Source organism: Methylomicrobium sp. Wu6 (assembly GCF_035916875.1).
Classification (GTDB): Bacteria; Pseudomonadota; Gammaproteobacteria; order Methylococcales; family Methylomonadaceae; genus Methylomicrobium.
Genome location: NZ_JAXUHN010000096.1, coordinates 115344 through 161114, shown reverse-complemented (window position 1 = coordinate 161114; position 45771 = coordinate 115344). Strand labels below are relative to the sequence as shown.

Below are 45771 nucleotides of genomic sequence, written 5' to 3'. Positions count from 1 at the left end.
TGGAACTGAAAGCCGCCTTTAGGCGGCTATTGAACTGGGGCCGCGTTAGCGACCCCACGTACCGCTTTGAGCGGTTCACAACATAAAGCCCCCGGCTTTGCCGGGGGATATTTACTTGGGATAAAGTCGTTTAAGAACTGAGCAGGGAAAATAGCCTTTTCCCTATCCACTGCGCGATCAATAGTCCTGCAAGAATGCCCAAACCGTCGAAAAGCAGATCGGCGAAATCGGCTGAGCGCCCCGGAAGGGTTAGCTGCCGCCATTCGTCCCACATGGCTACGCCTAAACAAAACAGCGCTACGGGGGCGCGGGCGAGCAGGCTTAGTCCGAAATCCAATAGGCCGGCGAGTACCGCAAACCAGGACAGATGCGCCAGTTTATCCCAAGGTGCCTGCAAGAGACCTGCCGCTTCCGGCTGGTTCCCGCCCCAAATGAAGAGTACGAGCAGGACCGATGCCAGCAGCAACGACAGCCGCTGTAAAAGTAGGTAGATGTTTATTTTCATCAATCAGGGTTCATCGTCGAAAGTGTTTTGTGAATTGCAAAAATCCTTAATAATGCGGCTTGGCTGACAGTATTATATGCATTATCCAACAGAGTTTCAGAAACCGGAACAAAACCCGAAAATCAAGTGACAGAATTAGAATTATTTTTTAGCGGGGAAGGCGATCTGGCGAAGACGATCAAGGGCTACAGGCCGCGCGAACCGCAAATCGAAATGGCCAAGGCGATAGCAACCGCGATTACAAGCCATCGCCATTTGATTGCGGAGGCTGGCACCGGCACCGGCAAGACCTTTGCGTATCTGGCGCCGGCGATTTTGTCCGGCAGCAAGGTGATCATTTCGACCGGCACGAAGAATTTACAGGATCAATTGTTCAACAAGGACTTGCCGGTGATCCGCAAGGCCATCAGGACGCCCTTTATGGCCGCGCTGTTGAAAGGCCGCGGCAATTATCTGTGCACCTACCGGCTGGAAAATTCGCTGAATTCCGCGTTCGGTTTCAGCAAGGAAGATGCGGATGCGCTGAGCAAGATCAAATCCTGGGCGAAGCGCACCAAGACCGGCGATATTGCCGAAATGGCCGGCATCGCCGAGGCGAATCCGGTCTGGTACCAGGCCACCTCGACCGTCGAAAACTGTCTGGGGCAGGATTGCCCGGTTTATACCGATTGTTTTCTGGTCAAGGCCCGGAAGGAGGCGCAGGAGGCCGAAATTTTGGTCGTCAATCATCATTTGCTGTGCGCGGACTGGTCGATTCGCGATGGCGGCTTCGGCGAACTGTTGCCGAAGGCCGACGTGATTATCGTCGACGAGGCGCATCAACTGGCCGATACCGCGTCCAATTTTCTCGGCATCAGCGTGGGCAGCAAGCAATTGAACGATCTGGCCAGCGACGCTCTGGTCGAATATTTCAAGGACGCGACCGACATGCCGGCCTTGCGCGCCGTCTGTGAAGAGCTCGAACACGGCGGCAAAGACTTGCGCCTGGCCTTCGGCATCGAACTGAAGCGCGGCGAGTGGCGGGACATCGAGGACAATCCGAAGATTACCGGCGCGCTGGCTGATGTCCAGGCGCAATTGCAGCGCCTGGCCGAGCAGCTCGAGCTGGCGTCGGTCAAAAGCAAGGGGTTGGAGTCGTGCTTCAAGCGCGCCGAGGAACTGGCGCAGCAGTTGAAGATCATCTCCGAAGACCCTGGAGGTAAATGGATACGCTGGTATGAAACGCATCGCAAAACGGTGACCTTGAGTCGGACGCCGCTCGATATTGCGGCCGAATTCCGCAATTTCATGCAGTTCAGCAAGGCCGTATGGATTTTTACCTCGGCGACCTTGAGCGTAGCGCAGCGCTTCGATCACTTCGCAAACGGTCTCGGCGTTGTCAATGCCGACAACGCGCGCTGGGACAGCCCGTTCGACTATGCGAGCCAGTCGCTGTTTTATCACCCGAAAGGTCTGCCGAAGCCCGATAATCCGGATTTTACCGCGCTGATCATCGAATTTGTGGTGCCGGTTTTGCAGGCGAGCCGGGGACGGGCGTTTTTTCTGTTTACCAGCCATCGGGCATTGAAGGAAGCCGCCGAGCTGTTGGCGGACCGAGTCCCCTATCCGCTGCTGATCCAGGGCAGCCGGCCGAAAGGGGCGCTACTGGATCAGTTCAAGAACGCCGACAACGCGGTGCTGCTCGGCACCTCGAGCTTCTGGGAAGGCGTCGATGTGCGTGGCGAAGCGCTGTCGTGCGTGATCATCGACAAACTGCCGTTTGCGTCACCGGGCGATCCGGTGTTGAAGGCGCGGATGGAGGCAATGCGCAAGCTGGGCCGCAACCCGTTTTTCGAATATCAATTGCCGGCCGCGGTGATCGCGCTCCGGCAAGGCATCGGCCGGCTGATTCGTGACGTGACCGACCGCGGCGTGTTGATGGTTTGCGACCCGCGCCTGCTGAAGCGCTCCTATGGACAGATGTTTCTGGACAGCGTGCCGGCGATGCAGCGCACCCGCGATATTGCGGAGGTGCAGGCATTTTTTGAGCAGCAAAAGTCAACGTCTCAAGAGATGACTTAAAGTTCATGCATTTTTCATGGCCACGTCCGCAAGTTGGGCGCTGAATTCCGCGGCCGACAGCGGATGGCTGACCAGAAAACCTTGGTATAAATCGCAGCCTTTTCCTTTCAGGAAGGCCAATTGCTCCAGTGTTTCGACGCCTTCGGCCAGCACTTTGAAACCCAAAATATGCCCCATCGCGATAATTGTGGCCGCGATTTCCATATCGTCCTGCTGAACTGGGATATCATCAATGAAGTTTTTGTCGATTTTCAGCACATTCAACGGAAAACGTTTCAGATAGGCCAGGGACGAATAGCCGGTGCCGAAATCGTCGATCGCAAGGCGTACGCCTTGCGCGCGCAGGTTCTTCAAAATTTCCATCACATCGCTCTGACGCTCCATCAGGCCGCTCTCGGTCAATTCCATCTCCAGATATTCGGCTGGAAAACCAGTTTCTCGCAACACGTCTGCAACCAGGGCGCTGACGTCGCTTTGCCGCATTTGGTGCTGAGAAACATTGACCGCCAGAGAGATGGGTTTGAAACCTTTATCGAGCCATTCCTTGCCCTGACGGCAGGTTTCCTTTAGCACCCAGGCGCCGATGGGCTGAATCAGGCCGGTCTGTTCCGCTATAGGAATGAAACGGTCTGGCGGAATCATGCCTTCGACGGGATCTTGCCAGCGGGCTAGCGCTTCGGCGCCGACTATTTTGCCGGTAGCGATGTCGATTTGCGGTTGATAATAGACGAGCAACTCGTTTTGCAGCAACGCCCGGCGTAGGCGTCCTTCCATATCGATGCGTTGGCGCGCGGCTTCGGTGAATTCGTTCGAGTAAAACGCGAAGCGGTTTCGTCCGCCTTCCTTGGCCTTGTATAGTGCGGCGTCGGCATTCTGCAAGAGCAATTCAGGCGTGTGACCGTGTTGAGGATAAAGACTGATGCCGATGCTGGCGCCGATCAATACTTCGCCGGTATGCGGAATAGACCATGGCTCGCTCAGATCGGCGATGATCGCCTGGGCGATGCGGGCGGCATCTTCAGGTTGCGAGATGTTTTCCAGTACGACGGTAAATTCGTCGCCTCCCAGACGGGAGACCGTATCGATATCCCGCACCCGGTTGACCAGTTTATTTGCAACCAGTTGCAGCAGTTGGTCGCCAACCAGATGGCCGAAACTGTCATTCACATCCTTGAAGCGGTCGAGGTCCAGCATCAGCAAAGCGATTTGCATGCCTTCCCGCTTTGCGGTGTCGATGCTGTGTTCGAGACGGAAAAAAAGGCGCAGACGATTCGGCAGAGAGGTCAGCATGTCATGGTGCGCGAGAAACTCGAGTTGCGCTTCGGAGGCTTTGAGCTGGGTGATATCCGCAAACACCCCGACATATTCGCTGACGTTGCCGAAGCTGTCGCGAACGACGCTGATGTTCAATAATTCGGGGTAAACTTCGCCATTTTTGCGTCGGTTCCAGATTTCGCCCTGCCAGAAATTGTGTGCATCGATCGTTTCCCAGAGGTTGCGATAGAACTCTCCGTCATGGCGTCCCGACGACAGCATGCTGGCGCTTTTGCCGATTGCGTCCTCTTCGCTGTAGCCGGTAATCGCGGTAAAAGCAGGATTGACTCTCAATATATTGCGCTTGGCGTCCGTGATCATGAAGCCTTCCTGGCTCTGCTCAAACACTTTGGCGGCAAGTTTAAGTTGTGTTTCGGCGCGTTTGCGGTCAATGGTCAGTGCGGCGTAATGCGTTACCGTTTCGATCAGTTTGCGGTCATAGTCGTCCGGCATCGCCGGCGTACGCTGGTAGACCGCAAAGGTGCCGAGCACCCTGTTGCCGGAACCGCGGATTGGCTCTGACCACCAGGATGCCAGACCGGCTTGTTCGAGCGGCATGCGCATGCCGGCGCAGCACGGATCACCGGCGATATCGTCGGCAATGGCACTTTGACCCTTGCTGGCGGCATAGCCGCAACAACCCATGTTGTCGCCGACAGGCATGCCATCGATACAACTCTTGTAGAAATTGGGCAGGCTGGGAGCGGCGGCCAAACGCAGATGAAGACCGCTATCGTCGAGTAGAAGCATCGCGCAGTGTGCGCCAGGCTTCAGGCTTTCGGCCTTGTGCGTGATTGCGTCCAGAACCTCGGCCAATGGCATGCTGCTGGTAATGCATTCGAGCATGAAGCCGCGCAATTCTTCCAGGTTTTGCTCATGGCGCCGTTCGGTCAGATCCATATTGGTGCCGGAGATACGCACCACCTTGCCGTCCTTGTTGCGCGAAATGAAACTGCGTTCCAGAATCGGAACATAATGGCCGTCTTTGTGACGGAGGCGGAGTTCGACCGCATGCATGCTCTGCCCGCTGTTCAACGCCTCGCGTAAATCCAGTTGGATAAAATCGATGTCGTCGGGATGCACCAGGCTTTGCCAGAGCTTGGCGTCGCTTTGTAATTCATCTATATCATAGCCGAGCATGCGCCACCATTGCGGCGAATAATACAGGCGGTTATTTTCCAGATCCCAATCCCAGGGCGCATCGCTGGAGCCCTTGAACGCGAGCATCAGCCTGTTTTCCGATTCCTGCAGGGCTTGTTCCGCGCGTTTGCGTGCTGAGATGTCGCGGGTCACGGCCAGCATCATCGTGACCGCGCCGGATGGGCCCGGTAGCGGTGCCGCATAGGTTTCAAGCCAGCGCCGCGTGCCTTTACGGCCGACGACTTCAAATTCTAGCGAGTCATTTTGTCCATTCATCACGCGTTTGTGCAAAGCGATAAAGGCGTCGCGATACTTTGGCAGCAAGAAGTTGATCAGTTTATGTTGTTGAGCGATTTCAAGCGAATCCACTTCGAGCATGTTCAGCCCTGCCGCGTTCATGTTGATCAGGTCGCCTTTTTGATCAAGGACTTTGACGCATTCCGGTTCGGTTTCGATCACGGTCCGTAAAAACTGTTCGCTTTTTTGCAGTGATTGCTCGGCTTGTCTACGTTTATCTTCGCGGTCGAAATTGTCCATAGCAAAACCGATATCCCAGGCCATTTTGAGCAGTAAGTCGCGTACTTCCTCGTCAAATGCGTCAACTTTATTCGCATACAAGCAAAATACGCCCACGGCCGCGCCGTTTTGTTGAATCGGCAAGGCTGCAGATGCGCGCCATTCGTGACTGATGCCACGTTCATGCAAAGCTATGGCCATAGGATCGCATGCAAAGTTCTGACACCAGATCGGCCGGTTTTCTCGGATCGCGGCGCCGACCGGCCCCTGGCTCAAGGAATTGGCGGGATCGGCCGAAATATAAACATCCTTCAGGAACTCGGCTCCGTCGCCGGCGCCGGCGACCGGGTTTATCCGTTGCGTTTTTGGATCGGTCAGTCCTATCCATACCATTTGCATGCCACCGAATTGCACCGAGTCATTGCAGATTTGCCGGAAAAGATCGGCTTCGGTGGCGCACCGGACGATGGATTGATTGCAATGGCTCAACACGGCATAGAGTTGGGTGATCCGCTGAATTTTGATTTCGGCCGTTTTTCGTTCGGCGATTTCATTTTCTAGTTCCCGGGTGCGGATTTTGACCACATCTTCGGTTTGCATCGTCCTACCGGTCAGCATCAGAAGTCCCAATCCGGTCATTCCGGTAAACATGAAACAGCCCAGAATCAGCCACCAGATGTTCCAGTTGAGCTGTTCGTTATAAAATTCGGGCGCGGCGGCATACATGATGCTCCATGTCCGGTCGGCGATATGCAGAGGGAGGGTTTTTTCGAGTTTGGGAAAATCCAGCGATGAGGCTGGATAGTGTCGCATTTCATCGAATAATGTGTCGCCAAAATCAGTGATTTTGAGCAACAGTTGTAACCGTGTGTATTGATTTTTGACGGTATCGATTTTCTGATGAACCTGAAACACATTCGCGACGAATCCGCGCAATGCCGCACGGCGCTGAGCCAGTGTATCGATTGGCCGACCCGCTTGATAAACCGGCGTGTAAATGGCCGCGCTGGCCTGGTTGGACGGGTCTTGCACCAAACGGATCACGCCGGACAGCGTTGTTTTGGCCGTATCGCCGGCTTTTCGGATCGCTGCGAACGAGTTCGGTTTCGAAGAAATATCCAGGCCGCGTGCCCGTGCATTGGCGTCGAAAGGTTCGGCGTAAGTGATCGGAAAATACTCGGATTGCATGCCAGACGGGTTTCCCGGCGCTTGGGTGTATATAGCCGCGCCGAGACTTTGCTCATGTGTGGAGCGCTGAGTCGCGGTAATCCGCGGGATCCATTCCAGCGCCTGAATGTCCGAATGTTCCGCTAAAAGGGGTTTAGTATAATTCTTGAATTCATCCGCACTGACATCGATGGAACTGTCGAAAAAGACTTTGATGTATTGATTGATTTCGGTATAGCGGGTAAATTCATTTTGCAAGGCGTTGTGCAGCAGGCTGCAATGTTCTTCGAAAAGCGAACGGATGCGTTGCTTTTCCTGCTGTTTGCCGAAATGCAGGATCACGATGACGAGCAGAGAGAGGATGATCAACGGCAGGGCGACCGAATTGATCCGCATGCTCCGTCGATTTCGCAGCACACCGATAAAACATAACAATAACGGAGCGAAAATCAGGACGCCGACGGTATCGCCTATCCACCAGGTTATCCAACTGACCGGCATGTCCTGCCAGGCCAGAGCGCCTTCGGCATGGAGTGTGATGACTCCGGCCGAAGCGGAAAAAATGCAACTGACCGGTCCGCCCAGCGCGATGAAACGCAGAATGCTGCGATCATCGGTCAACGGATTATCAGCGCCGACATAACGCCGGGTTAACCATGCGCCCAGGCCGGCCTGAAGGGTTGCGGCGATACTGGCGATGCTGCCGACGAACAGTGAGAAAAATAGGCCGTCCGGGCTCGCCTTGTCCAAAAACGAAAAAATCTGCGCCATGAACGCGCCGGCTAAAATGCCGGGGATCACTTTGTGTCCGTAAGTCACCATGCCCGCAAAGGCGATGCCGGCTGCCGGCCAAATCGGGCTGGCATGGCTGGGCGGGATCGACAGCAGGGTGCCGAAATAACCGCCCAGAAAATAGCCGATGGCAAGCAGGATATTTATTTCTAACATATAAAACATTTGTACGTATACAAGAAGCCAGCTGACAACGGCATCGGATCAAATGTATATCTTTATTATGACAAAGAGCATGAATGAATATAATGACATTGTGTTTTTCTGATGCTCATGTTTATAGCGGTTTTATGGGCTTATAAATGGGCGGATTAACAGCTCAATTACGCTAGAATGGCGGATATGGCTTGTTCAGCCCTGGTTGCCGAATGTGTTTGACTGGATTTGTTTAAATCGGCGGGATCCTGTCCGTCCGCATACGCTCGTCGATAGCGGAACCTCAAGCCCGGCTACCTTGCTCATTCAGAGTGACTTGAAGCGATTGACTTGATCATCGTTCTTCGAATATATCTTTATGAAGATTATTCAATTAAACCCGGTAGAAGTCCAGTCTTCTATTCTATGGCAAAGCCGGAAAATTCGTGCATTCTCTTGAATGACAGCCAAGGATCGCCGAAACGGCGTTTTGGTGCGAATTGTTGCTGCTTTGGGCGGGATAGGCTGTGTGTTTGTCGAGCGGGTCATTGGCTCATTTATTCGCGCGAGTGATCCTGATCAGCCATTTTGTCCCGGATGCTGGTAAAATAGGCGGTTATTGATTCAACTAGCATTTTATAAATGAGTACAAAACCCAGTAAAGACCTCGAAACCTTCGTTAACCCCGAACCCGGCCGGGACTATACGATCCGTATCGACATCCCCGAATTCACCTGTTTGTGTCCGAAAACCGGTCAGCCCGATTTCGCGACGATCCGCCTCGAATATGTGCCGGCCGCGGCGTGCGTCGAACTCAAGGCGCTGAAGCTATATATCTGGTCGTTCCGCGATCAGGGAGCATTTCACGAGGCGGTGACCAATCAAATCCTAAACGACATCGTCGCCGCGATTCATCCGAATTTCCTGCGCGTACGTGCCGAGTTCAATGTGCGCGGCGGCATCTACACGACGGTCGTCGCCGAACATCGCAATCCGAATTGGCAGGCACCAGAGCCTGTCCATCTGCCTTAACGTATGACGATGATCAAAGACACGCTGACCACGCTGCCGCAATATCTGCTGCCGCAGCATACTTTATCGCGGCTGATGAGCCGTCTGACGCATTCGGAAAATGTCGCCTGGAAAAATTTCTTTATCCGCCAGATCGTTCGTCATTACGGCGTCAATATGGACGAAGCGCTCGATCCGAATATCGAAGCGTATAAAAGCTTCAATCGTTTTTTCACACGCGAACTGAAACCCGGTATTCGGCCGTTGACGAGCGAGCAAAATGCGATTGCCTGTCCTGCCGACGGCGCGGTCAGTCAGGCCGGCTCAATCAGCGGCGGCACGATATTTCAGGCAAAAGGAAAAAACTTCACGGCCATTGATTTGCTCGGCGGCAACGCGGAACGCGCCATGCCGTTTCAGGAGGGTGTGTTTGCGACGATCTATCTGTCGCCGAAGGATTATCACCGTTTGCACATGCCTCTGACCGGGACGCTTCGCGAGATGGTGCATATTCCCGGCTGCCTGTTCAGCGTGAATACCGCGACCGCGAATGTCGTACCGGGCCTGTTTGCGCGCAATGAACGCGTCGCGGCGATTTTCGATACCGAGGCCGGTCCGATGGCATTGGTGCTGGTCGGCGCAATTTTCGTCTCGAGTATCGAAACGGTCTGGCATGGCGTCGTAACGCCGCCGACGGTCAACTCGGTGCAAACCTGGCGCTACGACAACGATGCGCCGGTGCTACAAATCGGCGAAGAAATGGGCCGTTTCAACATGGGTTCTACGATCATCGTCTTGTTCGGTAAGGACCGGGCCGTGTGGCGTGACGGTCTGACCGCCGGCGAGCCGGTAAAACTTGGAGAAATGATCGGCAAAAGATTGTAACTGACAACGTGCGCGCATAAAAAAAGCGCCTTTGCGGCGCTTTTTTTATGCGCGTCAATTTGGAATGATGTGAATAATTGCCTTGTTAAATACACTTTTGATAGGCGTCATTGTCAAAGAGGGGGTGACGCGATTTTTGCGTCATATTGCATCTTTGATGCATCTGATGTTAAAAAAAAGTCAGGTTGGAGTTTGTTCGAAGGATTGAATATATTTTCGTCGAAATTTTTTTGCCGAAACCATTTTTCAACGATTTTCGTTCAAGATTTTCGTCATCGGGAGCCGGTGATAAAGACACAGGCGGTGTTTTTACGAACGGACGCAACCGGCGCCTGGGTTCACACAATGGCTTGCCATATCGGCTGGGATACCCAGGTTGCTCGGTTGGCGACAAGATCATGGTAGGCCAATGCATCTTCGATAATAACAAGAGGAGAAACATCATGAAACCGATCATCAATCCGCTAATCCATGGTTATCTCGATTATTTTACTGTCGTCGTATTCTTGCTCGCGCCCTCGCTGTTCGGTTTGGACGGCGCCGCCGGCATTTTGGCTTATGCGCTGGCAATTATCCATTTGATAATGACGCTGGTCACCGATTTTCCTTTGAGTATCGCCAAGCTCGTGCCTTTTCGCATTCACGGCTGGGTCGAAAGAATCGTGGGGCCTGTTTTATTATTGACGCCTTTTCTATTCAGATTTGAAGGCGCCGCTCGGTTTTTTTATTTTTTGATCGGCGCAACGATTATCGTCGTCGGATTATTGACCGATTATGAGGCGACATCGTAAAAATCTGTTCTCCGGCTACATTCCTACTTAACGAGGCGCACGAAAGCCGTCTCCTCGTTTATTTTGCGCGCGATCGAAACGAAAATCTGTAATGCGTTTGGTCGTGTCTGGCAGTTGCAGGTTTTTATCAGGCCATGAGATTGGCTTTATAAACATTGGTATCGCCGCGAAAGGAGCCTTCGACATACTCGATCAATTGATCTCTGGCCGAATACGTATGACGTTTCAGCAGACGGCAGGGACGCGGCTGGTCGAAACCAAATACTTCCGATCTTACGGCGTGCTCATCACCGCTTCGATCGATTGATTCGCGCGTACGAGCAAAATGCCGCACGTATCCTGCAAAAAGGCGTAACCCGAACCGCGGGCATCCCAGTCTTCCAGTACCGGCACGGCAGTTAAATCGTACCAGGCGACTTCGCGGGTCATCGGCATGCCATCGGCCATTCTAACGCGCACCAAACGCAGAAGCGGCGACACCGACGGCCTTTTGAAAATGCAGGCTATCGTTCTTTCGGCGACCACCCCGCATTGCAGCTCGCGGGTCGAGGAAGTTTTACCCTGCTCACGCATTTCCTCGGTAAAACCCGTCAACCGTCCCAGCGTAGGATTCATGCTCGGCGGCGTCTGTACGACCGTGCCGCCGCGTTTATGCGTGCTCAACAACCGATTGGAGCGCAATTCGTCATAACAGCGCTTGACCGTGGTCCGGCTGATTTGCATCGCTTTCGCGAGCGTCCGTTCGGAAGGCAGGTTGACGCCCGATTTGAGATCGCCGCCTTCGATCATCGCGTTCAACTGCCGTTTGAGTTGCAAATAATAAGGCTCGGAGCTTTGAGCGTTGAGTTGTAGCCGGTTGATTAAGTCGGTGACGGGATCGTTTCCTTGAGTTGTGCCGCCTGAGGTCATGGTTTATTCACCTATATCAATTTGGCAATGTTTATGCAATTATCAGCAAGGTTTTAGAAAAAATGCTGGCGTTTATTTTTTAAGGGTTTATGTGGCCTGAAAGCTTTAATAAAATGTAAGCTGTTGACAAGTATAATAATAAAATTTAGTTAATGCTTAACCGAGAACTGACTTTAACCGTGAGGAACTGATATGGAGTACTCGAACACCGTATGGGAGCGTTTGCCGGAACCCAGGCTGCCGGTATCGCTGCCGTATCTGGCATTGATTTTCTTCGTGTTGATCGGGCTATGGTCGTCTTTTTTCACGATTCCGGCCGAGTCCGAAGGCATCGTGCTGCGCTTCGGCGAATATATCCACAAGGTGCCGCCGGGGCTGCATTTCAAATTTCCGTTCGGCATCGATAAAATTATCGAAGTGCCGACGCAACGGCAACAAAAGCTCGAATTCGGTTTTGCCACGCCCGGTTATTCAAATCCCAATCAGGTCGGAGATGAGCCGGAATTGGAAAAATCGATGGTGACAGGCGATCTGAATTCGGCGCTGGTCGAATGGATCGTGCAATACCGTATCACCGAACCGGAGAAATATTTATTCGATGTGCGCGATCCCGGTTTGACCTTGCGCGATATTTCCGAGGCGATGATGCGGGAAGTCGTCGGCGATAGGACCGTCGATGAAATCATCACGATCGGGCGTCAGGAAATCGAGGACAATGTGCTGATCCGGCTGCGCGAGTTGGCCAAGCGTTATCAGTTGGGCGTTACGATCAACCAGGTGCAATTGAAAAACGTGAATCCGCCGGTGCCGGTGCAGCCTTCGTTTAATGAAGTGAACCGCGCGCAGCAGGACAGGGAGAACATGATCAACATCGCGAACGGCGAATACAACAAGGCGGTGCCTCGGGCGCGCGGCGAGGCCGATCAAAAGATTCAGGCCGCCGAAGGTTACCGGTTCAAACGCGTTAACGAGGCCGAAGGCGACGCCAAGGCTTTCACCTCGGTGTTGGAGCAATATATCAAGGCGCCGTCGGTCACACGCACCAGGATTTATCTCGAAACCCTGGGCCACGTTCTGCCGCAGGCCCGGCAGCAAATCATCGTTGACGATAGCGTGCAGCAAATCTTGCCGATGCTGCCTTTTCCGGCCACATCCTCGGAGGCAGGAAAATGAACCATTCCAAATCATTGATTTATATCGGAGCGGCGTTTGCGCTGTTCGTGCTTTTTTTGTCGGCCTATACGATAAATCAGGCCGAGCAGGTGATCATCACGCAATTCGGCAGGCCGGTCGGCGATCCGATCACCGCGCCGGGGTTGCACTTCAAACTGCCCTTCGTCCAGGATGCAAACCGTTTCGACAAGCGCTATCTGGCCTGGGATGGACCGCTGGTCGAAATGTCCACGAAGGATAAGACATATATTCAGGTCGATACCTTCGCCCGTTGGCGGATTACCGATCCGATGCGTTATTACCTGCGTCTTCGCGACGAGCGCAGCGCGCAGTCTCGACTCGAGGATATTCTCGGCAGCGAGACACGTACCGCAATCGCTCGGCATGAATTGATCGAAGTCGTACGCACCGATAAAAACCGCAAGCCGCTGCTGGACGAAACCCTGGCCGTTGCGGCGGGAGAAGGCAATCTGGGCGTGCTGCGGCCGATAAGATTCGGGCGGGCGCAGATCGAACAGGGCATCTTTCAGGCCGCCCAGCCGAAACTGGCCGAATTCGGCATCGAACTGCTCGACGTGCGCTTCAAACGGATCAATTACAACCAGCAAGTGCTGGAGCGGATTTATCAGAGGATGATCAGCGAGCGCCTGCAAATCGCCCAGCGCTTCCGCTCCGAAGGCGAGGGCGAGGCCGCGCGCATCAACGGTAAAAAAGAGCGCGACATCAACGAAATCGAATCGACTGCTTATAAAAGAGTGCAGGAGATTCAAGGCGAAGCCGACGCCAAGGCGACGGAAATCTATGCCCAGGCCTACACGCAAAAACCCGAAGCCGCCGAATTTTTCAAATTTTCGAAGAGCATGGAAACCTACCGCAAGATTCTGAATCAAGACGCGACGATCGTGCTGTCGACCAAAAGCGATTTGTTCGAATTGCTCAAACGGGTCGAGCAGAAAAGGCCAGAAAATTAGGCTTGCAGGGTGCGCATCGCGCACCTTTGCCGGTTTAGGGCTGGATTACGCCCCAAGTTTCCGGATTAAACAAATCGGAACGATTTCTGATTATGCAGCGAATCGGACCTAAGATTCTGCCCAAGCTTTTTGGCGAATTATTGAATTGAAGAGTCGGATGAATCGGCGCTCGTGAGATCTATCTTTGATTTGTTACTCAATTGATCGACTTTAATCGAGACTTTCTCAAAGGATTCGACCATTCTGTCAAGTGCCGGGTTACGCGCTGTAGTGCTATTAGCAGACTGGATAGATGGCTGTACCCCGTCATTACTCTTGCTTATAGTATCCGCAACCGGCTTGGCGGCCTTGGAAATGTCTGTCTCGAGATTAGCAGAATCGTCGGCGGAGGCATCAATTTCCAAATCATGGCTGCTGTCGATTTTGCCGTCATTGATTAAGTGCCGACGATATTGCAGAAAGGACTCACGGGTAAACACATAGGGATCCAATGCCGCCTCGTCGATAAAGTTGAGCGCTCCTTGGGCATTTGCGCGATCGCTGATGCCCTCGATAATACCCGTGAACGGAACATAGGTGCCTGGATTGGCGGCTTTGTCCACTAAAAGAGCGCTGCCGTCACGGACCGTTGTAGGTCCCATGACAGGCAACACTATATAAGCTCCTTCTCCGACTCCCCAAACGGCCAAAGTTTGCCCAAAGTCCTCAACATTATGTTGGAGACCCAATTCACTGGCAACATCAAACAACCCCGCGACACCGATAGTCGTATTGGTCAGGAAACGACCGGTATCTGAAGCGCCTTGCAGGAATTTTCCCTGCAGGACGTCATTTAAAACAACATTTATGCCTTTCAAGTTATTAAAAAAATTACTCACTCCGGTTTCCACGAAGTCAGGCGTGATAAATTTGTAACTATCCGAAACCGGTTTGAAAAAATATCTATCCAGTACATTATTAAAATTGTACATGGATCGATTAAAGCCCTCATAAGGATCAATCTGGCTTGCGGCCGAGGCCGCAGGATTTACCGAGATGTCCGCGTGTTTTTCAGTGCTCGCACACCCAGCGGCGGTGATCAATGTGTTGGCGATTAAAAACACTTGCAGTAAAGATGCTCGGCTTTTGACTGAATACACTCGGGTAGACATAATGCACATTTCCTGCTGATTTATTGTTTGAGTAGCTTTCAATTGGGGGAAGGGCTTTTCGCCATGACGATCAAATAATAGCGAATCGATACTAAAAAGTAAAACACTTTGTGCTTTGTTATCATACAAATCCGTTTTATTGGGTTCGGACAAGTCGATAGCAATGGGGCTCGATATCAAGTAGCGTTAGGGTTTTAACAGGCGGGCAGGAAGCGCACACGTGTGCTTTCCGGATCCGGGCTACACGCCGACTCTCATCACGTTCCGGCAATAAACCGGTGCGCCGCGCACAACCTTCATACAAAACTCTCCGGCGTAAGCCGCATTTCGATTTACTGATTTTGGTTAAATGCACCAAGTCGAGGCAATAGGCGTTGCTTTGGTGCTTGGAATTTTACGTTTCTTTCGTGTTGATGCAAAGGTCAAATGAACGCCCCACGAAAAATCAATTAATGTAGAGTCGAAATCGATTTGATTTAATTGGCATGCAACATGCTTGTACATTGCTCAGTCGATTAACTTCCGAGTAATTCATCATGTCGAATGCAAATTTTAATCTGCTGTCCTTTTCCGGGAGAATGAAGATTCTTCACATGACTTGGCTGGCGTTTTTTATCAGTTTCGTGGTTTGGTTCAATCATGCGCCGTTGATGTTGGTGATCGGCAAAACGTTAAATTTGGACGATTCCCAGATCAAGACGATTTTAATCCTGAACGTTGCGTTGACCATTCCGGCGCGTATCGCGATCGGCATATTGGTTGACAAATTCGGACCCAAACGGACTTATTCGATATTGCTCGGTATGGGCAGCCTTCCCTGTTTCATGTTCGCTTTTGCCGAAACCTTCGAGCAATTGGCGCTGGCCCGCTTTTTACTGGGCTTTATCGGCGCCGGTTTCGTGATCGGCATCCGAATGGTTGGCGAGTGGTTTCCGGCCCGGCAGATCGGCATTGCCGAGGGCATATATGGCGGCTGGGGCAATTTCGGTTCGGCGGCGGCTTCGGGGGCCCTGCCGATGATCGCGCTGCTGTTTGGCGGTGATGAAGGCTGGCGCTATGCGGTCGCGAGCACCGGCGTGATCGCGCTGGTCTATGCGTTCGTTTATTATTTCAGCGTCACCGATACGCCGAAAGGATCGACTTATTTCAAGCCGAAAAAGTCCGGCGCGATGGAGGTAACCAGCATCGGCGATTTGATTTTTTATATCGTAATGACCATTCCGCTGTATGCGACCTTGTCGGTGCTCACTTGGAAATTGTCCTCAGCCGGCGTCCATCTGTTGTCGGGCATCGCTGCCTACTATATCCATGCAGCCATCTGGGTCTTGTTCCTGTACAACGTCTACAAGATTTATCATGTGAACAAGGATCATGTGTTCCGGCCGGTCGAAGCCATTCACCAATACAAATTCAAGCAGGTCGCGATTCTGAATCTGTCATATCTGATTACCTTCGGCTCCGAACTTGCGGTCGTGTCGATGCTGCCCTTGTTTTTCTTCAATACCTTCCATGAAACCCAAGGCGTCACAATGGTGCAGGCGGGCCTTCTGGGTGGCAGTTTCGCGTTTATGAACATGGTTGCACGCCCCGGCGGCGGCTGGTTTAGCGATCGTTACGGACGTAAATTATCGTTGACGATCGTGGCTGCGGGCGTGTTGATCGGCTTTTTGTGCATGTCGCAAATCACTTCAAGCTGGCCGGTATCGGGCGCGGTGGGGATAACCTTGGCCTGCTCTTTCTTCGTTCAGGCGGGTTGCGGCACGGTCTTCGCGATGGTGCCGCTGATCAAGCGGCGAATGACCGGCCAGATTGCGGGCATGGTCGGCGCCTACGGAAACGTCGGCGGCGTGATGTTTTTGACCGTGCTGTCTTTCGTGACGCCGGCCGAGTTTTTTCTGGTGATCGGCGCGGTCGCTTTTTTCGTGCTGATCGCGGTGCAGTTCATCGATGAACCGAAGGGGCACATGGTCGAAATACAGGAAGATGGCTCGATCGAGATGATCGAGGTTAATTAAAAAAGCAGGTGCAAGGCGGATGATCCCTTTCGTTCATTATGCGGCGCCATTCAAGACATCACCATGACCACAGCCAAATTATCCGCCAGCATTGTCTACGCTAGCGAGCAGGGCGTCAAGGAAGAGAATCAGGATTTTGCAGGTTGCCTCATTCCTGACGACCATCAGTTGACTTATAAAGGCATCGCCGCGGCGATTGCGGACGGAATGAGCGGCTGCGACGCGGGCCGGGAAGCGAGCCATTGCTGCGTCGCGGCGTTTCTCGACGACTATTACAGCACGCCCGAATCCTGGTCGGTCAAATACGCGGGGCAAAAGATTTTGTCGGCGACCAATTCCTGGCTGTACAGCCAGGGACAGCGCCGCTATCAAGCGACTCACGGCATGGTCAGCACGCTCAGCGCGCTGATATTGAAGTCGAACACCGCGCACTTGTTTCATGTCGGCGATTCTCGGATTTACCGGATGCGCGACGGCAATCTGGAGCAGTTGACCCGCGATCACAGAGTCCGGGCCGGCAATGAGCGCGACTATCTGAACCGGGCGATGGGCATCGAGCCGCGTCTGGAGGTCGACTATCAGGCGTTGCCGCTCAGGCGCGGCGATCTGTTTTTGATGACGACCGACGGCGTGCATGATTTTATCGACGAGAAGTCGTTAAAAAAATTACTGCTGGACGGCGGCGAATTGACGGCATCCGCCGCACGCATCATCAAAATGGCCGCGGATAATTGCAGCGACGACAATCTGACCTGCCAGTTGCTCAGGATCGAAGACTTGCCGCTGGCCAACGAAGACGAAATTCTGCGCGACCGCAGCCAGTTGCCGTTTCCGCCGCCGCTGAATCCTGGCATGATTCTGGACGGATACCGGATCGAAGCGGAGATGCATGCGAGCAAGCGCACCCAAATCTACCGCGCCTTCGACACCGAAACCGGCGATCGGGTGATCCTGAAAACGCCGTCCGTGCTGTATGAAGACGATACGCATTATATCGAGCATTTTCTACATGAGGAATGGGCCGGCAAACGCATCCGCAGTGAGCATGTGGTCAAAACGCTCGGGGCCGACCGCGATAAAAGCTGCATCTATTATGTAACCGAATATCTCGAAGGCCCGACCTTGGCCGCATGGATGCGGGCAAATCCGAAGCCGGAGATCAGGGAAACCCGAAAAATCATCGAGCAGATCGCGATGGGGCTTCGGGCGTTTCACCGGATGGAAATGCTGCATCAGGATCTTAAGCCGGAAAACATCATGTTCGACAAGAACGGCAAGGTCAAGATCATCGATTTCGGTTCGGTCAAGATCGCCGGCATCGCCGAGATGACCCCACTCGATCACGGCACCGCCGAAAACATCCTCGGTACATTGAACTATACCGCGCCCGAATACCACCTGGGCCTGCGCGGCACGGTTAAGTCCGATCTGTTTTCGCTCGGCGTGATCGCTTATGAAATGATCAACGGTGCGTTGCCGTTCGGCCGGGGTATGCCCGAAAAACCGAACAAGTCGAATCTGGACAAACTCCGCTATGTGCCAAGCATTCATTGCAACCCGATGGTGCCGGTCTGGATCGACGGCGCGCTGAAAAAAGCGACTTCAATTCAGCATGAGTTCCGCTATGACGATCTTTCCGAATTTCTTTTCGACCTATCCACTCCGAATCCGAAGTTCCTGGCCGGCGAGGAAGCGCTGCCGTTGATACAGCGAAATCCCTTGCTGATCTGGAAAACGCTGGCTTTTATCTTGTTCGTTTCCAATCTGGCGACGCTGTATTTCCTGCTCAAAGCGAACTGACAAAGCGCAGTTCATCAGTGCGCTACGCTTTCCCAACTCTATGTTCAAATTGATTGTTCCCGGTAATCACAAGTTTCCTAGCATCACTTTTGGCCAGGATGAGTCGCCTGCGTATTGGACGTTTCCTACATCGAGTTCTTGCGCACTAAAGACGGCTGCCGCGCACTATTATTGGGTGCAAGATGGTGGATTGGCGCATCAATGCACCATTGCCGTGCGATTTGTTGCGGGTATTCTTTAGCGATTTTGTCTGCATTTACTAATCATCATATAAAACAATTATTTGTTTGATATGGCGCGCATCTTGCTGAACCTACGCACGATAAGCGTTAATCTGTTGATTGAGGGTGTCATGAGTACAAAACAAACAATCGTCGTTATCGGTAACGGCATGGTTGGCCAGAATTTTTTGGCCAGCCTGGTCGGCAGCGGCAAGCACGCCGATTACAACATAGTGACTTTTTGCGAAGAACCGCGGGCGGCTTACGACCGCGTGCACCTCTCTTCGTTTTTCAGCGGCAAGACCGCCGAAGACTTGTCCTTAGTCGAGGAAGGTTTCTTCGCGCGGAACGGCATTACCGTGCATCTCGGCGACAAGGCTGCGAGCATCGACCGCGCCGCCAAAATGGTCAATTCCGCGAAAGGCGTCACGACCCGTTATGACAAACTGGTGCTCGCGACAGGCTCCTATCCGTTCGTGCCGCCGGTACCGGGCCATGAGCGTCCGCATTGTTTCGTTTATCGCACGATCGAAGACCTTGAAGCGATCACCGCGTCCGCGCAAGACGGCAGGGTCGGTGTGGTGATCGGCGGCGGTTTGCTAGGGCTTGAAGCGGCCAAGGCGTTGACCGATCTGGGCTTGCAAACCCATGTGGTCGAATTCGCGCCGCGCCTGATGGCGGTGCAACTGGACGAGTCCGGAGGCGCGATGCTCAGGCAAAAAATCGAAGCCCTCGGCGTGACCGTGCATACCGGCAAGAATACCAGCGTGATCAAGGACGGCGACAATTGCCGGCATAAGATGTGTTTCGCGGACGGCACCGAACTCGAAACCGATCTGATTCTGTTTTCGGCCGGCATCAGGCCACGCGACGAATTGGCGCGCACTTCAGGTTTGGACATGGGGCCGCGCGGCGGCATCGTGATCGACAACCAATGTAAAACGTCCGATCCCGACATCTATGCGATCGGTGAATGCGCCCTCTGGAACGGCATGATCTTCGGACTGGTCGCGCCCGGTTATGCGATGGCGCGCACGGTTGCCGCCGACCTGACCGGCGGCGAGGGCAGCTTTACCGGCGCGGACATGAGCACCAAGCTGAAGCTGATGGGCGTCGATGTCGCCAGCATCGGTGACGCGCATGCCAGAACGCCGGGAGCGATGGTCTACACCTATCAGAACGGCGCGACCGAAGTCTATAAACGCCTTGTGGTCAGCCAGGACAAGAAACGCCTATTGGGCGCGGTGCTGGTCGGTGATGCTTCCGGCTACGGCACCTTGCTGCAATACTGCCTGAACGGCATCGAACTTCCGGAAAATCCCGATGCGCTGATCCTGCCGAGCCGCTCCGACGAATCGGTCGGCCTGGGGCCGGATGCATTGCCTATGTCCGCGACGATCTGCTCCTGCTATAACGTGACCAAAGGCGACATTTGCCGGTCGATCGACGGCGGTTGCACCACGATCGGTGGCCTGAAAGCCGAGACCAAGGCCTCGACCGGCTGCGGAGGCTGCGCGGCGCTGTTGAAATCTGTATTGAACTCGGAGCTTTCGAAACACGGCTATGAGGTCAATACCGATATTTGCGAGCATTTTCCCTATACCCGCCAGGATCTGTACAACCTGGTCATGGTCAAGCAAATCACCACTTTCGACGAAATGCTCGAAAAATACGGCAAGGGCAGGGGCTGCGACATCTGCAAGCCGGCGGTCGGCTCGATCCTGGCGTCTTACTGGAACGATTACATTCTGAAAAACGAGCACTTAGGACTTCAGGACACCAACGACACCTTTCTGGCGAATATGCAAAAGGACGGCACCTATTCGGTCGTGCCGCGCATCACCGGTGGCGAGATCAAGCCGGACATGCTGATCGCGCTCGGTCAGGTAGCCAAGAATTACAAGCTGTACACCAAGATCACAGGCGGCCAGCGCGTCGATCTGTTCGGCGCGCGCGTCGATCAGTTGCCGTCGATCTGGAAGGATTTGATCGATGCAGGCTTCGAATCCGGCCATGCCTACGGCAAATCGCTGCGCACGGTCAAATCCTGCGTCGGCAGCACCTGGTGTCGCTACGGCGTCGACGACAGTGTCGGCCTCGCGGTCGAACTCGAAAACCGCTACAAAGGCCTGCGTTCGCCGCACAAGCTGAAATTCGCGGTGTCCGGCTGCACGCGCGAGTGCGCGGAGGCGCAAGGCAAGGATGTCGGCGTAATCGCGACCGAGACCGGCTGGAACCTGTACGTCTGCGGAAACGGCGGCATGAAGCCGCGCCATGCCGATCTGTTCGCGACCGGTCTGGACAAGACAACCTTGATCAAATTGATCGACCGCTTCCTGATCTTTTATGTCCGCACCGCCGACCGCCTGCAGCGGACTTCGGTGTGGATGGAAAACATGGAAGGCGGCCTCGATTATCTGAAGTCGGTGGTCATCGACGACAAGCTCGGCATCTGCGAGCAACTGGAACAGCAGATGCAATATGTGATCGACACCTATCAATGCGAGTGGAAGACCACGATCAATGACGAAACGCGGCTGAAACGCTTCCGTCATTTCATCAACAGCGATGCGAAGGATGACAACGTGCTGTTTGTCGAGGAACGCGGCCAGTTCCGTCCGGCGCTCGAAGACGAACGCAAGCATTTCAAACTGATCGCTGAAACCGAACAAGAAACCGTGATGGGAGACGTGGAATGACCGAATGGATCGATGTGTGCGGCGCGGACGATTTACAACCCGATTCGGGCGTCTGTGCGCTGGTGCAAGGACAACAGGTGGCGATATTTTATATGCCGAAAGAATCGGCGCTGTTCGCGGTCGGAAATTACGATCCGATAGGTCAGGCGAATGTGTTGTCGCGCGGCATGATCGGGGACATCAACGGCCGGATCGTGGTCGCTTCGCCCTTGTATAAACAGCATTTCGACCTGCAGACAGGCGTCTGTGTGGAGGATGCGGCGGTATCGGTGCCCGTTTATCCGATCCGGATCGAAAACGGCCGCGTCGCAGTCGGCATCGGAGGCTAAGGATGAAATATCAATATTACATTGCCGACGTATTCACCCGGCAAGTCTTCAACGGCGCGCAAATAGCGGTGTTCCCGAATGCGGACGGCCTCGGCGACGAGCAAATGCAAAAAATCGCGAACGAGTTGAATCTATGGGAGACCGTTTTCGTCTTCCACCCCGGCGGCGATATGCGCAAATTGCGGATGTATTCGCCGAAAGTCGAGGTCGATTTCGCTGGCCATCCGATCATCGCAACCGCCTATGTGCTTGGTCTGTGCGGAGACATCGCGCTGGATGACCCGGTGACACCGGTCGTTTTCGAACAGAATGCGGGGCCGGTCGAGGTGAACATCACCTCCGAACAAGGCAAGCCGGTATTCGTGCAGTTCACCAACAAGGTCTCCTCGATCATCGACCGTTTCGCGCCGACCGATGAGGAACTGGCGGCCGTGCTGTCGATCCCGCAAGCCGATCTCGATCACATCAAATATTCGGCGCGCCTGGTCGCCTGCGGCATGCCGTATCTGGTCGTGCCGGTCTGGAAATATGAAACGGTACGCAAGGCGCGTTTCAACTACGCGGCATGGAGCCGGTCCGCCGCGCCGCAGACCGCCGCGCAGGAAATCCTGCTGTTTGCGCCGAAAACGCCTTATTCCGACTCCGATTTCAATCTGCGCTTGCTCGGTCCGCACATCGGTCATGACGACGATCCGCCGGTCGGCGCGGCGGTGCCGGCTTTTGCCTCCTATCTGTGTTCGTTCGAACAGACCCGCAAGGGCACGCATACCTTCGCGGTCGACCGTGGCGACGCGAACTCGCGCCGCAGCGTGATCAACGTCGAAATGGACCACAAAGGCAAGGCGCAATTGACCCTTAGGGTCGGCGGAAGCGCGGTGATTTTTGCAGAGGGTACGGTGTTTTTGCCGGATTAATCTCTGGCCATACGGATCAAATTCAACCCGAGTTGACGATAACTATGCTATTTGGACGAAATAAAAAAAATCCGATCAAGATGGCCGATAAGGGCGTCGTAAAATGGACGTATTCAACTTGCGGCTATTGTTCCACCGGTTGTTCGATTGAAATCGGCAGCAATGCCGAGGGTAAACCGGTGGCAACTCGGGGCGTCGGCGGTGCCGATGTCAATCGCGGCAAGCTGTGTCTCAAAGGGATTTTCGAATATCAGGTGTTCGAAGCCCCAGGACGCGGCCAGAAGCCTTTGCTGCGAAACTCGATATACCAGCCCTACCAGGATGCGGAGTGGGACACGGCGCTGGATAAAATGGCGTCGGAAATCAAGCGGATTCAGCGCACCTACGGGCGCGACGCCTTCGCGATCGTTTCGACGGGGCAACTCCTGACCGAGGAGTTCTATACACTCGGCAAACTGGCGCGCGGCGTCATCGGCAGCAACAATTACGACGGCAATACCACGTTGTGCATGGCGTCGGCGGTGTCGGGCTATAAACGCTCGTTCGGTTCGGACGGCCCTCCGGGATGCTATGAGGATTTCGAGCATACCGACTGCCTGATTGCCTGGGGTTCGAACCTGCCGGAACAGCATCCGATCATTTACTGGCGTTTGAAGGAAGCATTGGAAAAACGCAAATTTCCGTTGATCGTCGTCGATCCGCGCGTGACTATGCTGGCGCAGTTCGCCGATATCCATCTGCCGATCACGCCGGGCACCGATGTCGTGCTGCAAAATGCGCTGATTCATGTGATTCTGGCCGAAGGTCTGGAAGATCGCGAGTATATCGATACCAACACCACCGGCTTCGAGGAGCTGGCCAAAGAAGTGCAAAACTACGATCCTGAGACTGCATCAATGATTTGCGGCATCGACGCCGAAACCATCCGCACAGTCGCAAGATATTACGCCAAGGCGGACCGCGCGATGAGTATCTGGACGATGGGCATCAACCAGAGCACCCACGGCTCGGACGGCGTCGTCGGTATCAACAATCTGAATCTGGTCACCGGCAACATCGGCAAGCCCGGCGGCACCAGTTTGTCGATCACCGGCCAGTGCAATGCGATGGGGACGCGCGAATGGTCCTCCTGTTCCGGCTTGCCCGGTTATCGGGCATTGGAAAAGCCGGAGGAGCGTGAGGAAATTGCAAAATTCTGGGGCATCGATCCCGAGTTTTTCCCCAAGCAGCGCGGCCTGACCGAAACCGACATATTTCCCGCCATTGAAGCCGGCGAGATCAAGGGCTTGTGGCTGGTTGCGACCAATCCGATGACGTCGATGCCCGACACCGCGCGCATACGCAAAACCCTGAAAAAACTGGAATGCCTGATCGTGCAGGATTGTTACGCCGACGCGGAATCGAATCAATACGCTCATATCTTTTTACCTGCGGCGACCTGGGCGGAAAAGGAAGGTGTGTTTACCAACACCGAACGTCGGGTCAACATTACCCGCCAGGTCAAAGCTCCTTACGCCGATTCGAAATCGGACCTGGAAATTTTCAATCTGCTGGCCAAGCGTTTTGAGCAAGGACAGAAGATTAAATTTCCGGATCGTCCCGCCGACGTGTTCGAGGAAATGAAGCAGCTGTCCAAGGGCCGCCTTTGTGATATTTCGGGCATGAGCCATGATCTGATCGAACAAAAGCGCGGCATCCAATGGCCCTATACCGAAGACCAGGCGAAGCAGGGCGTCAATGGCGAACAGCGGCTGTACACGCAGTCTCAATCCTTTCGCTACAAAGGCGGAAGGGCCAAATTGATTCCGCTGCCGTTTATCAATAACAATGAAGTACCGGATGGCGACTATCCGTTCTGGCTGAATTCCGGCCGTCTGGTCGAGCACTGGCATACCCGAACCAAGACCGGAAAAATCGGCAACAACAACAAATTTAGCCCGATTCCATTCATGGAGATGAATCCCGAAGCCGCGGAGGCCCTGGGTATAGAGCATCAATCTTATGTACGCGCTGTCTCGCGCCGGGGCGATGCGGTGGTGATGGTAATGTTGACTCAGCGCGTTCCCAAAAACATGGTGTTTATTCCGTTTCATTTTTTCGATTGCGTCAACCGGCTCACCTTGGGCCTGCTCGATCCCCACTCAAGGCAGCCCGCATTCAAGCAGCAGGCGGTCAGGATTGAAAAGGTCGATCAGCAAATTGCCGCCCAGCTAAACAAAGAATCGCGCACCTATTAATATCGGAGATTATGATGGCTGAAGTACGAGCAGACGAGCCCAAGTATGCTTTTTTAAATGACAAGGCGGCGCAAAAACAAAATCGTTATGGACAGAATATCGAGCTGACCCATAAAGCCAGCGAACTGAGAAACAGCAGCCTGAACATCAATAACATTCCCGTCATAGGAGAAAATCCCAACCGCTATAAACAGCACGGCTTTTATTTTAACGCCGACAACTGCATCGGCTGCCATGCCTGTGAATCGGCTTGCAGCGAAAAAAACGATCTGCCTGTTCATCTGGCTTACCGTTCCGTGGGCTTCGTCGAAGGCGGTTCTTATCCCGCTTACAAGCGCCTGAATATCTCGATGGCGTGCAATCATTGCGACGATCCGGTGTGCCTGAAAGGCTGTCCGACCCGCGCTTACACCAAGTTCGCCGAATACGGCGCGGTGCTGCAGGACCCCGACATCTGTTTCGGCTGCGGCTACTGCACCTGGGTTTGCCCCTATAACGCGCCGCAACTCGATCCGGTTAAGGGCGAGGTGTCCAAATGCAATATGTGCGTCGACCGTCTAGAAGTCAATCTGAAGCCGGCCTGCGTCGCCGCCTGCCTGGGCAATGCGCTGGATTTCGGGGTGATTGAAAACATTCCGCAAAACCGGGTGCAGGCTAAAACCTCGATTCCGGGCTTCCCGTCCACCGATATTACCCATCCCAACATCCGTTTTCAGCAAAACCGCCCGATGCCGAAGGAAGTCACCCGCACCGATGCGATGCCGCTGAAATATCTGCGCGACGACGAGGAAAAAGACAAATTCAAGGCGACCGTCCATGACAAGCACCGATGGGAAAAGCACTGGAATTTGAAAAAACTGCTGACCAGCCATGAGAGCGCGCATGTCATCTTCACGTTATGCACCCAGGCGACGGTCGGGGCTTTTATCATGACGATAGCGGCTTCCTGGCTGGGCTTGCCCGAGCTGGCGGCATTGCAGGAACCGTATCTCAAATGGCCCTTGCTGACCGGCTTGGTGATGATTGCAACGACGGGGCTGTTCAAATTGAACATGCACCTCGGCAAACCGCATCGTTTTTACCGGGGTTTCAATAATCTGAGATGGTCGCCGGTGAGTCGGGAGATCGCTGGGGTTTCGCTGTTTTATACCGGTCTGCTGGGCTATGTCTTTTTTGCCTTATTCGATAATGCTTTTGCCCGGTTTCTGGCGAATGGTTTTGCGTTGATCGGCGCGACCGGCGGCGCAGTCGGTTTATTCTATATGTACAAACTCTATAGAATTCCGGCCCGGCCTTTTTGGAATCACTGGCAAACCGGAACGGCATTCTTCGGTTCCATGCTCAGTTTGGGGGCGTTGATCATTGCCTCGGTTTGTGTGCTGACACAGCCGCTTGCTGCCGAAAGCTCCCAAATATTGCTGCACATACTCGTCCTTATCATAATGACAGGACTGGCGTTGGAGGGTGTCGGCCATCTGGCGCATGCCCATGAAATGCAACACAGCAACCACGAAGGCGCGGCATCTTACTACCGCCAGGTGACTCAATACGGTAAGTCATATATGTTCCGTAATGCCTTGCTGGTAACGAATCTGCTGCTGACGCTCCTGTTGACTGTCCATGGCTTTTCAGATTATTTCGGTCTGATTGCAGGCCTGGCGTTATTCCTGTTGATGCTGACCAACAGTGTTTTCAGTCGTTCGCTGTTTTTCGTGTTGGTGATTCCGACCACGATGCCCGGCGCATTCTTCTGGAAAAACAGCGGCTTCATCGAGCATGCCCGCGAGACAGGGCTGGCCGACATGCCTCAGCACGGCGTCGCTTATGAACGGCATCATGAATTCAACGTGAAGGAATTGATGCAGACGATCCGGGAGAATTCGCTCCAGGATATGATCGCGCATGTGAAACGGATCGTCGGGAAATAATGGCGGGCCGCTTGTCGGATTCCGGCAAGCGGCCTGGCGAAGGGATTAGTCGGAGTCCAGCATTTCGAGCACGGTTTTCGCCGCCTCGCTGACATCTTCGTTTTTATCGTCGCTCAAGTCCTTGATTTTCTGCAGCAACGCCGGGTCGTCGAGTTCCGAAATCGATTCCAGAGCGAGCACCACGATTTCGGGCTTGTCGTTGCCCAAGGCCGTCAACGTCATTTGCTGGCGCTCTTTTTCGTCTTCCCAGGTGCTGATTTGGCTGACTGCCTGTTCCCTGACGCTGTCTTCAGGGTCGTTCAGCGCATAAAGGATCGCTTCCTTGGCTCTCGGATCGGGGTATTCGCCCAAGGTCATCAGCGCCGCTTCGCGATCTTGTTCGTCTTCGGATGAGTAAAAGTCGTTCAAGGCTTCCTGAATTGTTTCCATATCTTCCTGGTCCTCGCTGTCCCGTATTATTGGAGGCGGGCTCATCGCTTCATTGGCTTTCTGGTGCAACAGTTGGTTTATCTTATCCGAACCTGTTTTATGTTCATTGGAAGGCTTTTGGGATTCCATTGGGGTTTCAGAAGGCGTTTCATCGCCTGTTATCGATTTGAACACTCCATTTGCTAGGACGGAAAGACGCTCATAATTTAGGGCAAGGAGGATAATGATCGCTAAGAAAAAAATGGTAAGAAAGAGGCTGGTTTTATTGATTTTCACTTTATAACGGTATGAAGTTAAATAAAAAAAACTTGGTCATAGATTTTTAAGTGATTGATAATCTATAACCGCATATTTTATAATGAATAGGTTTGCATAGCTCAATTTTATATGCAAGCCGGTAGTTTAATTCAATATGACTGTGTCGAGAACTTAAATGATGAATTAAACGTACTGCCCAAAAAATTAATAACAATCGAGAGAGGGTAAGTATGATGATGAAAAAATTGGTAACGGGGTCTTTATTAGCTTTGGCTTCGGCAGGAGTATTCGCAGGCCCCCCAAGTGATTGCCCGGTAACTTATGACCAATTGAAGTCTGCCTTGACTACTGCTATAGGAGCAAATAATGGGGGCTTAAGCTTTGATATGTGGGGCACCGTGGTTAACAAGGATGGCCGCATTTGCGCGGTTGCAAGCACTGGGGAAAAGTTAAATGATCAATGGTTAGCCAGTCGGGTGATTTCAGCGCAGAAAGCATATACCGCTGCTTCATTAGCAAACAACAAGGGTTCATTTGGCACCGCGGCAAATACATCATTTGCTTTTACAACCGCGGGATTATACCTGGCGACTCAACCAGGAGGCTCGCTTTGGGGGTTGCAGTTCAGCAATCCTGTTGATCCGAGTTCTGCCTATGCGGGAAATCAATCGAAATTCGGCTCAAAGAACGATCCAATGGTCGGCAAGAGGGTCGGAGGAAACAATGTTTTCGGCGGCGGATTGGCCCTTTTTGATGCAAATGATCAGTTGGTGGGTGGTCTCGGCGTGAGTGGAAACACTTCTTGTGCTGATCATAATATTGCATGGCGAACAAGAAATACTTTTGTGTCACTTAAACTAGCTCAAGGGCCAGGCTCTGAAGTCAATATCGATTATGTGGCAGGATACCCTGATTGCGGACAAGGCGAAGCAGGTATATGGGCGTTAATAAAAAATTCATTACCCCAACGCTTTCAATAACGGCGAAGCAAATATGATGAGTATGGATTTTTTACTCATCGACAGCGGATTTGGGGGCTAGTGAACGGGTTAACGGCGAAGCCGTTAGCCCGTTTTTTCGAGTTTTTAGCCGTTAACCTGCGCAATCCAATCATTCAGATTGTAATAGTTCGTGATCCGAGAGACTTTGCCGTCGCGGATGTCAAAAAAAGCGCCGGCCGGTAGACGGTATTTCTGGCCGTTCGCGGCGGGCAGCCCTTCGTCGGTTTGCAGATATTCGCCGAGCACGACAAATTCGGCCGCGGCGCGCTTGCCGTCCTCGCTCGCCATGATCACCATATCGACCAGTTGTTCCTTGTAGTTATGGTTCATGCAGGCCATGAATTGCTTGAATGCATCCTTACCGATCTCGCGCTTGCCCTGGTTGATGTCGTGAATCACGTCATCGGTCAACAGGTTCAAAAAAGTATCCATGTCGCCGGCGTTGAAAGCGGCGTAATAGTTTTGAATCAGCTTGATGCTCTCTTGGTTCATAAAGATTCTCTAGTGAAAACAATGAAAACTTGTTATTTTACCGCGAATGCGCCGTTTTACCTTGTTAAATTTGACGACCTTGGCCGCGGGGATGCCATTGTAATGGAGACAGATAATGTGCGGACGCTTTAACATGCTCGCAACGCCCGAGCAATTGATGCAGGCCTTCGATCTGGATCAATTGTCGGGCTACAAAATCAGTTACAACATTGCGCCCGGTCAAAAAATTCTCGGCATCGTGCAGCCGGATAGTAACGGCCTCAGCGCGGTCAGTCTGGATTGGGGGTTAGTGCCTTCCTGGGCCAAGGACAGTAAAATCGGCCATGCGCTGATCAATGCTAGGGCAGAAACGCTCGGCGAAAAGCCGTCGTTCAAGGCGGCATATCACAAGAGGCGCTGCCTGATACCGGCGACCGGTTTCTATGAATGGCACAAGACCGTTCAGGGCAAACAGGCCTATCATATCTGTCGCGAAGACCGCCGGTTGTTCGCATTTGCCGGCTTGTGGGAGCATTGGGAGCATGGAGGAAGCATGTTGTATTCCTGCACGATCATCACAACCGCCGCGAATCAATTGATTCAGCCAATTCATGACCGCATGCCGGTGATTATCGATGCCGAACATTACCGTCCATGGTTGGATCAGCGGCAGTCACGACAAAGCCTGGATCAGTTGTTGGAGAAACCCGCTTATGATGGGATCACGCTGTATCCGATAAGCGACAGGGTCAATAATCCACGCCATGATGATCGCCATTGTCTGGAGTAAAGGCGTTTTCTATTCCCACTGCTGCATTATTGGCTCGGCATAAGAACTTTTTCGGGAAAGAAAGCAAATAACCGCCGTTAGCACATTGTTCATTGAGAGGTCGCCATGCATCACGATCATCAAGGTGGAGTTCTATGGATCATCACCCTGGTCGCGATTATCGCAGTCTTCAATTTTGCACCGATTCCCCAGGACCGGGCCTATCATCGGTTCGGGGATCAGCGTTTGATCGCCGGCCTGCCGAATTTCTACAATGTGATTTCGAATATTCCGTTTCTGCTGATCGGGTTTATCGGCATGCGTCTGGTTGTCACACAGTCGCCGGCAGGCGGCTTGGCTGATTTACGTTGGATGCATTTCGCATTTTTTGCCGGCGTTTTTTTAACCGGGATCGGCTCTTCTTCTTATCATCTCTACTCGAATAATCGAATACTGGTCTGGGACAGATTGCCGATGACGATCGGCTTCATGGCGCTGTTCAGTGCGATCGTCGACGAGTACATTTCAACGCGCGCGGCGCGCGCAATCTTCGTACCGCTGTTGATAGTCGGGCTGGTGTCGGTGTTTTACTGGCATGTCACCGAACAGAACGGTCACGGCGATCTACGCCTGTATGCGCTGGTGCAGTTCCTGCCGATGATACTGATACCGGTGATCCTGTGCCTATTCAAGTCCGATCCGGAGAGAAGCAAATACTACTGGGGCATGATCGCAGCGTATGCGTTATCGAAAGGCGCGGAATATTTGGATGCGGAATTGTATGATTTGGTCGGGGCGGTCAGCGGCCATACGCTGAAGCATGTGCTCGCGGCCGTAGCGCCTTATATTTTCTATCGGTCGCTACGGCAAAGAGAACGGATTATTCGAGCAGCTTGAAAAAGCTTTTCGGCGCGCCGCAGATCGGGCATTCCCAATCGTCCGGAATGTCTTCCCAGCGGGTTCCTGGGGCGATGCCGCTGTCCGGATCGCCTTTTTCTTCATCGTAAATGTGCTCGCATTCTCTGCAGTGGTATTTCTTATAATCCGCCATGTGTTGCCTCTTGTGTTATTAAAATCTGTTTGTATTAAACCAGTTTGATCAATCTGCTTTCGGCGGCCGACTGCATTGCGGCTTCGAGAATCCGGCAGTTATCCTTCGCGTCGTCCAATGACAGAGCCGGTTCGCGACCACTTAACACGCAATCGCTGAAATGTTCGATTTCCAGGCGGAAATGATTCGCCGATGGCAGTCTTTCCTCGCATTGACGGCCGTCTTCGGTCCACCAGGAAATGATCGGTATGTCACCCGGCAATTGCCACACTGTGTGGCATTTGATGCCGCCGCGGGTGCCGATCATTTCGTATTCGGACCTACGCGCGCGTTCAAAGCTGTAATCGAACTGTGCGAAGCGTCCTCGGCCAAAGTCGATCACGCCGCTGCTCGAAATATCGGCCCCGCTGCCGACATAGCTGGACACGGCCGACACCGAAACCGGTGCGTCCTCGAAAAACATTCGCGCCGAATGCACCGCGTAACAACCAATGTCCCACAATGCACCGCCGCCGCGTTCGACCGATTGTTCGAGCCGGTACATGCGCGCCGGACGCATCATGAACGAATAGGTCGCGCGTACCGAGCGGATTTCGCCAAACAGGCCCGAGTTGACCAACTCCAGCACGCGGGCATGTTGGGGGTGAAAGCGGTACATGAAGCCTTCCATAACGGTGACCCGATAGCGCCGCGCGGCGGTTTCGATCGCGATGATATCGGCGACAGACAACGCCATCGGCTTCTCGCAGAGCACATGTTTGCCATGTTCGATCGCGTGCAGCGCCCACAAGGCGTGCTCGTGATTGGCCATCGGTAAATACACCGCATCGATAGCGTCGTCATTCAGCAGGGCTTCAAGATCGTCATAAGCGCATGCCTGGGTTTGACCGGGGCCGTATTTTGCCAGTGTTTCAGCCGCCGCGCCGGGTCTCCGGCTCGCTATCGCAACGAGTTCCGCGTTTTCCGCTTCGACGATTGCCGGCAGCAGACGTTCGTTGATGCGTGCCGCGCCGAGAATGCCCCAGCGTAGTTTTGTTCTGATGGTCATTGTTGTTCTCTTATTGCTATTAACGGCTTGAAGTAATCGTGGGGGGGGCAGACAGTGTATTGGCCGCGAATGGCGCTGCCAATGCATCTGTTAATGCCGAATATCAATAAAGGCAGGCAGGGTGATCAGCCCGTCTGCTTACGTCCGGCAATAACAAGCCGCTGCTTCCTGTCTTCGGCGCTTATTCGAGATTCGCGTGCCGGTATCTCATCACTTCTTCGGCAATGCCTTTTTCGTGAATCAAATGCGATACCAAGGCTTCCAGGAACGACAGGGTCGACAGTTCGAATACCGTACCCATGGGCATGCCGACGACTTTGCCGTACTGGTCGGAGGTGCCGATTTGAAATACCGCGTCAGACATTTCGCCAATCGTCGAACCGCTCTTCGCGGTGATCAGGCAGATTTGCGCGCCGACTTCGCGGGCTTTCTTCGTGAACGCGATCAATTGCTCGGTTTCGCCGGAGCCGGAAATCACGATCAACAGGTCGCCTTTTTTGATGCTGGGGGTCACGATTTCACCGACCACGCTGACATCGTAGCCGCTATGCATCAGCCGCATCGCAAAGAAGCGGCAGACTAACCCAGAGCGCCCGGCGCCGGACACATAGACGCGTTTGGCGTTATCAAGCATATGGGTCAGTTTGGCCGGCAAATTGTCGTCCGTTGCTTCCAGAATCGATCTGATTTTATTGATGATCAGCGTTTGGTGCGGCGTGCCGATGATGCCCGTACCGTGCACGATATCACGGATCTGCTTGGCGGCTGTCGCAGGGCAGGGGGCGCCGTAAATGGCCGCACCGACCACGATGATGTCCGCGCCGGCCTTGACCACCTGATCGACAGTCGAAGGCTTGATGCCGCCCGCAACCGAAATTCTGATGTTCAGCCCCAGATCCGCGATGTCCTGCAAGTCGGCGAATGGTGTTTGGCCGGCAGCTTGTGCATCGAGACCGGTATGCACACCGATAATTTGCGCGCCGAGCTCGGCAGCGGCGCGTGCACAGGCCTGTTTGTCGGGAACATTGATCAGGTCGATCTGTGCCTCGCCGCCATAAGCGTTTGCCGCCTTGATTACGCCGGCGATCGTCGCCATGCCGGATACGCCAAGCACGGTGCAAATATCCGCGCCGGCCGCATAGAAGGGCGTAGCTTCATATTCGCCAGCGTCCATCGTTTTCAGATCGACCAGAATCAGTTTGTCAGGAAACTTTTCCCGTAACGTTTTGACCAGTTCGACGCCGTTGTGTTTGATGCAGGGTGTCCCGATCTCGAAAATATCGACATAAGGCGCCGTTTTTTCGGCAAGATTGATGGTTTGGTCGAAATCCAGTGAATCCAGTGCCAATTGTATTAATGGTTTTGCCATCGTGCGCTCCAAAATAGTTATTGTTATTGTAGTGTGTCAGCGGCAAACTCTAAATCAGGACGAAGGGGATGTCAATCGCGCGCTGGCAGCCGCGTAAGCGTTCTGGCGCTTTATTGTCGATTGTAAAGCCTTGGGCGGTGGGGCGAGCACGGAGGCGGCGGCAAACGTTTGAAATCATAGAGAAAGAAACGGCCTGTTATCGGGCAACTCAACACGATGGGCTGCAATGTGACGGGCAAGATAAAGCCGCCAGTCCAAATCAAATCTCGGAAACTGCGCGCACTACTTGGCTGGCCACTCTGATTTCATCATCCAATCGACCAGTGGCTTCAATTCGGCCGGCAGCGCCTGTTCCGAGGCGGTGACGCTATGCTTTCTGTCGTTCTGTTCGATGAGGATCTGGTATTCAAAACGGTCGGGTTGAGGCTTTGACGGAATCGAAGCCGGCAATTCAAAAAAACGCGACGACTCGATCATTTGTTGCAGATGGTGAAATTCGGATGCCGAAAGGCTGGCGGCATCGATCGATTTGATCAACGGGATACCGGCGAATCCTCCGGTTCTTTGAATGGTCACATGCACGATTTTATCTTCCGTTGTTACGGGGCCGGCTTGAATTTTACACGCAACGACACCCGCGCACAGCAGGCAAAGGGCCAAGGTGCGAAGGCGGGATGCAGAAGCAATCGGACGCGGAGAACAAAGCGCCATTATCGATCGAATGCAGCGGACGGGGCACAGCCCCGTCCGTATCGGTTGAGCCTTAAGTAACTCCAACCGCCCGCCAAGCATCGCGCACCGCCGACTGTTCGGCGCTGTTTTGTCCGTAGAGGTCGCCCGCCACCCTGATCGTGGCGCCGGCGGCGGCGCTGAAGGTCGAGCGTGAACGCAGCACGTCCCTTAGCGCGATATACCAGATTCTGCCGGCTTTTTCCCAGGCAAAGCCGCCGATGGCGATAGCCGCCAGATAAAACGCATGGTTTGGAATGCCCGAATTGATATGTACGCCGCCATTGTCCTGACGTCCCCGATAACGGTTGGCATAGAGGGCCGGTTGCGGATCTTTGCCTAGCATGGGATCATCATAAGCGGTTCCCGGCGCTTTGAGCGAGCGTAGCGCCTGACCATTTATGCCCGGCGCGAGCAGGCCGGCGCCGATCAGCCAGTCGGCCTGCTCGGCGGTTTGATTCAACGTCCGTTGTTTGACCAGGCTGCCGAAGACATCCGCGAACGACTCGTTCAAAGCACCCGATTCGCTCTGATACAACAATCCGGCTTCAAACTGCACGACGCCGTGGGTCAATTCATGTCCGATGACGTCGATCGCTATCGTAAAACGGTTGAACAGCCGTCCGTCTCCGTCGCCGTAAACCATTTGGTTGCCATTCCAGAAGGCGTTGTCATACCGCACATCGTAGTGTACGGTCGAATCGATCCGAAGGCCCCGGTCATCGACCGAATTGCGTTGGTAAACCTGACTGTATAAATCATAAGTCGCGCCCGCGCCGTCATAAGCCTCATTGACCGCAATATCCTGACTTGCCTGCCCGCCCTCGCCGCGAACCAGACGGCCGGGCAGCGTAACGTCTTGCCGCGCATCGTAAACGGTACGCCGCTTCTGTCCGGTCGAAACCGCAAGCGACGGCATGTTGCCCATGATGCCACGTATGCCGCGGAATTGTTCGGTCAGCCGCATTGTTTCCATGGTCCAGCTGCGCATCTCGTCATCGCCGTGCTTGATGATGTGGTCGGTCATGTGCGGCGGGATGATCGTGCAAAATGCGCAATCATGCGCCTTCGAGTGGCGAGAGTGTTTTGAGCCGTGTGATTGATTGCGTTTAATTGTCATCGCATCACCCTTTGAAGTTTATTCAAAAAAATCAACTGAGACTTTTTGTTCTTTTAGCACTATTGTTTAAAACTGTCAATGATGGAGGTGATTTTTTATGGGTGTTTATTGATTCAAAAATCCGTGGGCGATTATTCTCATTCGGTGCTGAAGCGTGAATTATTTAGCGTGACCATGCCTATGACTGCAGTTCTCGGAACCAGGAACCATCTCGAAGCGAGCGACTGAGTGGAGATCAAAATCGTGCTGGCATAATGCATGCCGCAATGGATTCGGGAAAGGGGGCGCATTGTTCGGCTAGCGCTTAAACGCTAAGCAATTGTGTAGCGCAATTTGAAAGGCCCGCTCTGGCTTATGGTGTGGGTAAGCATGGCGCGAAGGATTGGGGGGCAGGAACGAAATTCCAACCCTGCTCACGCGTTGAACTGCGTTAATTGAAAATCGTTTCGAACGAATAACCGTTTATATGCAGAATTTCTTTTAGCCGTTTCAAACCGTCCATCTGAATCTGCCGCACGCGCTCACGGGTCACGTTCAATTCCAGTGCGACCTGTTCCAGCGTTTCGGCTTCATAGCCGCAAAGCCCATAACGCCGGCAGACGACTTCGCGCTGTTTTTCCGGCAATTGAAAGACCCAGCCGGAAACGCTTTGGCGGATGCCGTCCTCCTGGATCCGGTCGGCGGCCGACGGACTGTCGTCATCGGAAATCGTTTCGACCATCGGCTTATCGACATCCTTGCTGCACGGCACATCGATCGACGTGACCCGCTCGTTCAATTTCAGCATCTTTTCGACCTTATAAACCGGCTTGTCCATGAACTGCGCAATCTCCTCGGCGCTCGGATCGTGATCGAGCGACTGCTGTAAATGGCGCTGCGCCTTCAAATAGGTGTTCATTTCCTTCACGATATGAATCGGCAGGCGGATCGTGCGGGTCTGATTCATGATTGCGCGTTCGATCGTTTGCCGAATCCACCAGGTTGCATAGGTCGAAAAACGGAAGCCACGGTCCGGATCGAATTTTTCGACCGCGCGGATCAATCCGAGATTGCCTTCCTCGATCAAATCGAGCAACGGCAGGCCCCGGTTCAGATAACGGCGGGATATCTTCACGACCAGACGCAAATTACTCTCGATCATGATCTTGCGGGCTTCGTGGTCCCCGCGCAATGCTTTGCTGCCGTAAAGTTTTTCCTGATCGGCCGTTAACAATTTCGAGCGGCCGAGATCGTTCAAATAGACGCGTGTCGCATCGAAATTCTCATCGCGGACTTTAATAGTCTGGACTTCGCTTTCGATGTCTAAGTCGTCGAGAGAATCTTCCTCGTCCTCGAAATCTTCCTCGAATAGAAGCTCCTCATCTTCTTCAAACGGCAGGCTGATTTCATCATCAGCGGGTTCAATTATCTCTTTTTTCATCCCATTCCCCTGACGCTTCGCATGAACGTTCATCGGTATCTTCATAACTTAGGTAATAATGTAAGCGGGTTGACCGACTTACCTTGTTTGCGAATTTCAAAATGCAGCATGCCTTTGTGAGAAGTGCCGGCGCCAACCGTGGCGATCTCTTGGCCTTTCTCGACAACGTCGCCCTCCTTGGCTAATAAGGCGCTATTATTTGCATAAGCAGTCAAATACTGGCCATTATGCTTAATGATAAGCAGATTACCATATCCTATCAATCCTTGACCGCTATAGACCACCTTACCTGCCTCGGCAGCTCGTACCGTTTGTCCTTTTTTTCCGGAGATTTTGATGCCTTTTTTGCCTGTCTGGGTATAGTTCTTCAAAATACTTCCGGCCAATGGCCAACCGAAGCTCAGCTTGGCGTTAGCTTTTTTCGCACTGGGTGTTATTTCGGTTGCCGGAATTTTGCGGACAGATTTTGCAGGCTCAAACTCCGGCATTATACTTTTTTTGGCTGTTAGATTTGAAGCAATTGTTTTTGGCTTGGTTTTAGCTTCGTACTTCTCGACCGGCCTGACCGTAGAGGGGAGGGTTGCCGACAGGTGCGGTCTCCGATTCATTGAGTTCAATGCCCGCGGATAAGGATCGCGCGGCACAGGTGGCATTTCCTGACTGCTCGTCATTTGTGGGGGGCTGGGCATATCCGAAAATGCATCGTTGATATGTTGGTGGCCGGTCCGTACCGGAGCCAAATCCGCCCGTTCCGTGCAGCCGAACATGACCGTGGCCAAGGCCGGAATCAGCATCAACACCGCGTTACGAAAATCATTGCCCATGGCGCTTATCATCCCAGCAGCGTTTTTTTTGCCAGATTGATTTTCGCGGCCAGATAATCAGAACCGCCCCTGTCCGGATGAATTTTTTGCATCAGGCGGCGATGCGCCTCAGTGATTTCCTTATCGGATGCGCCCATTTTCAATCCCAAGACCTCATAAGCTTCCGCCGCGGTCATCTTGCCGGACGTATGCCGGTATTCCTGTTGCGATTGCCCCTTCTTCGTGCGCTGCCAGGCCATCCAGATTTGCTGTAGATAAGGTGCATTATGCAGTAAGGACGGCAACAATCTGAGCAGAAACGCCACCGCCAGGCCAAGCAAGGCAAACAGCCCGCCGAGCCAGCCGGCCATCCCCATATAAACGAGTACTACGAGGCCGCCGGCCATCAGCAGATAGCGAAGAAAACCGGCCTTTACGGCGGCGGGTGCTTTTTGCAGTTTACGTAACGCAAAAAAGACAAGAAAAATCAGCAATATAACAAACACAATGCGAATCAATGTTGACTCCGGGGATCACTCAGGTTGGGCTCACAAAATCAAAACACGCCGCCGGCCGGCGTTATGGCAGGCGATGATAACAGCCACGCCGCCGTTATCGTAGTGCGGAGTTAAATAATACCTTAAAATATCGCGATTATTGACTCCGATCCAATGACGTAAACGACATGCAACATGCACAAAAGCCGATCCTCGGTTTTGCCGCCGCCAGCGGTACCGGCAAGACCACGTTACTGACGCAATTGATTCCGTTGTTGAAACAGCAGGGTTTGCGGGTCGGCCTGATCAAGCACAGTCATCACAGTTTCGATATCGATCAACCCGGCAAGGACAGCTACCGTTTGCGCATGGCCGGCGCTTCGCCGGTGATGCTGGTCTCCAAATACCGCTATGCGATAATCAGCGAGTTCGAAACGCCGCAGGAGCCTAGCCTGGATCAGCAGCTTAAAGTGTTGGACCAGTCCGAACTGGATCTGATCCTAGTCGAAGGCTTCAAGGCCGAAAAGTTTTCGAAAATCGAATTGCACCGGCCGTCGCTGCAAAGACCGCTGCTGTTTCCGCATGATTCGAATATCATTGCGATTGCGAGCGACAGCCCGATCGAAGTACCGTACCCTCTGGTCAAACTTGATCTGAATCGCGCAGATTTGATTGCCCGTTACATTCTGGATCATTACCGGGAGTTCAAATGATTGACCTGTGCAGTTTGGAGAACGAGCCGATGCTTTCGGTCGAGGCGGCGCGGGAAAGGATCGCGGCCGCATTAGAGCCGGTTATCGGCGTCGAAAAAACGGCATTGAAATACGCGCTGGGTCGAGTGCTGGCCGAGCCGGTTTGTTCGCCGCTCGATATTCCGCATGACAGAAACGCAGCGGTCGACGGCTATGCCTTCAGCAGCCGGGACATAGACACAGCGCAAGCCTTTCGCCTCCATTTGGCCGGTGCTTCCTGGGCCGGCAAGCCGTTCCAGGGCCAACTAAATGCGGGCGAATGCATCCGCATTTTTACCGGCGCAGTCTTGCCACGCGAAGCCGATTCGGTCGTAATGCAGGAGTTCGTGACGGTTGACGGAGACTACACCGTGTTTCCGGCCGCTGTGCCGGCGCGCCGCTTTGTGCGCGAAACCGGCGAAGATGTCAAAAGCGGCGGGATTTTGTGCGGCGCAGGCAAGAAACTGACCGCGATCGAACTCGGCCTTTTCGCCTCGGCAGGCATTTATGATGTCGTGGTAAAAAGGCCGGTCAATATCGCTTTTTTTTCGACCGGTGACGAACTGACCGGCATCGGCAAGCCTTTGGCGCCCGGCAAGATTCACGACAGCAACCGATACATTCTCGGCGGCCTATTGACGGATCCTTGCTACTGCGCCGCCGATCTGGGCGTGATCGGCGATGACATGCGGCAACTCGAAGACGCGTTGAGCCAGGCGGCTTTGAATCATGACGTGATCATCACGACCGGCGGCGCCTCGGTCGGGGAGGCCGATTTTATCACCCGGATTCTCGAACGTCTCGGCGAAGTGCATTTATGGAAGATTGCGATGAAACCCGGCAAACCGTTCGCTTTCGGTAAAATCGGCAAGGCGTTCTTCTTCGGTCTGCCCGGCAACCCGGTGGCCGTTGCGGTGACCTTTCAGCAAATCGTAAAACCGGGGCTCGGGCGGCTCACAGGTTTGATGCCAGCCAGTCCGTTGCGAATCAAGGCAATGTTAACGGCCCCGCTCAAAAAAGAGCCCGGCCGCCTTGAATTTCAGCGCGGCATCCTGACACAAAACGCGGACGGTGAATTTTTTGTCGCCTCCGCCGGCGGACAGGGCTCGCACATGCTGGGCTCGATGTCCGCAAGCAACTGCTATATTATCCTGCCTGCCGATTGCTGCGGCGTTCAGGCAAACGAGCCTGTTTGGGTAGAACCTTTCCAGACATCGCTATGACAAAAACGGTTCTGGCGGGATGATTCTTTTCCACAATTTCTGTGGATAACTTTGTGTAAAAGCCCTCGATAACCGCTTGCGAACCCCATGGATCCAGCTCTGTCATTAAATTGTAAAAATTTTATACAAAATAAAATAATTATTTATTATCAATAGATTGTATGAATAAATAGAATTTTTGCAGAGCCCTGTGCCTGCATAAATCAGAACGAATTGCAAGCTTTCGACTGTGTGCATAACATAGACAAAAACAACAAATCCAATCCAATTGGATGCCATTTTAATAACAATCACATCAACGGGTCAGTACATGCTTGTATTCGTTCTACTCAGCCTTGCGCTTGCCTACCTCGTACAGACCTCGAATCCGCTAGCTAACTTGCTGGAGACACTGTTCTTTTTTTATCTGGGCATCGGCGGCGCCTTGATCGCGATCGCCGGCTTGCTGGTCAAAAAAGGCAATTTCAGAATCTGGTACGACCTGTTTGCTTCGAGCGCGTTGCTGGCTTGGTTCGCCTATTGGAAAACACTGTTCAATGATGACTCGCCGATGTTTTTTTTCTTTCCGGTGTATTTTGCCTCCATGAGCGCGTTCATCTCGCTCGCGTTCATCGGACAGTGCGAACGCCTCGATAATGAAAGTCTCCACTATATGCGCCTGCTTGCCGGGCAAAAAGGCTTGCAGCCTTCGATCATCATGCTGGGAGCGCTCGGGAGCTTACAACTGCTCGACCATTATCTGGTCTTTCCGGTGCTGATCACTCTGTTGCTGCTCCGCTTTGCGTTGGATTCTTGTGTTGAGCGCAATCGCGGCCGGAATGCATAAGACGGAAGACAGGGGCGGAAAAAGTTAACCGTCTCAAATCGGCCGATTGTGTTGAAAAAATCCCACTCAGGTAAAAATGTCTTTTTTGTGAAAGCCTTAATGTTTACAACAATAAGTTGCAAATGGGATAGCCGCTGAAATCGGCCCTAACTGCCCCAAACCGGCTTTTTTAACAGAATGGTCAGGAGCAGATATTGGAAAAAACACCCTACACCATATATCGATATTTGCCGCCAAAGAGACCTTGGCCAACTTTGCGACTGAACATTTATAGCGCTCGACATCCTGTTTCGGCAATAAAAAACCGCCTTTGCTTTTGCCAAGAGGCGGTTTGTTTTAAGCGGTCGGTTGGATGCGCTTCGCCTTGTTTTCAGGCTTGTTATGCGCTAGTGAATATGCACTTCTCGCGACTTTACCGTGTCGCTTCTTTGCAAAACATAGTCATCCAACTTTATACCATCATCATTAAGCTGAATGAGTGTCCCTTCATCTGCAATTTGATAACGCCGTGAGTTTGTCCCTTCCTTTTTTGGAGTTAAAACAACGGTACGATTTTCATCATCCCAGTTATATTTTCCTCTTTCATAAAACTCCCTGGAGGACTCTTTTGCGGGTTGAGTCACCAACAGATAATTGTTCTTTTGTTGTAAAGACAACGTTGTTTTAACTCCAGCGCAATCGTTGCAAGGGAGATAGCCGTAAAAAACACCATGAAATTCCTGGCTTTTATCGGGATGGTTTTCGTGTGCGGTGTGATCCGCATCCTTGTGGAGGCTCTTTGCGCGCGCTCTGGCGAAACCTTGTTGAGCTTCGAGGTCTGATGCCGCCATTGCCGGAATAGCTGAAAGCAGACTGCTAAAAAGAAACAAAGCCAGATTGTGTTTTAATTGTTTTTTTAATGTTCGCATGATGACTTTCCAGAAAAGTAATGAGGGTTGTGCCAGTGGAAAACAAAGTGGAAAATTTACCAGCTTTTCAAAGAAAGAGCTTCTAAATTTGTCAGTAAAACAGCTCATTAATCGCCCGTGTGTGGGATTGACGGATGTTATTCGTACTGAATAGACGATTGGTTAATCTCTCAACGCATATGTTTTTCCGAACCGCACCAATCGATAACAGACCGGGCAGCCGTCATTATTTTCCGGCTGTCGTCACTAACATGAACCGGCCCAGGCCATGTCAAAACCCAAAAACGAAATGCTAGGCTTTGGCGTTGGTAGTTATTGAGCAAAATTCACGGAATTGTGGAGCCAATTATTGAGAGTTGATGGGTATCTGTGTGCCCAGTCTGACGGCTTTTATGTCCGGGAGGTTTGGCGATGCGTTTTGACGCCGCCGCCACTTGCCGATCGACATGACCAAGAATGCATGGTTTAGGGATGGCAACTTTGCACCGGAATATTCGCCGGTGGAAGAAAATATAGTTTCATAGCCGCGTAAGCGCCGCGCACCTTTCAAAATTTCAGCTTGTGCTGAAAAAGCTGAAAATGGTGCGCGATGCGTAATCGACAGGAAGTGATTTTTCTATGCGGATTTGCTTCTTTTCTTGACGGTTTTTCGAACGACCGAAGACTTCGCGGTCTTTGTCTTCGTGCGAGTGGTTTTCATGGCGACTCGCGTCGCGCCGCTGCGCTTATTTTTGGCAACCTTAACGCTCCGCTTTGAGGTTCGTTTGCTGACCGTTATCTTGCCGGTCCTTGCTTTTCCGGCCGCGAGGCGGTGATAGCCTGATGCGGCGAGTACTCGCTTGTGCGCTCGGTGATGCTTGGATGCGGCCGGTTTATTAACGGCATGACGGTAATTATCGTCGCCGGAAGCGGAAGCGACCGTGATGCCCCTTCGATTACCGCAGTCGAGCTGATAAGGCGGTTCGCCGCCCACGCTGTCGGTCATTGTACTGATGTTGCGATAGGAGCCGTCGCCATAACGATTGGAAAAGCCCGCGTCCATCATGTTCATCATCAACTGGTAGCGCTCGGCGCTGGTCATGCCTCCCATCACAACGCCGATCAAGCGCTTGCCGTTTTGCATGGCCGAACTTATCAGGTTGAAACCCGAGCCGCAAGTAAAGCCGGTTTTCATCCCTTCCGCTCCGGGATAACGGGCGGTAAACTTGTTGATGCCGCGCAGTTCGCGGCCTTTAAAGAAAAAGCTGTGGCTCGCAAAATAAGGATAATAGTTTGGAAAATTCTTCATGGTTTTCCAGGCCAATACCGCCAAATCGCGAGGCGTGGTGACTTGGAAGTTGTTCGGCAAACCGGTGGCATTCATGAAGCGGGAACTGTTCATGCCCAATTGACGCGCCTTGGCGGTCATCTGAGCAGCAAACCATTCCTCGGTTCCGCCAAGATGTTCGGCAAGCACGACTGCCGCATCATTCGCCGACCGGGTAATCAATGCCAGAATCGCCTCTTCGACGGTCAAGGTTTCGCCAGCTCTGAGCCCCAGCTTGCTTTGTGGCTGCTGCGACGCATGATGGGATGCGGTCATTCTGTCGTGCAGGCCGAGCCGACCGGTGCTTAATGCTTCAAAGGTCATGTACAACGTCATCACTTTGGTCAGCGACGCCGGATACCAGGGGCGCGTCGCATCGATTTCATGTAGAACATTGCCGCTGTCGGCGTCGATCATGATCGCGGCATAGCGCGCATTGGCGGGGCCGGCTGTAAAAAACGCGCCAAGCGCCAGCAAAACAACAAATAACAATTTGATTTTATTCATTGAACAAGAAATCTCAATAAAAACATTGGCCAATTGACAAGAGCTGGGGTATAGGATGTTCTGTACGCAGTCAAGCGAATCGAGCATGACGGCTCGATGGAGAAAGTAACGTGATTTAGATGGCTACCGCGGAAATTCCGCGGCAACGAGACAAAAAACTTTCGTCCTAACGGCTCGATTCTGAAATCTGCCTTATGCGGTAACCCATTGCTATTATTTTAGCAAAGTCCGGAAAAGGCGATGAATCTATTTCAAGAAAGACGGATACACGTTCTTTCATTTTAAGTTTGTTGTTTGCGACATTCAGTGTCGCTTGCCGCTTTTGGGCTGGGCGGTCAAGCCGGTCAGACAGTTGTATGGCGGCTCTCCCGAGCAAATGCCCCAGGAACCTCCGAACAGACCCTCGTTGCTGGGTTTCCAGTTTTCCGAAAAAGCTTCGAAGATAATGCCGGGCCATTGTTTTTCGGCCAGTTTTTTCAGTGTGGAACGGATCACCAAGGCCTGATTGCGGCGATTGGCGATGCCGCACTTCTCGCCGGTATGCACATTGGGCTCGCTCGCGCCTTCGGGTGCATACGGCCAGCCGAATTCGGTCAGGATCACGGTTTTGCCGGGATAGGCGCGCCTTACATTTTCTATTCTGGCCAGATGAAAGTCGGCCGCTTTTTCGGCCGGCGTGCACGGAAACAGATCGGCATGCTTATTTTCCCACCAGGGAAATACATTGATTCCGATCCAGTCGACTTGATTCGCGAAAAGGGTCTGCTGACAAGGCGTCGCGCGGTTGCACCATTCCCACCAAGTGTCGATCGCGGTGACCGGCTGCGCAACCTTCGCCTCACGCATTGCGTTGATGCAGCGAGTGATCTCGCCATCCAGCGCATAGCCGTTGCGGGTTCTGACTTCCGAACCGCAGCTGAGTTTGACGATCGTTTTCGGATAGGTTCTGGCGACTTCGATGCCTTTCGAGATCGAGGCCGAATTGATTGCGATGTCTTTGTCGAGCCAGAGGATTGCGATTACCTTGATCCCTCTCGCCTCGGCCGCCGCAAATGTCGCATCGAGACCGTTCAACACGCCGTAGGTCATGATACAGCGGAAGGGCGTTTTTTGGACCAGCACGTCGAGCAATTGCTCGATCTGGGCCTTTGAAGGATACGGGCCGTAATCGGGATTCAATTGGCCGACGTAAGGGCTAAAGGCGACACATTGGAGCGGAGACGGTTGGGTGAACTTCGGAGCGGCTTGTTTTCCGCGCGCGGCGGCGTGCTGGCTGGTCAGCAGCAATGACAGCATTAGAAAGAAAAGAACCTGTTTCATGAGAACCTGTAATCGAGTCGCCGAGAATTAGTTTTGGGGGTGGAAGTGTAGCGCATCCGCCGGGCCGGGGATGTGCCATGGGCGGGATCGGGTTTGCAACCCGCCCCAAGCGTTTGAAGGCTGTTTGCTTGCGCAAATTATCATGCATGCCCAAGCCTGCAAACTATGCGGACGGGATGAATATCCCGTCCGGCGCAGGGAGTTCATTGACGGCAGGGCAAGGAATTCGGGCCTGAGAACGACAGATGCGTGTCTAATCCGTCTTGCGTTTTAGCATCTGTTTCGCCTCGTGCCAAAAGGCATCGAGTTCGTCGAGCTCGCAATCGGTCAAATTGCGGCCGGAAGATTCGACCTGCCGTTCGATGTAATTGAAGCGGCGCGAGAATTTTTTGATGCTTTCTTTTAACGCCTGCTCGGCATTCACATCGAGATGCCTCGCAAGATTCACGACCACCAACAACAGATCGCCGATTTCCTCGCGAATATGCTGCTGATCGCCCGACTGCCAAGCTTCCCTGACTTCCTCGAGTTCCTCCATCACCTTGTCGAAGACCGGCGGCGCGTCGGGCCAATCGAAACCGTGCTGCGCGGCCCGGTCCTGAATCTTTTCGCATTCGAGCAAGGCCGGCAGACTGCCCGCTACGCCGGCAAGCACGCTGACCGGTTTTGCGGATTTTTCCTTTGCCAGGCGCTCTTCGGCCTTCGCTTGCTCCCAGGCCTGCTGGCGTTCCGCATCGGTTTCGAAGACCGCATCGGCAAATACATGCGGATGCCGGCGAATCAGTTTGTCGCAGATGCTCTCCGAAACCTGTTCGAAATTGAACAGGCCGAGTTCATTTGCTAGCTGAGAATGAAAAACGACCTGCAACAACAAATCGCCGAGTTCCGAACGCAAATCGGCCATGTCGTTGCGTTCGATCGCATCGATGACTTCATACGACTCTTCGATGAGATAAGGGATCAGCGTGGCGAAATTCTGCCGAAGATCCCAGGGGCAGCCTTGCTGGGGGTCGCGCAATCGCGCCATGATGTCCAGCAGATTTTGGGTATTTTTCAGCATGTCGGTCAAAACTCGGTACCGAAACTTTCCCGGTAGCGCTGCTTGAATGCATCCATCTCGAAACTGTGGTTCTGCGTGCCGTTATGTTCGATCTTGATCGTACCCATCAAGGAAGCGATCCGTCCGGTCACGTTCCAGTCGAATTCGTTCATCAGGCCATACAAGAGGCCGGCGCGGTAAGCGTCGCCGCAGCCGGTGGGATCGAGCAATTGCTTCGGCTGCGCGGACGGAATGTCGATGCAGCGGCCGTGAGTATAAATT

General features: G+C 53.1%; 38 protein-coding genes (1 of these 38 cut by a window edge). 19 read left to right on the top strand and 19 right to left on the bottom strand.

The genetic code is table 11. The features are described from left to right. Positions 1-130 precede the first annotated feature (130 nt). Positions 131-505, bottom strand: a complete 375-nt coding sequence (locus tag U2W12_RS19615) for a VanZ family protein (RefSeq protein ID WP_326502393.1) — start codon at positions 503-505, stop codon at positions 131-133. Positions 506-631: 126 nt separating this feature from the next. Between U2W12_RS19615 and U2W12_RS19610 the strand changes: the two genes are divergently transcribed. Then, the gene (locus tag U2W12_RS19610; protein WP_326502392.1) at positions 632-2566 is read left to right on the top strand and encodes an ATP-dependent DNA helicase; all 1935 of its coding nucleotides are present in this window, start codon (positions 632-634) and stop codon (positions 2564-2566) included. A gap of 3 nt (positions 2567-2569) precedes the next feature. On the opposite strand, the gene U2W12_RS19605 is transcribed toward U2W12_RS19610, so the two are convergent. Continuing rightward, positions 2570-7651: an EAL domain-containing protein gene (locus U2W12_RS19605; RefSeq protein ID WP_326502391.1), complete on the bottom strand. Its 5082-nt coding sequence runs from the start codon at positions 7649-7651 to the stop codon at positions 2570-2572. Positions 7652-8272: 621 nt separating this feature from the next. On the opposite strand from U2W12_RS19605, the gene queF reads away from it, so the two are divergent. The 3 genes from queF (at position 8273) to U2W12_RS19590 (ending at position 10317) form a co-directional block, all read left to right on the top strand. Next, on the top strand, positions 8273-8662 hold the full coding sequence (gene queF, locus U2W12_RS19600; protein WP_326502390.1) for a preQ(1) synthase: 390 nt from the start codon (positions 8273-8275) through the stop codon (positions 8660-8662). Between the two features lie 3 nt (positions 8663-8665). Continuing rightward, positions 8666-9526, top strand: a complete 861-nt coding sequence (asd, locus tag U2W12_RS19595) for an archaetidylserine decarboxylase (RefSeq protein ID WP_326502389.1) — start codon at positions 8666-8668, stop codon at positions 9524-9526. Positions 9527-9969: 443 nt separating this feature from the next. Continuing rightward, positions 9970-10317 (top strand): hypothetical protein, encoded by a 348-nt coding sequence (locus tag U2W12_RS19590; protein WP_326502388.1) that lies wholly within the window; start codon positions 9970-9972, stop codon positions 10315-10317. Positions 10318-10590: 273 nt separating this feature from the next. On the opposite strand, the gene U2W12_RS19585 is transcribed toward U2W12_RS19590, so the two are convergent. Further along, positions 10591-11226, bottom strand: a complete 636-nt coding sequence (locus tag U2W12_RS19585; protein ID WP_326502387.1) for a GntR family transcriptional regulator — start codon at positions 11224-11226, stop codon at positions 10591-10593. Positions 11227-11418: 192 nt separating this feature from the next. Here U2W12_RS19585 and hflK point away from each other — a divergent pair, with 192 nt between their 5' ends. Both hflK and hflC read left to right on the top strand, forming a co-directional pair. After that, positions 11419-12399: an FtsH protease activity modulator HflK gene (hflK, locus tag U2W12_RS19580; protein ID WP_326502386.1), complete on the top strand. Its 981-nt coding sequence runs from the start codon at positions 11419-11421 to the stop codon at positions 12397-12399. Further along, the gene (hflC, locus tag U2W12_RS19575; protein WP_326502385.1) at positions 12396-13370 is read left to right on the top strand and encodes a protease modulator HflC; all 975 of its coding nucleotides are present in this window, start codon (positions 12396-12398) and stop codon (positions 13368-13370) included. The genes hflK and hflC overlap by 4 nt, the downstream gene beginning before the upstream one ends. A gap of 137 nt (positions 13371-13507) precedes the next feature. On the opposite strand, the gene U2W12_RS19570 is transcribed toward hflC, so the two are convergent. Then, on the bottom strand, positions 13508-14674 hold the full coding sequence (locus U2W12_RS19570; RefSeq protein WP_326502384.1) for a VacJ family lipoprotein: 1167 nt from the start codon (positions 14672-14674) through the stop codon (positions 13508-13510). Positions 14675-15057: 383 nt separating this feature from the next. On the opposite strand from U2W12_RS19570, the gene U2W12_RS19565 reads away from it, so the two are divergent. The 7 genes from U2W12_RS19565 to U2W12_RS19535 all read left to right on the top strand — a co-directional run bounded on the left by U2W12_RS19565 (position 15058) and on the right by U2W12_RS19535 (position 26664). Then, the gene (locus U2W12_RS19565) at positions 15058-16536 is read left to right on the top strand and encodes a NarK family nitrate/nitrite MFS transporter (RefSeq protein WP_326502383.1); all 1479 of its coding nucleotides are present in this window, start codon (positions 15058-15060) and stop codon (positions 16534-16536) included. Between the two features lie 63 nt (positions 16537-16599). After that, on the top strand, positions 16600-18336 hold the full coding sequence (locus U2W12_RS19560; RefSeq protein ID WP_326502382.1) for a protein kinase: 1737 nt from the start codon (positions 16600-16602) through the stop codon (positions 18334-18336). A gap of 352 nt (positions 18337-18688) precedes the next feature. Continuing rightward, positions 18689-21256: a nitrite reductase large subunit NirB gene (nirB, locus tag U2W12_RS19555; protein WP_326502381.1), complete on the top strand. Its 2568-nt coding sequence runs from the start codon at positions 18689-18691 to the stop codon at positions 21254-21256. Further along, on the top strand, positions 21253-21585 hold the full coding sequence (gene nirD, locus U2W12_RS19550) for a nitrite reductase small subunit NirD (RefSeq protein WP_326502380.1): 333 nt from the start codon (positions 21253-21255) through the stop codon (positions 21583-21585). Before nirB ends, nirD begins: the two co-directional genes overlap by 4 nt. A 2-nt stretch (positions 21586-21587) precedes the next feature. Further along, positions 21588-22499 (top strand): PhzF family phenazine biosynthesis protein, encoded by a 912-nt coding sequence (locus U2W12_RS19545; protein WP_326502379.1) that lies wholly within the window; start codon positions 21588-21590, stop codon positions 22497-22499. Positions 22500-22543: 44 nt separating this feature from the next. Further along, complete coding sequence (locus tag U2W12_RS19540) at positions 22544-24736, top strand: nitrate reductase (protein WP_024298511.1); 2193 nt, start codon at positions 22544-22546, stop codon at positions 24734-24736. Positions 24737-24750: 14 nt separating this feature from the next. Beyond that, entirely contained in the window at positions 24751-26664 is a 1914-nt protein-coding gene (locus tag U2W12_RS19535; RefSeq protein WP_326502378.1) for a DmsC/YnfH family molybdoenzyme membrane anchor subunit, read from the top strand. A 45-nt stretch (positions 26665-26709) separates the two neighbouring features. Here the strand turns inward: U2W12_RS19535 and U2W12_RS19530 are convergent, their stop codons facing one another. Then, positions 26710-27222, bottom strand: a complete 513-nt coding sequence (locus U2W12_RS19530; protein ID WP_326502377.1) for a HEAT repeat domain-containing protein — start codon at positions 27220-27222, stop codon at positions 26710-26712. A 359-nt stretch (positions 27223-27581) separates the two neighbouring features. Between U2W12_RS19530 and U2W12_RS19525 the strand changes: the two genes are divergently transcribed. After that, complete coding sequence (locus tag U2W12_RS19525; protein ID WP_326502376.1) at positions 27582-28331, top strand: heme-binding protein; 750 nt, start codon at positions 27582-27584, stop codon at positions 28329-28331. 105 nt (positions 28332-28436) lie between these two features. Here U2W12_RS19525 and U2W12_RS19520 read toward each other — a convergent pair whose 3' ends face one another. Next, positions 28437-28844 carry a ketosteroid isomerase-related protein gene (locus U2W12_RS19520; protein ID WP_326502375.1) on the bottom strand — a complete coding sequence of 136 codons (408 nt, stop codon included), beginning with the start codon at positions 28842-28844 and terminating at the stop codon, positions 28437-28439. A 115-nt stretch (positions 28845-28959) separates the two neighbouring features. On the opposite strand from U2W12_RS19520, the gene U2W12_RS19515 reads away from it, so the two are divergent. Further along, on the top strand, positions 28960-29613 hold the full coding sequence (locus tag U2W12_RS19515) for an SOS response-associated peptidase (RefSeq protein ID WP_326502374.1): 654 nt from the start codon (positions 28960-28962) through the stop codon (positions 29611-29613). A gap of 105 nt (positions 29614-29718) precedes the next feature. Beyond that, on the top strand, positions 29719-30489 hold the full coding sequence (locus U2W12_RS19510; RefSeq protein WP_326502373.1) for a ceramidase domain-containing protein: 771 nt from the start codon (positions 29719-29721) through the stop codon (positions 30487-30489). On the opposite strand, the gene U2W12_RS19505 is transcribed toward U2W12_RS19510, so the two are convergent. The 8 genes from U2W12_RS19505 to U2W12_RS19470 all read right to left on the bottom strand — a co-directional run bounded on the left by U2W12_RS19505 (position 30473) and on the right by U2W12_RS19470 (position 37638). Then, positions 30473-30643 carry a rubredoxin gene (locus U2W12_RS19505; protein ID WP_326502372.1) on the bottom strand — a complete coding sequence of 57 codons (171 nt, stop codon included), beginning with the start codon at positions 30641-30643 and terminating at the stop codon, positions 30473-30475. The two genes, U2W12_RS19510 and U2W12_RS19505, sit on opposite strands and share 17 nt — an antisense overlap. Before the next feature lie 34 nt (positions 30644-30677). Next, on the bottom strand, positions 30678-31691 hold the full coding sequence (locus tag U2W12_RS19500; protein ID WP_326502371.1) for a Gfo/Idh/MocA family oxidoreductase: 1014 nt from the start codon (positions 31689-31691) through the stop codon (positions 30678-30680). A gap of 181 nt (positions 31692-31872) precedes the next feature. Then, entirely contained in the window at positions 31873-33060 is a 1188-nt protein-coding gene (gene hxlAB, locus U2W12_RS19495) for a bifunctional 3-hexulose-6-phosphate synthase/6-phospho-3-hexuloisomerase (RefSeq protein ID WP_326502370.1), read from the bottom strand. A gap of 282 nt (positions 33061-33342) precedes the next feature. Then, positions 33343-33642 (bottom strand): protealysin inhibitor emfourin, encoded by a 300-nt coding sequence (locus U2W12_RS19490; protein WP_326502369.1) that lies wholly within the window; start codon positions 33640-33642, stop codon positions 33343-33345. A 181-nt stretch (positions 33643-33823) separates the two neighbouring features. Then, complete coding sequence (locus U2W12_RS19485; protein ID WP_326502368.1) at positions 33824-34909, bottom strand: M4 family metallopeptidase; 1086 nt, start codon at positions 34907-34909, stop codon at positions 33824-33826. 430 nt (positions 34910-35339) lie between these two features. Then, positions 35340-36329 (bottom strand): RNA polymerase sigma factor RpoS, encoded by a 990-nt coding sequence (gene rpoS, locus U2W12_RS19480; protein WP_326502367.1) that lies wholly within the window; start codon positions 36327-36329, stop codon positions 35340-35342. Positions 36330-36370: 41 nt separating this feature from the next. Beyond that, on the bottom strand, positions 36371-37153 hold the full coding sequence (locus U2W12_RS19475; protein ID WP_326502366.1) for a M23 family metallopeptidase: 783 nt from the start codon (positions 37151-37153) through the stop codon (positions 36371-36373). An 8-nt stretch (positions 37154-37161) separates the two neighbouring features. Then, on the bottom strand, positions 37162-37638 hold the full coding sequence (locus tag U2W12_RS19470) for a DnaJ domain-containing protein (RefSeq protein WP_326502365.1): 477 nt from the start codon (positions 37636-37638) through the stop codon (positions 37162-37164). A 179-nt stretch (positions 37639-37817) separates the two neighbouring features. On the opposite strand from U2W12_RS19470, the gene mobB reads away from it, so the two are divergent. The 3 genes from mobB to U2W12_RS19455 all read left to right on the top strand — a co-directional run bounded on the left by mobB (position 37818) and on the right by U2W12_RS19455 (position 40409). After that, on the top strand, positions 37818-38342 hold the full coding sequence (gene mobB, locus U2W12_RS19465; RefSeq protein WP_326502364.1) for a molybdopterin-guanine dinucleotide biosynthesis protein B: 525 nt from the start codon (positions 37818-37820) through the stop codon (positions 38340-38342). After that, entirely contained in the window at positions 38339-39583 is a 1245-nt protein-coding gene (glp, locus tag U2W12_RS19460) for a gephyrin-like molybdotransferase Glp (RefSeq protein WP_326502363.1), read from the top strand. Before mobB ends, glp begins: the two co-directional genes overlap by 4 nt. A gap of 310 nt (positions 39584-39893) precedes the next feature. Next, complete coding sequence (locus tag U2W12_RS19455) at positions 39894-40409, top strand: hypothetical protein (RefSeq protein WP_326502362.1); 516 nt, start codon at positions 39894-39896, stop codon at positions 40407-40409. 386 nt (positions 40410-40795) lie between these two features. Here U2W12_RS19455 and U2W12_RS19450 read toward each other — a convergent pair whose 3' ends face one another. From U2W12_RS19450 to U2W12_RS19430, 5 genes are all read right to left on the bottom strand, one after another. Then, positions 40796-41317 carry a copper resistance protein NlpE gene (locus U2W12_RS19450; RefSeq protein ID WP_326502396.1) on the bottom strand — a complete coding sequence of 174 codons (522 nt, stop codon included), beginning with the start codon at positions 41315-41317 and terminating at the stop codon, positions 40796-40798. A gap of 616 nt (positions 41318-41933) precedes the next feature. Continuing rightward, positions 41934-43130, bottom strand: a complete 1197-nt coding sequence (locus U2W12_RS19445) for a D-alanyl-D-alanine carboxypeptidase family protein (RefSeq protein ID WP_326502361.1) — start codon at positions 43128-43130, stop codon at positions 41934-41936. Positions 43131-43433: 303 nt separating this feature from the next. Further along, positions 43434-44450 (bottom strand): exo-beta-1,3-glucanase, encoded by a 1017-nt coding sequence (locus U2W12_RS19440; protein ID WP_326502360.1) that lies wholly within the window; start codon positions 44448-44450, stop codon positions 43434-43436. Between the two features lie 253 nt (positions 44451-44703). Further along, positions 44704-45510 (bottom strand): nucleoside triphosphate pyrophosphohydrolase, encoded by an 807-nt coding sequence (mazG, locus tag U2W12_RS19435; RefSeq protein ID WP_326502359.1) that lies wholly within the window; start codon positions 45508-45510, stop codon positions 44704-44706. A gap of 5 nt (positions 45511-45515) precedes the next feature. Next, positions 45516-45771: the final stretch of a carbohydrate kinase family protein gene (locus U2W12_RS19430; protein WP_326502358.1), read on the bottom strand. It continues 680 nt past the right edge of the window; only the last 256 of its 936 coding nucleotides appear in the window; the start codon falls outside the window, past its right edge — the gene reads right to left on this strand; it ends in the stop codon at positions 45516-45518.

Excerpts from the sequence above, each read along its gene's own strand:
- U2W12_RS19615 (WP_326502393.1), bottom strand. The coding sequence starts at position 505 with ATGAAAATAAACATCTACCTACTTTTACAGCGGCTGTCGTTGCTGCTG.
- U2W12_RS19605 (WP_326502391.1), bottom strand. The coding sequence starts at position 7,651 with ATGTTAGAAATAAATATCCTGCTTGCCATCGGCTATTTTCTGGGCGGT.
- queF (WP_326502390.1), top strand. The coding sequence starts at position 8,273 with ATGAGTACAAAACCCAGTAAAGACCTCGAAACCTTCGTTAACCCCGAA.
- asd (WP_326502389.1), top strand. The coding sequence starts at position 8,666 with ATGACGATGATCAAAGACACGCTGACCACGCTGCCGCAATATCTGCTG.
- U2W12_RS19590 (WP_326502388.1), top strand. The coding sequence starts at position 9,970 with ATGAAACCGATCATCAATCCGCTAATCCATGGTTATCTCGATTATTTT.
- U2W12_RS19585 (WP_326502387.1), bottom strand. The coding sequence starts at position 11,226 with ATGACCTCAGGCGGCACAACTCAAGGAAACGATCCCGTCACCGACTTA.
- hflK (WP_326502386.1), top strand. The coding sequence starts at position 11,419 with ATGGAGTACTCGAACACCGTATGGGAGCGTTTGCCGGAACCCAGGCTG.
- hflC (WP_326502385.1), top strand. The coding sequence starts at position 12,396 with ATGAACCATTCCAAATCATTGATTTATATCGGAGCGGCGTTTGCGCTG.
- U2W12_RS19565 (WP_326502383.1), top strand. The coding sequence starts at position 15,058 with ATGTCGAATGCAAATTTTAATCTGCTGTCCTTTTCCGGGAGAATGAAG.
- U2W12_RS19560 (WP_326502382.1), top strand. The coding sequence starts at position 16,600 with ATGACCACAGCCAAATTATCCGCCAGCATTGTCTACGCTAGCGAGCAG.
- nirB (WP_326502381.1), top strand. The coding sequence starts at position 18,689 with ATGAGTACAAAACAAACAATCGTCGTTATCGGTAACGGCATGGTTGGC.
- nirD (WP_326502380.1), top strand. The coding sequence starts at position 21,253 with ATGACCGAATGGATCGATGTGTGCGGCGCGGACGATTTACAACCCGAT.
- U2W12_RS19545 (WP_326502379.1), top strand. The coding sequence starts at position 21,588 with ATGAAATATCAATATTACATTGCCGACGTATTCACCCGGCAAGTCTTC.
- U2W12_RS19540 (WP_024298511.1), top strand. The coding sequence starts at position 22,544 with ATGCTATTTGGACGAAATAAAAAAAATCCGATCAAGATGGCCGATAAG.
- U2W12_RS19535 (WP_326502378.1), top strand. The coding sequence starts at position 24,751 with ATGGCTGAAGTACGAGCAGACGAGCCCAAGTATGCTTTTTTAAATGAC.
- U2W12_RS19530 (WP_326502377.1), bottom strand. The coding sequence starts at position 27,222 with ATGGAATCCCAAAAGCCTTCCAATGAACATAAAACAGGTTCGGATAAG.
- U2W12_RS19525 (WP_326502376.1), top strand. The coding sequence starts at position 27,582 with ATGATGATGAAAAAATTGGTAACGGGGTCTTTATTAGCTTTGGCTTCG.
- U2W12_RS19520 (WP_326502375.1), bottom strand. The coding sequence starts at position 28,844 with ATGAACCAAGAGAGCATCAAGCTGATTCAAAACTATTACGCCGCTTTC.
- U2W12_RS19515 (WP_326502374.1), top strand. The coding sequence starts at position 28,960 with ATGTGCGGACGCTTTAACATGCTCGCAACGCCCGAGCAATTGATGCAG.
- U2W12_RS19510 (WP_326502373.1), top strand. The coding sequence starts at position 29,719 with ATGCATCACGATCATCAAGGTGGAGTTCTATGGATCATCACCCTGGTC.
- U2W12_RS19505 (WP_326502372.1), bottom strand. The coding sequence starts at position 30,643 with ATGGCGGATTATAAGAAATACCACTGCAGAGAATGCGAGCACATTTAC.
- U2W12_RS19500 (WP_326502371.1), bottom strand. The coding sequence starts at position 31,691 with ATGACCATCAGAACAAAACTACGCTGGGGCATTCTCGGCGCGGCACGC.
- hxlAB (WP_326502370.1), bottom strand. The coding sequence starts at position 33,060 with ATGGCAAAACCATTAATACAATTGGCACTGGATTCACTGGATTTCGAC.
- U2W12_RS19485 (WP_326502368.1), bottom strand. The coding sequence starts at position 34,909 with ATGACAATTAAACGCAATCAATCACACGGCTCAAAACACTCTCGCCAC.
- rpoS (WP_326502367.1), bottom strand. The coding sequence starts at position 36,329 with ATGAAAAAAGAGATAATTGAACCCGCTGATGATGAAATCAGCCTGCCG.
- U2W12_RS19475 (WP_326502366.1), bottom strand. The coding sequence starts at position 37,153 with ATGGGCAATGATTTTCGTAACGCGGTGTTGATGCTGATTCCGGCCTTG.
- mobB (WP_326502364.1), top strand. The coding sequence starts at position 37,818 with ATGCAACATGCACAAAAGCCGATCCTCGGTTTTGCCGCCGCCAGCGGT.
- glp (WP_326502363.1), top strand. The coding sequence starts at position 38,339 with ATGATTGACCTGTGCAGTTTGGAGAACGAGCCGATGCTTTCGGTCGAG.
- U2W12_RS19455 (WP_326502362.1), top strand. The coding sequence starts at position 39,894 with ATGCTTGTATTCGTTCTACTCAGCCTTGCGCTTGCCTACCTCGTACAG.
- U2W12_RS19450 (WP_326502396.1), bottom strand. The coding sequence starts at position 41,317 with ATGCGAACATTAAAAAAACAATTAAAACACAATCTGGCTTTGTTTCTT.
- U2W12_RS19445 (WP_326502361.1), bottom strand. The coding sequence starts at position 43,130 with ATGAATAAAATCAAATTGTTATTTGTTGTTTTGCTGGCGCTTGGCGCG.
- U2W12_RS19440 (WP_326502360.1), bottom strand. The coding sequence starts at position 44,450 with ATGAAACAGGTTCTTTTCTTTCTAATGCTGTCATTGCTGCTGACCAGC.
- mazG (WP_326502359.1), bottom strand. The coding sequence starts at position 45,510 with ATGCTGAAAAATACCCAAAATCTGCTGGACATCATGGCGCGATTGCGC.